This is a genomic window from Armatimonadota bacterium, assembly GCA_031460175.1.
GTDB lineage: Bacteria > Sysuimicrobiota > Sysuimicrobiia > Sysuimicrobiales > Sysuimicrobiaceae > Sysuimicrobium > Sysuimicrobium tengchongense.
Genome location: JAVKGW010000005.1, coordinates 1 through 55,991, shown reverse-complemented (window position 1 = coordinate 55,991; position 55,991 = coordinate 1). Strand labels below are relative to the sequence as shown.

The window sequence follows — 55,991 nt, the reverse complement described above, 5'->3', positions numbered from 1 at the left end:
CCACGGTCACCACGATGGTGGCCACCTGCTCCCACGCCACGGGCATATGCTACCCCGCCTGGTCTTCCCGGACAAGAGTGGGGTCTGACCCCTGGGGTCAGACCCCGGGATCACTTCCACCTCGGCGTCGGGGTCGGAGAAGGGGTCGGCGTCGGGGTGGGAGTCGGAGAAGGCGTAGGCGTGGGGCTCGGGGTGGGTGAGGGCGTCCACCGGGGCTTGGGAGTTGGGGGAGGGGTCGGCGTGGGGGAGGGTGTCGGTGTGGGCGATGGGGACGGGGTGGGGCTCGCCCCCGTGCACTCCACCGCCTTTCGCGCGTTGATCCTCCCCCGCGCGAAGGGGTTCCCCGTTACCGGGTCGGTGAAGGACTCGATGCAGTTCCGGACCGCGGAATTCGAACCCTGCCGGGTCCACACCAGGGCCGCGAGCCCCGCCACGTGCGGGGTCGCCATGGAAGTCCCGCTGTAGGAGGTGTACCCTCCCGGCACCGTGCTGAGGACCCCGACCCCCGGAGCTCCCACGTCCACCCAGCTCCCGTAGTTGCTGAAGCTGGCCTGGGTGTCGAGTTGGGTGGTGGCTCCGACCGCGATGCAGTTGGTGTAGTACGCGGGGTAACTGGGGCTCGTGGTCCCGCTGTTGCCCGCGGCGCAGGCCAGCACGACGCCCCGGTTCCAGGCGTAGTCCACCGCGCTCTGCAGGGTCGAGCTGGGGAAGGGCCCCCCGAGGCTCATGTTGATCACCTTCGCCCCGTTGTCCGCGGCCCACACGATGCCGCTCGCCACCCAGGAGTAGTAGCCGCTCCCGTCGTCGCCCAGGACCTTGCCGTTCATGAGCCGCGCGTTCCAGTCCATCCCCGCGACTCCCGTGGCGTTGTTGGTGACCGCGGCGGCGATCCCGGCCACGTGGGTCCCGTGGCCGTCCACGTCCTCCACCGTGGGGGAGGTGGTGAAGTTCCGTGCCGTCACCACCTTTCCGGCGAGGTCCGGGTGGCCGGAACTGATCCCGGTGTCGAGGATCGCGATGCGTACCGAGGAACTTCCCGTGGTGAGGTCCCAGGCCGCTGGCGCTTCCACCTTCTGCGGGCCCCACTGCTGGCCGAACATGGGGTCGTTGGGAACCACCAGGGCCTGGACCACCCCGTCCGGCTCCGCGAACTCCGTGGCGGGGTCGGAGGTGTAGACCCCGATGGCGCCCGCCACGGTGTTGGCCGGCACCTGGACCACCAGGACCCCGATCTGGGGGATGGTGTCCACCACGCGCCCCCCCACCCGGCGGTGGAGGGCTTCCATCTTGTCGGGCGGGGTGCCGGGCCGGAACCGCACCAGAACCCTGTCCGGCGCGTGGGGCCCCGCCTGCTGGAGGGTGACCTGGGGTTGGGAGGGGAGGCCGGGTGGCTGGGGGACGGGCCCCTGCCCCTGCGTGATGCCGCACGCGGCCACGAGGAGCAACGCCGCGGTCGCGAGAAAAATCGGCCTGCGCATCCAGAACCGGCTCACGGTCCGCCTCCCGATCCCGGACTCAGACTCGTCTGCGCTTCCTATCCCCGACTAGCAAGTTCCGTGCCGCTCCCCCGCTGGGTCAGACCCCTCAACGGCCCGCGGGCTTGTAGTCCCTGGGCACCTGGAACAGGGACGCCGGCTGGGACCCAACCCGGATCCCCACTACCTCGAACGTGGCCCCCTCGTAGGTTACGTACCGGAGCCAGACTCCCAGCTCCCGGTCCACCCAGCGCCTTACCACGAGCTTCCTGCCGCCCGCCTCGAACACCACCTCCCACCGGTCCGCGACCCGGCCGCCGATCCGCTCGGAGCCCGTCCTGCGGCACGTGACGTTCTTGGCCGCGGGTCCTCCCGGGCAGGGGTTCCCTCCGGGCTTCGGCAACAGGTCTGCGACCCACCCCACCGCGCCGCGGACCTCCCGCGTCCGGTCCGGGAAGGCTGCACCGTCCCTGCACACGGAGCCCTGGGCCGCCGGGAGGAGATCCACGGAGATCGGAGCGGGCGATGGAGAGGGCGATGCGGACGGGCTGGAGGTCGGGGAGGCCGGAGGTGCCCCGGGCGCCGCGGCAGCCCCGCACCCCGCGAGCAGCGCCAGGGCCGCAAGCGATCCGGCGGCGGCTCCACGGAAGGCTTCCAGGAAGCGGACGGCCACGTTCAGGTCCTGTCCCCGGCGTCGGGCGCGTCCGGCTGCCCGGACTTCTTCCTGGACCGCTTCTTCGAAGGCTTGTCCGTGGACGGCTTTGGCGGCGGGACGTACGCGATCAGGGTGTTCTCCAGCTCCTTTCCTTCCAGAATTCGACCCACTCCTTCGGGACGCCCGATTCCTCGTACTCGTTCTCCGACTCGTCCCGCACCGCCGGTCACCTCCCTGCCCCGTCTCCTGCAACACCTCTTAATTAGGATAGCAGGGGTCAGACCCCTGAACGGCCAAAAGGCCCAGCTGGGCGAGGAGACGGGAAGGTGCGATCAGGGCAGGAGATCCGCGACGCGATCTGTACCTCCGGCCGCAGGAGCGGGGCCACCGAGTCCTCCTCCCGCAGGATCAGCTGTTCCCGGTACTCCCCTTCCTCCGGCCGTCGGTAGACCTCCAGGGATCGGTGCTCGAGGTTCAGGATCCAGTACTCGGGGATGCGGGCCGCCGCATACACCCGGCCTTTTCGTTCCCGGTCGAACCGCCAAGTGGTGTCGGCCACCTCCACCACGAGGACGGTGTCCTTGCCCGTGGGGTGGTGGTCTCGGTAGTCACGGGGTCCCCCTCTCACCACTGCCACGTCCGGCTCGGGCTCGGAGTCGGGAGCAAGGGCCAGCGGGCCCTGCACCCGTACATCGAAGCCCTGACGGAAGGCCTCCCGCAAGGCGTCCTCCACGAGCCGTACTGCGGCCATGTGGGGTGCGTTCTGCGGGCTCATCTCCACGATCTCCCCTTCCACGAGCTGCACCCGCTCGTCCTCCCCTAGCACGCCGAGGGCAACGAGGCGCTCATACTCCTCCAGGGTCCACTTCCTCAGCCGCATGCCCGTCGGCCTCCCCTACCGGACCTTCATCGCCCAACCCAAAGGCGGTAGATCTCCCGCTTCTTCCGCACGACTTCCCCGGAGTCAGATCCCTCGACGGTCCGCGGGCGGGCTGACCGTACCGTCTAGCACCTGCCACACCGCGGAGACGGCCCGTTGCGTCCTGCGGTCCCTGCCCAATCCCTTGCCCGCCACCGCCGCCAGGGTGCGCCGCTGAAGCGCGCGTTCGACCACGGAGGCCCGGCGGATTGCGCGCTCCACGTCCTCGGCTCCGATCTGCCAGGAGACCTCTGCCACCAGGTAGACCTCTTCCCCGTCCCTCCGCCCCTCCACCACCACGTCGGCTTCCAGGGCGTCTATGCGCTCGTCCGGGGTGATCCGGCCGGCCTCCACCGCCTCGTCCAGCAGCAGTCCGAGCCGCTGGGCGTCCAGGACCCGGATCCTCTGGAGGATCCGTCCGAAGTAGGCGGGGGCGCGGTCGCGGTAGGTCCGTTCGAGGCTCTCCCCCTTGAGATCGCCCACGTCCCGCACCAGGGCGCGGACGGTCTCCGTCAGCGCTGCCACCTGTCTCTCGGTTTGCACCTGGGCCGCGCTCAAGGCCTCCAGCTGCTGCTCGGTTCGGGCCTGGGCTTCCGCGAGGCGGACGACGGCCTGGTCGAGGCGGGTGACGGCTTCCTCCAGCCGCCCCAGCCGCTCCTCGGTTCTGGTCTGGGCTTCCGCGAGGCGGCGCACCTCCTCCGTGAGCTCCCGCATCGCTCTGGGGAGCTGGAGGATCTCGTCGGTGAGCAGCACCCGGCGCAGCTGGTCCCGCCACTCCGGGCGCTCCTGCAGCAGCCTCAGGAGGTCTTGGAAGTCCTTCACCGTGAACGGCATCTCACCGCCATTGTAACGCGCCGTACCGGTGGGGTGAGGATGTGCCACTCCCGCGAGGTCGGATCAGGCGCCGGGGAAGACGGGTGTACCGGTAGCCCGGGGTTACCCAGGCTACCGGTACACCCGTTGCTGGCCCGCTACCGCGTCGGCCCTTCCGGCCGGCCAGGGCTCCCGGGCCCCCTGTCGGGGCCTCCCGGACCGCCCGGTTTGGGTCTACCCCGCTTTCGTGGAGAGGGTAACGCTAGTAGGTTCCAGATCCGCTGACCACCTCCTCTCGAACTCCTCCGGCGACAGGTACCCTAGCGCCGAGTGCCGCTCATGAGCGGTTGTAGAAGCCCTCCACCTACGCGAACAGCACAGAGCGAGCCTCGTCGCGGGTGCGGAAACGGCACCGGCTGAGGACCTCCCGGTTCAACGTGGCGAAGAACGCCTCGCACAGAGCGACCTCGTAGGCGTCTCCCTTGCGGCCCATGGAACGCAGGATCCCAGCTCGCTCCAGCCGGGCCCCAAAGCGCAGGCTCGTGTACTGCGAGCCTCGGTTGGAGTGGTGCACCAGGCCCGGTGCGGGCTTCCGCCTCCACAGCGGTCAAGCTACGGCATCCACCACCAGCTCCGCTCGGGCATCTGGGCGCATCGCCCATCCCACGACCCTCCGACTCCACACGTCCAGAACCACGCTCACTTTACAGCACCCCTTCCTGCGTGGGTACGTATACCAGGTCTGCCACCCACAGTCGGTTGGGGCCTTCTGGAAGTGGCGCGGTATGCGGAGGACCTGTGGGTGCTGTTGATGGAAGGGAGCGTCCCGGAACGGAGGGCGTTCATCCAGTCCTTCGTGCGGGAGGTCGTGGTGGAGGGGAAGGAGGCGGTTCTGCGTTACACGGTGCCCCTGCCTCCTGTGGGGCCAGAGGAGCGGACAAGGGTTCTGGATACCGTTGCCTGTGGTGGGCCGTGGTGGACTCGAACCACCGACCTCAGTCTTATCAGGACTGCGCTCTGACCACCTGAGCTAACGGCCCCGCACCTCGATTCTAGGAACCGCTTTCTGGCGGTGTCAACGCGGGCCCTTCACCGGTGTTCGGATGTCGGTTCAGAGGCGATCCCCTCCCGTGCGGAGGGGAGGGAGAAACAGAAGGTGCTGCCCTCCCCCGGACGGCTGGTGGCCCAGATCCGGCCCCCCTGCATCTCCACCAGGTGCTTGGCGATGGCGAGCCCGAGTCCGGACCCGCCCTCCCCCCGGGTCCGGGAACGGTCCGCCCGGTAGAACCGCTCGAAGATGTGCGGGAGGTCGTCCGGGGGGATCCCCCGGCCCGTGTCCTGCACGGAGACCACCGCCTCCCCCCCCTCCCGCCGCGCCTGCACGCGGATCTCGCCGCCCTCGGGGGTGAACTTGAGCGCGTTGTCCACCAGGTTCGTAAGGACCTGCTCCACCCGGTCGGAGTCCGCCACCACGAGGAGGGGACCCTCCCCCGCGTAGCTCAGCCGGATGCCCGCTTCCTCCGCGCGGGGGAGAATCCGTTCCACCACACTCCGGCAGATCCCGTCCAGGTCCACGGGCCGCAGCTCAAACGTGACCCCTTTGGTTTCGAGCCGGGAGAGATCCAGCAGATCGTCCACTAGCTTCATGAGTCGGTTTGCCTCCAGCTCGATGATCTCCAGGAATTTCCGGGCATGCTTCTCGTCGTGTAGAGCCCCGGCCAGAAGGGTCTCCGCGAATCCCTTGATGGAGGTGAGGGGCGTGCGGAGCTCGTGGCTCACGTTGGCGATGAGCTCCCGGCGCATGCGTTCCGTGCGCCGCAGCTCCGTAACGTCCCGTACCACCGCCACCGCTCCCTCAAACCGCCCTGTCCCGCTCCGGATGGGACTGGTACTGACCTCCGCCACCCGGCTCCCCTCCCCGGCAAGCACCAGCTCCTCGCTGAGGACCTTGCCCCCCGCGGCCTCCCGGAGCAGGTTGGCCAGAGGGGAACCGCCGAGGACTTCCTCCACGGGGCGACCCAGGGCCTCCGGCCGCAGTCCCAGCAGCTCCTCCGCGGCCCGGTTGTACAGCTGCACCTCTCCGGTGGGGCCGATGGCCACCACCCCGTCCTGGATGGCCGCCAGGACCGCCTCCAGGCGATTGCGCTCCGCACGGATGTCCTCCATGGTCTGCTGGAGCCGTCGTCCCAGCCGGTTGAAAGCCAGCCCCAGTCGTCCCACCTCGTCCCGGTCGGTGGCGGGCACGGTGTGGGTGTACTCTCCCCGGCTCAGAGCCTCCGCGGCCCGCTCCAACTCCTTGAGCGGTCGGGTGACGCCCCGGGCGATCCGGAACCCGAAGAAGGCGCTCACGAAGAGGGCCAGCGCGCCCGCGGTGGCAAAGGCCCACCAGATGGGCAGGAGCTGCCGGTCCACCCACCGCCTGGGCGCGGTGACGTGTACCACTCCCAGCACGCGGCCTCGCTCCACCACGGGGTAGGCGGCGAAGAGACGGACCTCCCCCGTGGAGGGGTCCCACCGCTGGCCGGAGACGGGCTCCCCCCGCCGCAGGGCCTCCAGGACCTCCCGCGGGGGAGGGGGTTGCGCGGGGCCGAGGTGGGGCTTGCGGCCGTGGGGGTCCCGGATCCCGATGTACACGCCCCGCCGCCAGGTGAACCGTTGGGCCCGCTCCTCAAGTCGCTGGAAGTCCGCGCCCGCGCGGAAGTGCGGCCGGATGCCCTCCGCCACGAGCCGCGCCTGCACCTGGAGGGCGTAGGTGTAGCTCTCCGTGTACCGGCGCTCCACGGCCCGGACCACGTAGGTCCCCGCGCTGAGGAGGGCCACCGTGACCACCCCGAGGTAGCTCAGCAGGAGACGGCCCCGCAGGCTCATCGGGGGCTTTTCCGGGTCCGGCGCAGGCCGCCCTCCGGCGGCCTGAACTTGTACCCCACCCCCCGCACGGTGACGATGTAGGTGGGGGAGGCGGGATCGTCCTCGATCTTGTCCCGCAGACGGCTGATGTGCATGTCCACGGTGCGGCTGCTCCCGAAGTAGTCGTAGCCCCAGATGTGCTCCAGGAGCGCGTCCCGGCTGAATACCCGGTTGGGGTGGGCCATCATGAGGCGCAGCAGCTCGAACTCCTTCGTGGTGAGCTCCACGGGCCGTCCGCGGAGAGTAACCTCCCGGGTGTTGGGGTCCAGTACCAGGTCCCCCGCGGTGAGGGGCGGGGAGGGATGGGGAAGGCTGGGATCCGGGCGGGTACGCCGGAGGATGGCCCGTACCCGGGCCACCAGCTCCCGGGGGCTGAAGGGTTTGGTGACGTAATCGTCCGCTCCGGACTCCAGCCCCACCACCCGGTCCATCTCCGCGTCCTTCGCGGTGAGGACCAGGATGGGGACCGTGCTCTCCCGGCGCAGGATGCGGCAGACCTCCAGCCCGTCCACGTAGGGCAGCATGAGGTCCAGGATGAGCAGATCCGGAGATTCCGCGCGGGCGAGCCGCAGGGCCTCCTGGCCGTCGTACGCCACCCGAACCTCGAACCCTTCCTGCTCGAGGTTGTACCGGACGAGCTCCACGATGTGGGGCTCGTCGTCCACCACGAGGATCCTGTGGCCCATCCGCCTCACCAAGGACACGGGTTCGTCACGCCCGTGTCACGAGGCCCCACGCCCAGCATAGCACGGGCTGGAGGCGGCCGCGGGCAGGGTGGGTGGGCGGACCGAGGGGACACGTAGTAGGCTTGTAAGGGACCCTTCTGACCGAGCCGAGGAGGTGGTATGGGACTCAAGGCCCTGCTGGGCGTGTTGGTTGCGGCCATGGTCTTTGCCCAGATCCTCCCCTCCTGCGAGGAGCAGGGGAAGGTGGTGCTGGGCTGGGTGGACGACAAGTACGAGGAACCGCCGCACTACGTCATCGTGGTGGACCGCAAGCCGTACTCGGTGCCGTACTCCTTCTTCGTCACCGTGCAGGTGGGGGACAAGGTGCGCTACGATCCGCAGCGGCGGGCCTGGCAGATCGTGCGGCGGGCGGGGGAACCGTCGGATATCGTGCCCATCACCCTCCTCTCCCCGTCCCCCTCTCCCACGCCTCCCCGCTGAGGTCCCATGCGGGCATTCACGCGGCTTGCCAGCGTGGAGGAGGCCCTGGAGCGGTTTCTCCAGGCCGCGGCTCCTCAGCCCCGGGGGAGGGAAGTGGTGCCCCTGGAGCGGTCCCTGGATCGGGTGGTGGCCGAGGATCTCCTGGCGACCCAGGACCTCCCCCCTTTTGATCGGTCCACGGTGGACGGGTTCGCGGTCCGGGCCCAGGACGTGAGGGAGGCTCGGGAGGATCGTCCGGCCCGCTTGCGGGTGGTGGGGGAGATCCGCATGGGCGAGGTGGTTACCTTCCGCATCGGACCCGGCGAGGCCGCCCGGATCCCCACGGGAGGGATGCTGCCTGGAGGGGCGGACGCGGTGGTGATGCAGGAGCACTGCCGCCTGGTCGGAGACCAGGTCGAGGTCCCGCGTCCCGTGGCTTCCGGGGAGAACGTGATCCGGCAGGGCCAGGACATCCGCCGGGGCGAGGTGGCCGTCCCCGCGGGCACCCGCTTGCGGCCCCAGGAGCTCGGGCTCCTCGCGGGCCTGGGGATCGTGGACGTCCCCGTGTGGCTGGTGCCCCGGGTGGCGATCTTCAGCACGGGGGACGAGGTGGTGTCCCCGGATCAGCTGCCGCGGCCGGGACAGGTGCGGGACATGAACACCCACGCTTTGAGCGGGCTCGTGGCCCGGTTGGGCGGAGTCCCCCTTCCCGGGAGGATCCTCCCCGACGACGAGGAGGCGGTGACGACCGGGCTCCGGGAGGCCCTGCGCACGAGCGAGGTGGTGCTCGTCTCCGGGGGGAGCTCCGTGGGGGCCCGGGATGTGCTGGCCGCGGTGATCCCGCGGCTGGGAGAGCCCGGGATTGTGGTGCACGGGGTGGCCATCAAGCCCGGAAAGCCCACCCTCCTGGCGGTGTGCCATGGCCGGGCGGTGGTGGGACTGCCGGGTCATCCGGTTTCCGCTCAAGTGGTCTTCGAGGTGTTCGTGCGTCCCCTGCTGGAGGCCATGCTGGGACTGCGGGCGGATCTCCGGGGCCCGCGGGAGGTGCCCGCCCGCCTGCAGAAGACCCTCCAGGCGCCCCGGGAGCGGGACGAGTTCGTGCGGGTGGCGGTGCGGTGGGAAGGGGAAGGGTTACGGGCCGAGCCCATCCTGGGGCTGTCGGGCATGATCACCACCATGACCCGGGCGGACGGGTATGTGCGGGTTCCGCGCGGGGTCACGCTCCCCGAGGGGAGCACGGTGCGGGTGCGGCTCTTTGGCTAGGAGGTGGAGATGGGAGATCTGACCCACCTGGACGCCGCGGGCCGGCCCCGGATGGTGGATGTGGCGCACAAGCCCGAGACCTTGCGGGAGGCCACTGCCCGGGGCGAGATCCGCATGCGGCGGGAGACCCTGCGCCGGATCCAGGAGGGAACCGTGGCGAAGGGCGATGTGCTGGCGGTGGCGCAGCTCGCGGGGATCCAGGCCGCAAAGCGCACCTGGGAACTGATCCCCCTCTGCCACCTGATCCCCCTCGCGGGCTTGGAGATCTCCTTCCGGCTCGATGAGGCACGGTCGTGCGTGGAGATCCGGGCCACCGCCCGGGCGGTGGCCCGCACCGGGGTCGAGATGGAGGCGCTGGTGGCCGTGATGGGAGCGGCGCTCGCCATCTACGACATGTGCAAGGCCCTGGATCGGGAGATGGTCATCACGGACGTGTGGCTGGAACGCAAGACGGGCGGGCGGTCCGGGACCTTCGAGCGCGGGCACAGGACCGGGGAGGAGTAGGGATGCGCGCGGACCGCTGCTTCGTGTGCGGCCCCCACAATCCTGTGGGGCTGCGGCTGCGCTTCGTGGAGCAGGAGGGCATACTCACCGGGGAGTTCCGGCCCACGGACCTGCACGTGGGCTACGAGGGCATCGTGCACGGCGGCATCCTGGCCGCAGTGCTGGACGACGTCATGGCCAATCTCCTGTACCGGCGCGGGCAATACGCCCTCACCGCCCGCATGGAGCTGCGCTTCCACGCGCCCGCCCGTCCTGGGGAGGTGCTGCACGTGCGGGGCTGGCTGGAGGAGGAGGGTTCCCGGGCGGTGGTGGCCCGGGGGGAGATCCTCCGGGACGGGGAGCGGGTGTGCTCCGCCCGGGCCATTTTCGTGCGTCCGCGGGGCCAAGGCCGTGCCTGAACGGACGGTGGTCACCAACCGGCGGGCCCGGCACGAGTACCACATTGAGGAGACGTACGAGGCGGGGCTCGTGCTCACGGGGAGCGAGGTGAAGGCCCTGCGGGCGGGCCGGGCCTCCCTGCAGGACGCCTACGCCCGGTTTCAGGGCGGAGAGGCGTGGCTGGTGAACATGCACATCAGTCCCTACGAGAAGGCCGGTCCCTTTGGCCACGACCCCGTCCGTCCCCGGAAGCTCCTGCTGCACCGGTCCGAACTGCGGCGCCTCGTGGGCAAGGTGCAGCAGCGCGGCTACACTCTCATCCCCCTCCGGGTGTACTTCAACGAGCGGGGGTTTGCGAAGGTGGAGCTGGGTCTCGCGCGAGGGAAGAGGCTGGTGGACCGTCGGGCGGAGATCGCCCGGCGGGAGGCGGAGCGGGAGATCGCCCGGGCCCTCCGGGGCCGGCGGTAGAGGCTATCCCGTGGTCTGGATGCCCGCCGCGATGCCGTTGATGGCGTGGAGCACGATCCACCGCCACCGTTCCGCCCGCTCGATGTCCCCGCTTTCCAGGGCCCGGCGCAGGCTCCTGAGCAGGTGCGCCTGGATGTAGTGCATGGGGTCCACGTAGGGGTTCCGCAGGGCCACCAGGCGTTGCAGGGTGGGCGCATTGTCCAGGAGCCGGCGCTGCCCCGTGATCCGGAGCACGGCCTCCACGGAGCGCTCGTACTCCGTCCGGATGCGGCCGAAGATCTCCTGCGCCAGCCGCCGGTCCGTGACGTTCTCCGCGTAGAGACGCGCGATGCGCAGGTCCGCGGTCCCCAGGCTGATCTGCGCGTTGTCCAGCACGCTCCGGAAGAAGGGCCAATCCCGGTACATCTCCTGGAGCTCTGCGAGGTGGGCGGGGCTGCGGTCCGCGAATCCCGCGAGGGCGCTTCCGAGCCCGTACCATCCCGGGAGGTTGGTGCGGGTCTGGGTCCAGCTGAAGACCCAGGGGATGGCCCGGAGGTCCTCGATGCGCCGCACCTCCCGGCGACTGACGGGGCGAGAGGCCATGTTGAGCCGGCCGATCTCCTCGATGGGCGTGGCTTCAAAGAAGTACCGCGAAAACCCCGGGGTCTCGTACACCAAGGACCGGTAGGCGCGCAATGCTGCCTCCGCCAGCTCCTCCATCACCGCCTCCCAGCGCTCCAACCGCCCGGGGTCCGCGGCCTCAGGACTCCACCCGTGCGCCCGGAGCAGGGCGTGCAGGAGCTGCTCCAGATGGCGGCGGGCGATGAGGGGGTTCGCGTACCGGGCGAAGAGGACCTCCCCCTGCTCCGTGAGCTTCAGCCTGCCGTTGAGCGCCTCCGGTGGCATGGCCAGGATGGCCCGCTCCGCGGGCCCTCCCCCTCGGCCGATGGCCCCGCCCCGCCCGTGGAAGAGCCGCACCTCGCACCCGTGTCGGCGGCACACCTCGGGGATCACCTTCTGGGCCCGGTAGAGGGCCCACTCCGCTGCCAGATACCCTCCGTCCTTGTTGCTGTCCGAGTATCCCAGCATGATCTCCTGGAGATCTCCCCGGGCGTGCAGGTGCGCCCGGTAGCACGGCAGGCGCAGCAGCGCTTCCAGGATCTCCCCGCACGCCCGCAGCTCTGCGATCCGCTCGAAGAGGGGCACGATGTCCAGTCGGCTCGTGGCGCGGCCCGCGGAGTCGTACCGCACGAGCCCCGCCTCCCGCGCCAGAAACAGGACCTCGAGGACGTCGCTGGGGCCCGACGTGAGGCTGATGATGTACGTGCCGCAGGCTTCTGGCCCGTATCGGGCCTGCCATTCCGGAAGCCTCCGGAACACCTCCCAGGTGCTCCGCTCGGGTTCCGCGGAGATCTCCCGGTGCGGCGTGGCGAGGGACGGGCCGGAGAGCAGCTGCACGAGCAGCGCCACCTTCTCCCCCTCCGCCAGTCCCTCGTAATCCTCCGTCACCCCCACCCGCCGCAGGAGGTGGGCCACGAGCCGCCCGTGCACCCCGCTTTCCTGCCGTATGTCGAGCTTTGCCAGGTGGAACCCGAAGGTCTGGACCCGCACGAGGAAATCCAGCAACCGGGCGCGTGCGATGCGGACCCCTCCGTGGGCCTCGAGGCTGCGCTGCACGCACTGGAGATCTTCCAGCAGTTCCTCCGGCCCGGAGTAGGCGAGGGGGCTTTGGGGATCTTCCAGGGTGTGCCGCAGGCGTTCCACCACACAGCTGAGCTTCTGTCGGTAGGGCTCGTGCGGATACCGTCGGACGACCTCCTCGAGCTCCGGGAACCGCGCCAGGTCCGCCGCCAAAGACGCCCGCAGGGCTCCGGAGATCTCCGCGCGACGGGTGGAGGAGGTGAGCTCGTCCCGGAGGGCCTCCGCCTCCTCCAGGTACCGGCGCAGCACAAGAACGCGGTGCAGCTCCAGCGTGCGGGCCGTGGTCTGGGCGTCCACGTAGGGGTTTCCGTCCCGATCCCCCCCCATCCAGGACCCGAACCGGACCACGGGCCAGGGCGGAGGGCCGGGAACCCCGTGGGCCTCCAGGGCTTCCGCGAGGTCCCGGTACAGGATGGGCACCGCGCGGTAGACGCTTTGCGCGAAGTAGTACAGCCCCGTCTGAACCTCCTCGAGGGGTTGAGGACGGAGGGTGCGGACCTCGTCCGTCTGCCACAGGGCCGTGGTCTCCGCGCGGAGGGCCTCAAGGACCCGTCCGCGGTCCGTGGGGGGGAGGTCGGAGTTGTCCAGCTGGGCGATGTACTCCCCGATGTGCTGGAGGTGTCGGAGCACCGCGCGGCGGCGCACCTCCGTGGGGTGGGCGGTGAACACGGGATACAGCTCCAGGCGCCCCACCGCTTCCCGGATGCGCTCCGGGGGGATCCCCCGACCCGCGAGCTCCGCCACCGCAGCCCGCAGGGACTCCTGACGGGGGGCCGGGTAGGCTTCCCGCTCCTGCTCCCGGAGCCTCCGGAGGCGGTGGTTCTGCTCTGCGAGGTTGATGAGGTGGAAGTACACGGTAAACGCCCGCACCACCTGGAAGGCGCTTTCCGGATCCAGGCTCTCCACGGTGGCCCGGAGAAGACGGTCCCCCTCCTCGGAGTATTCCGTCCGCAGCCGGATGGCCAGCTGCCGGATGCCCTCTACGAGCTCGAGCAGGGACGGCCCCCCCTGCTCGGTGAGGACCTGCCCGAGGACCGTCCCGAGCAGCCGGACATCGTCCCGCAGGCGATCGATGGGGGTCCGCTCCTGGGTCATCCCTGGATCGCGGGTTCGCCGCGCGCTCTCCCCATGGTACAATGACACCTGAGGGAAGCGCAGAAGGTCCTGCCGCGGTTTCCCTCCCTGGGGGCGAATGGGCTCGACGGGGTGGGAAGAAGCAGGGCTGCGAGCCGAGGTCCCAGGGTCCTCGTAAAAAAACCTGGAAGACGCAATACGCGTCACGCAACCTGCTCTCGCCGCCGCGGCCTAATCCCCGCGGCCGTCCCCCCGGCAGGGCCGACGGGCCGGGACGGGGCGTCATGAGTCGGCTGCGTCGCGCCGCTCCGCCCCCGGTGGCGTGACTAAGACCGGTGGGGCTGGTGCCCGGGGGATCCCGCCTGCGGGAGCCTCCGGGTGCGAGAGGAAAACGCAGGCTACGCTCGTAGACGCTCTGCCCTCACTCACCTCGGACGCGGGTTCGATTCCCGCCGCCTCCACCACTTCCGGGGTACTTTCCGGTCCTCCCCCGGAGGAAACGGGACGGACTTCGGATACGCTCCGACTTGGGCAGGATCCGATGGGTCAGACCTGGCAAGTGGAAAACCCCGCCCGGGTGGCGCTGTTCGTGACGTGCCTGGTGGACCAGTTCTTCCCGGAGGTGGGGGAAGCCACGGTGGCGGTCCTGGAGCGGGTGGGGGTGGAGGTGGCGTTCCCGGAGGCCCAGACCTGCTGCGGGCAGGTGCTCCTCAACGACGGGTTCCGGGAAGAGGCCGCGGCGCTCGCCCGGCGGTTCGTGGAGATCTTCGCGCCCTACGAGGCCGTGGTGGCTCCGAGCGGAAGCTGCGTGGCGGTGGTCCGGGAGTTCTACCCGCAACTCTTGCGGGGGACGGCCCTGGAAGGGCAGGCACGACAGGTGGCCCGCCGCACCTATGAGCTCAGCGAGTTCCTGGTGCGGGTGCTCGGCGTGACCCGGCTCGGAGCGCGGCTGCGGGGCCGCGTGACCTACCATCCCTCCTGTCACCTGCTGCGGGGGCTCGGGGCGGCGGCGTGTGCGGAGCAGCTCGTCCGGAACGTGGAGGGGTTGGAGTTCGTGCCCCTCCGGGAGCCGGGAGCCTGCTGCGGGTTCGGCGGGGTCTTCTCCGTGAAGTTCGGGGCGCTATCCGAAGCGATCCTCCTGGACAAGCTGGCGGACCTGGAGGCCACGGGGGCACAGGCGGTGGTCAGCACGGACGTGGGGTGCCTCATGCATCTCCGGGGCGTCCTGCAGCGACGCAAGAGCCCCATCCGCACCCTGCACCTCGCGGAGCTCCTGAACGCGAGGGAGCCGTGAGCTCCCCCATCCGGTTCTCCGAGCAGAGCGTGCGGGCCCTGCAGGATCCGCGGCTCCGGGAGGCCCTGCGCCGGGCCACGGAGGACCTCCGGGAGAAGTGGACCCGGGCCACCGCGGAGCTGCCGCACTTCGACGCCCTCCGGGACTGGGCCAAGCGGATCAAGGCGCACGCCCTCCTCCACCTGGACCACTACCTGGAGCGGTTGGAGGCGAAGGTGCGGGAGCGGGGCGGGATGGTGCACTGGGCCCGGGACGCGGAGGAGGCCTGCCGGGTGGTGGTGGAGATCTGCCGGAGGGCGGGCGCCCGCACCGCGGTCAAGAGCAAGTCCATGCTCACGGAGGAGATCGGGCTCAACCGGGCCTTGCTGCGGGCCGGGATCCGGGTGGTGGAGACGGATCTGGGAGAGTTCGTGGTGCAGCTGGACGGGGACCGGCCCTCCCACCTCATCGCGCCCATCATCCACAAGCGGCGGGAGGAGGTGGCGGCCCTGTTCAGCCGGCACCTGGGGACGCCGCCGGACGCGCCCGTGGAGGTCCTCACCCGGGCCGCCCGGGTCCACCTGCGCCAGGCCTTCCTCACCGCAGACGTCGGGATTACGGGCGCCAACTTCCTCGTGGCCGAGACGGGGAGCGTGGTGCTGGTGGAGAACGAGGGGAACGCGCGCCTGGTGACCTCCCTTCCCCGGGTGCACATCGCGATGGCGGGCGTCGAGAAGGTGATCCCGCGCCTGCGGGACCTCGCGGTGTTCCTGCCGGTGCTGGTGCGCAGCGCCACGGGCCAGAAGCTCAGCAGCTACGTCTCCGTGCTTACCGGCCCACGGCGGCCCGGAGACCGGGGCGGTCCGGAGGAGTTCCACCTGGTGCTGGTGGACAACCGCCGTACCGCCATCCTCGCGGATCCGGACCTGCGGGAGGCCCTGCAGTGCCTGCGGTGCGGGGCGTGTCTCAACGCCTGCCCCGTGTACGAGCGGGTGGGGGGACACACCTACGGCTGGGTGTACGGAGGGCCCATCGGCGCCGTGCTCACGCCAAAGCTCCTGGGGCTTGGACGGGCCACGGAGCTCCCCTACGCCTCGACCCTGTGCGGGGCATGCCGGGAGGTGTGCCCGGTGCGGATTGACATCCCCCGGATGCTGGTGCACCTGCGGGCGCAGGCGGCCGCCTCGGGCGGTGCGCGACCGGTGGAGCGCCTGGGCATGCGGCTGTTGGGCTGGATTTTGCGCTCTCCCGCGCGGTACCGGTTCAGCGGCCGGCTTGCGCGGATCGCGCAGCAGCTGGTGTGGGGAGATCGGCCCATCCGAGCCCTCCCGGGCCCGCTTTGGGCCTGGACGCGGATGCGCGACTTCCCGCGCCTTGCCCCGCAGACCTTCCGGGAGCGATGGAGGAGATGGCGGACGCCCGGTCGGAGATCCTGAGCCGCATCCGGAGGGCCCTGCGCGGGGTCCAGGCCCTTCCCCTCCCGCCCGAAGGCCCCGTGCCCGAGGCCGCGCCGTACCGGGCGGATCTTCAGAAAGACCTCGTGGGGCGGTTCGTACAGGAGGCAGCAAGACTTGGCGTACGGGTTCACCGGAGCTGTGAGGGCGAGCTCGTACGGACCGTATCGGAGATCCTGCGGGCCGAAGGCGCAAGGCAGGTAGGGGTGGCGGAGGGCGTGTGGAGGCTCGTCGGACCCCTATGCGCAGCGGGGTTTGAGGTGGGAGGGGTGGAGGTGGCCCGCGAAGCGGATGCGGGCCTCACGGGCGCCGACTGGGGAATCGCGGAGACCGGAAGCCTCGTGCTCCTCGTGGGCCCGGCGCAGGACCGCCTTCTCTCCCTCCTTCCGCCCGTACACATCGCCTTGCTCCCCGAAGACCGCATCGTGGCCGACCTGGATGCCCTCTTTGAGCGCTTGGCACCGTGCGATCTGCCCGCTGCCCTGACCTTCATCACCGGGCCCAGCCGCACCGCGGACATCGAGCAGACCCTTACGCCCGGGGTGCACGGCCCCGGGGTGGTGCACGTGGTGCTGGTCGGACCGGCGGAGCGCCGGACCGCTTTCCCGCCGGACGGCGGCCTCCTACATGAGGGCTAGACTCGCGAAGGAGACGATGCCGCCCGCGGGGTCCGGGGCCTGCCCGTACCTCAGGAGTTTTCCGCGCACGGGCTCCAGCACCCGCAGGGCGGTGTACACCGCGGAGAGGGCATCGATCCGCTGGCGGTTCCCGTCCGCCATCCCCTCCCGCCAGAATCCCTCCGGATCTCCCCGTACCACGGCCCCGAGGACCGCGTGGTCCCGCAGGGCGGTGCGGGAGGCGAGGCGGGCATCTGGAGGGTCGGGATCGCCGAACCGGGGCCCCACGTGGCTCAGGTCCACCCCCACCACCACGGCCACGTCCTCCCGGGGGCGGACCAGGCCCCGCAGGGCCTGCACGACCCGCTCGATCTCCGGAACCTCCCGGGGAGAGCCGGAGCCGCACCACCGCTCGAACCCGGAGCAGAGGATGGGAACGATGACGAACGGCCGATCCTCCAGGGCCGCTTGGAGGAAGAGCACCTGGAACTCCAGGGAGTGTTCGTTTCGGTGCACGACCTCGTGCTCCGTGAGGTCCCCGGCCTGAGCCCGCAGCGCACGCGCGAGGTCGGTGTCCACGGGGACGGTTCCAAGCGGCGTCTGGAACGGCTTCTCCGTGAGCACGAACGGCACGGGAGGCCCCGCGTGGGCCACTCCGAGCAGGAGGAAGGTGCGGGCGGAGCTTCGGCGGAGGGCCGCGTACGCCCATCCGTAGCACCACCCGCCCCGGGCGAAGTCGATGTGCGGGGCCACCACGCCCCTCGGCCGGAGCCCGTCCAGTTCCGCGGAATCCACCGCGTCCAGGTGCCGACGCAGCAACGCCCGCAGGGCCTGGGGGTCCGCGGGATACGAGCGGCCCGCGAGGTACGCAGCCCGCACCTCCGACCGGCGGTAGGCCTCCCGTTGTTCCCGCTTCCGGGCCTCGAAGGACTCCGTGAGCAATAGGCCCGCTCGGTCCAGCTCCGCCACGATCCGCTCCAGATCCGTGCGGAACAGGATCTCCCCCCCGGACCGGCGCGCGTACTCCGTCTGGACGTCCACCACGTCCCGGTCGCCGTCCAGCAACGACGCCACCAGGGCCACCGCGGGCGGGAGGAGCAGGGTGTCCTCCACGATCCCTTCCGGATCGCGCACCCCGATCATCTCCCGGCCGTGGAGGCGTACGGGGAAGAACTCCAGGGGTCTCAGCTTCGGGAGCGGCACGGATCTCCCTCCGGTGCCCCATTGTACAGACGCGCCAGACGCCCAGAAACCATGGGTGTGTTAAGCTGAGGGCGAGGAGGCGAGAGGGTGAGCGAGCGGGGCTGGATCGTGGTAAACGGGGAGCGCCGGCCCCTCCCGGAGGACGGGTTGCTGGGTCTTCTCCGGGAACTGCGGGTGGATCCCGAGGGGATCGCCATTGCGGTGAACGAGCAGGTGATCCCCCGGACGCAGTGGGCCACGTACGTCCTGCGTCCGGGGGATGCGGTGGAGATCGTGCGGCCCGTGGCGGGCGGCTCGGAGGACGACCACTGGGAGCTTGCGGGGATCCGCCTGCGCTCCCGCCTGATCCTGGGCACCGCCCGCTACCCCAATCTCCAGGTGATGCTGGACGCCCTGCGGGCCACGGGGACGGAGATGGTGACGGTGGCCCTCCGGCGGGTGGGGTTCGGGGAGGGGCCCGAGAACCTGTACCGGATCCTCAAGGAGGAGGGCTACCACATCCTCCCCAACACCGCGGGTTGCTACACGGCCCGGGAGGCGGTGCTCACCGCGCAGCTGGCGCGGGAAGCCCTGGGGACAGACCTCATCAAGCTGGAGGTGATCGCGGACGAGGAGACCCTGCTGCCGGATGTGGAGGGGCTGCTGGAGGCGGCCCGCATCCTGGTGCGGGAGGGGTTCAAGGTGCTCCCGTACACCAACGACGACCCGGTCACCGCCCGGAAGCTGGAGGACATCGGGTGCGCGGCGGTGATGCCGCTCGCGGCTCCCATCGGAAGCGGGCTCGGCATCCGCAACCCCCACAACATCCTCCTCATCCGGCAATCCGTACGGATCCCCGTGATCGTGGACGCGGGCGTGGGCACCGCCTCAGACGTGGCCGTGGCCTTCGAGATGGGATGCGACGGGGTGCTGCTGAACTCCGCGGTGGCCCGGGCCCGGGACCCCGTGCGCATGGCCCGGGCCATCCGGCACGCGGCCATCGCGGGCCGGGAGGCCTACCTCGCGGGCCGCATGCCCGTCAAGCTCCTGGCGGAGCCCACCAGCCCCCTGACGGGCCGCATCCTGGAACCCCAGCGCCGCACCGGGCAAGGCCCGTGAAGCCCATCCCCCGCTTGCTCCTCGTCACGGACCGGCACCTGGTGGGGGAGGAGCGCCTGGTGAGCGTGATCCGGGCGGCGGTGCGGGGCGGGGTGGAAGGGGTTCAGGTACGGGAGAAGGACCTCCCGGATGAGGCGCTGGAACGCCTGGTGCACCGGATCCTGGATGCGGTGGAGGAGAGGGCCGTCGTCCTCCTCAACGACCGTCCGCACCTCGCACGCCGTCTTGGTCTCGGGCTGCACCTCCCCGAAGCGAGCCCGCCCCCGCAGGGGAACTGGCCCCTGTGGGGGCGGTCCGTGCACTCGCCCGAGGCCGCGGTTCGCGCGGCCCGGGAAAACCCCGATTACCTCATCGCGGGGCCCGTCTATCCCACGGACTCCAAGCCCGGTGGTTTGCCCCTGGGGCGGGAGGGACTTAGGGCGATCGTGCGGGCCGCCGGCGGGATTCCCGTGCTCGCCATCGGCGGGATCGGAGCGGGCCGGGTTCGGGAGGTGGTGGAGGCGGGGACATGGGGTGTGGCGGTCCGGGGGGCGATCCTGCGCTCCGAGGATCCGGAGCACGCGGCCCGGGAAATCCGGCGGGCGGTGGAGGAGGCGCGAAAGGCCGTTCGCCCCTCCAGATGAAGCAGATTTTTGGTGAGGACGCCTCCGGGCGACCGCGGCCATGGATGTCGTAAGGTTGGAGTGGACATCCCGGAAGAGGAGGTGGACATGCCGTACGAGGACATCCTGGTGGAGATCCCGGAAGCCCATGTGGGGCTGATCCGGTTGAACCGCCCCGACAAGTTGAACGCCCTGAGGACCCAGCTGCTCGATGAGCTGGTTCGGGCCCTGGACGACTTCGAGGCGGATCCGGAGATCCGGGTGGTGGTGATCACGGGGAACGACCGGGCCTTCGCCGCGGGTGCGGACATCCAGGAATTCCAGGGCATGACGGCCCTGAAGATGCTCGGCGGTCACCGTCCCGTGGCCTGGGAACGGATCCGGCGGTTTACCAAGCCCCTGGTGGCCGCGGTGAGCGGGTACTGTCTGGGGGGCGGGTGCGAGCTCGCCATGCTGTGCGATCTCATCGTGGCCTCGGAGACCGCCCGGTTCGGGCAGCCGGAGGTGAACATCGGCATCATCCCGGGAGCGGGAGGCACCCAGCGGCTGCCGCGCGTGGTGGGCAAGCACCGGGCCATGGAGATGATCCTCACGGGCCGGCACATCACCGCGCAGGAGGCCCACGCATGGGGCCTGGTGAACCGGGTGGCTCCCGTGGAACGCTACCTGGAGGAGGCCCTCGCCCTGGCCCGCGAGATCGCCTCGAAGGCCCCCGTGGCGGTACGGCTCGCAAAGGAGGCGATCCTGCGGTCCATGGACACCACGGTGGAGGTGGGACTGGAGTACGAGCGGCGGTTGTCCGCCCTGGTGTTCGGCACGGAGGACCGGGAGGAGGGCGTGCGGGCGTTTCTGGAGAAGCGCAAGCCTGTCTTCCAGGGAAGGTAGGACGGGATGGCCCACGGGATCCAAACGGTGGGCGTGTGCGGGGCCGGAACCATGGGTGCCGGGATCGCGCAGGTATGCGCCCTGGCAGGCCTCCGGGTGGTGCTGTACGACGCGATCCCGGAGGCTCTGCCCCGGGCCCTGGAGCGGATCCGGCGGGATCTGGAGCGGGCGGTGGAAGGAGGGCGGCTCGGACGGGACGCCCAGGAACAGGCCCTGGAGCGGATCGTTCCCACGGAGATCCTGGAGGCGTTGGGCCCGTGCGAGCTGGTCATCGAGGCCGCCCCGGAGGACCTGCAGCTGAAACGGGACCTCTTCCGCCGGCTCGGGGAGGTGTGCCCCGCGGCGCTCCTCGCCACCAACACCAGTTCCCTGTCCGTGGCGGAGATCGCGGCGGCCACGCCCCGCCCGGAGCGGGTGGCGGGGCTGCACTTCTTCAACCCCGCGCCCGTGATGCCCTTGGTGGAAGTGGTGCGGGCTTTGCAAACCGCGCCGGAGGTCGTGGAGCGGTTGGTGGACTTTGCCCGGGGAATCGGGAAGACCCCCATCGTGGTGCGGGATCGCCCGGGTTTCGTGGTGAACCGGGTGAACCGACCCTTCTACGGGGAGGCCCTCCGGATGGTCGGAGAAGGGCTCGCGGATCCTCCCACCGTGGACTGTGCCCTCCGGGAGGCGGGCGGGTTCCGCATGGGGCCGTTTGAGCTCATGGACCTCGTGGGCATCGACGTGGGATACGCGGTCTCCCAGGCCCTCTACCACGCCTTCTTCGGGGAAAGCCGCTTCCGGCCTCACCCCCTCCAGCGGGAGATGGTCCTGTCGGGGCGGCTGGGCCGGAAGACGGGAGGCGGGTTCTATGTCTACGAGGAAGGCAAACGCCCTCCCTCTCCTCCCCTGTCCCTTCCGGAGGCGGATCCCGGACCCTACGCGGTGGCGGGGCGGACGGGCCTGGCGGAGGAGCTCGTCCGCGGGCTGCGGGACCGGGGATACGCGGTGGTGGAGGTCCCCGATCCTCCCCGTGAACCCCTCGCGGTCCGGGCCGCCTTCGAGGCGGAGGTGGAGGATCGGACCCGGAAGCGGGAGATGCTGCGGGCCCTGGACGGTGCCATGCCCGGGGAGGCGGTGGTGCTCGCGGCGTGCACGAACGCCGCATGCGCGGAATGCGCCGCCTGGGTGGGACGGCCGGAGCGGCTCGCCGGATACGTGACCCTTCCGCCCCTCTCGGATCGGAAGCTGCTGGAGTGGACCGTGCACGAACGCACGGAGGTAAAAGCCGAGCCCTACCTGGCGGCCCTCGGCCTTCCGCTCCTCCGGGTGGGGGACAGTCCAGGCGGGGTGTTTCCCCGGGTTCTGGCGACCCTGGTGAACGAGGCCGCGTTCGCGTGTGGGGAGGGCGTGGCGGCCCCGGAGGACGTGGATATCGCCATGCAGCTGGGCACCAACCATCCCTTCGGCCCGTTCACGTGGGCGGAACGGGTGGGGATCCGGACCCTGGTGGGGGTCCTGGAGGGGCTTCGGGTCTACTACGGGGAGGAACGGTATCGCACCGCACCCTGGCTCCGGCGGGCAGCGTGGCTGGGACGTTGGCCGGGCAGGCGGGGGCGGGGTGATGAACCAGGGAACTGAACACGGGAGGGAAGGCGATGGCGCAGGAAGTGGCGTACCGGGTGGCTTCGGACTTCTATGCGGTGGATGACCTCCTCACGGACGTCCAGAGATCCGTGCGGGACACGGTGCGGCGGTTCGTGGACCGGGAAGTGCTGCCCCACATCGGGCGGTGGTGGCTGGAGGGACGCTTCCCCGTGGAGCTGGTTCCTCGGCTGGCGGAGCTCGGGGTGCTGGGGGCAAACCTGCCCGAGGCGTACGGGTGCGCGGGGCTCGACAACATCTCCTACGGGGTCATCATGCGGGAGCTGGAGCGGGGCGACAGCGGGCTCCGATCCTTCGTGAGCGTGCAGGGCTCCCTGGTCATGTACCCCATCTACGCCTTCGGCAGCGAGGAGCAGCGCCGGCACTACCTGCCCAAACTGGCCAGGGGTGAGCTCATCGGGTGCTTCGGGCTTACGGAGCCCACCGCGGGAAGCGACCCCGCGGCCATGAACACCCGCGCCCGCCGCACCGCCCGGGGCTGGGTGATCACGGGCACCAAGATGTGGATCACCAACGGCTCCATCGCCCACCTGGCCGTTGTGTGGGCCAAGGACGAATCCGATACCGTGCGGGGGTTCCTCGTGCCCACGGACCTCCAGGGGTTCTCCGCCCACGACATCCACACGAAGATCTCCATGCGGGCCTCGGTCACGAGCGAGCTGGTGCTGGAGGAGGTGGAGGTTCCGGAGGAGCTGGCCCTGCCCAACGCCGTGGGGCTCAGCAAGGCGCTGAGCTGCCTCACCCAGGCCCGGTACGGGATCGCGTGGGGAGCCGTGGGCGCGGCGGTGGCCTGCTTCGAGGAGGCCCTCAGCTACGCGCAGGGTCGCATCGCTTTCGGACGGCCCATCGCGGCGACCCAGATCATCCAGGAGCGGCTCGTGGACATGCTCACCAAGATCACCAGCAGCCAGCTACTTGCCCACCGGCTGGGGCAGCTCAAAGACGCGGGGCGGATGCACTATGCCCAGGTGTCCCTGGCGAAGCGGCACAACGTGCGGGCGGCCCTGGAGGTGGCCCGGGACGCCCGGTTCATCTTGGGCGCCTACGGGATCACCGCGGAGTACCACGCCATGCGGCACGCGGCGAACCTGGAGTCCGTGGACACCTACGAGGGCACCTACGACATCCACACCCTCATCGTGGGCCGGGAGATCACGGGACAGTCCGCCTTCGGCCGGGATTAGGTCCGTGGAGGGCTTTGCCCCGCGGTTCGAGGAGGCCGCGCCGGGCGTCCGCCGGCTTCGGGTCCCCGTTCCCTTCCCCACCCGGTGGGTCAACGTGTACGTGGTGGGGGACGGCGTAGACGCGGTGCTGGTGGACGCGGGCTATCCCATCCCCGAAGGCCGCCGGATCCTCTTCAGGGCTCTCCGGGAGGCTAAGTTGCGTCCGGCCGTCCTCCTCGTCACCCATGCACACCCCGACCACTTCGGGTTGGCCCGGGAGCTCCAGGAGGCCTTCGGCTGCTCCGTGTGGATGGAAGCCCGGGAGCTCCAGGTGGCTTGGGCGTACCGCCCGGAAGGAGAAGTCTGGCAGGAGGTAGCCGCTCAATTCCTCCGGGCGGGCATGCCCGCAGAACGGGTCCGCCGGACCGTGGAAAGCGGCAAGCAGGTCTGGGAGCCCGCTCATCCCCCCCGGGTGGATCGCTTCCTGCGCGAGGGAGAGGTCCTGAATCTGGGAGAGAGTGCGTGGGAGGTGCTGGTCACCCCGGGACATGCGCCAGCCCATGTGTGCCTGTACGAAAAACGGACGGGTACGCTCCTCGCGGGAGACCACCTCCTCCCCCGGATCACTCCGAACATCGGGCTGTGGCCCCTTGGGGGTTCTGATCCCCTCGCGGATTTCCTCGGAAGCCTCCGGAGCTTAAGAGCCCTGCCCGTTCGGCGGGTGCTTCCGGGGCATGGAGATCCTTACGAGGGATACGCGGAGCGCGTCGCGGAGCTACTGGCCCACCACGCCTCCCGCCTGGAGACCGTGGAGGCCGTGTTGCGGACAGGATCCCGCACCGGTTACGAGGTGCACCTGGCGCTCTTCGGGACGGACCTGGATCCCCACAACGAGCGGTTCGGGCTCGTGGAGGCCATGGCCCACCTCACGTACCTGGAGCGGCGGGGAAGGGTTCGGGCCGAGGAAGGGGATCCGATCCGCTACGCCCTGAACTCCGGAGGTGGTGGATGGAGCACGAGGTGATTGCCGTGATCGGCGGGACGGGCAAAGAGGGATTCGGGCTCGGGCTCCGATGGGCCGCCGCAGGTCTTCCCGTGATCCTCGGATCCCGGAGCCGAGAGCGGGCCGAGGAGGCCGCCCTCCGGGCCCGGACCCTCCGGCCCGAAGCGCGGATCTCCGGATCCCTGAACCGGGAGGCGGCGGAGGCCGCGACCGTGGTGGTGCTGACCGTTCCCTTCGCGGCGCAGGAAGCCATCCTCTCGGACATCCGGGAGGCGGTGCGGGGCAAGGTGGTGGTGGACACCACCGTCCCCCTTCGCCGGCTTCGACCCCCGGAACTGGAAGTTCCCCTGGCGGGCTCCGCGGCCCAGCAGGCGCAGCGCCTCCTGCCGGAAGCCCGGGTGGTGGCCGCCTTCCACACCATCTCCGCCCACCGGCTCCAGCGGCTGGAAGCCCCCCTGGAGGAGGATACCCTGGTCTGTGGGGATGATCCGGAGGCCAAGGAGAGAGTGATCCGGTTGAGCTCGCAGATCGGCCTGCGCGGCCTGGACGCCGGAGGACTGCACCAGGCCGGGACCCTGGAACGCCTCGCGGCCCTGGTCATCCAGCTCAACCAGCGCTACGGCAGGAAGGACATCGGGTTGCGGTTCGTGGGGCTGTAGATGATGCAGACAGAGCCCCCGACTTAGTGCAGCCGGAGGATTGACGGACGTCCCGCCGCCCCGCTCCCATGGGCGTGGCTGGGGAAGGGAGGCCCGAGTGGGGGACACGAGCGGCGAGACGTTCAACCTGGCGGAGTTCCTGCTGGATCGGCACGTACGGGAGGGACGGGGAGACCGGCCTGTTCTGTACTTCCAGGATCAGACCGTTTCGTTTCGGGTCCTCCTCGAGCGGTCAAACCGGTTGGCGTCTGCCCTCCGTCGGCTCGGGGTGGAGCCCGAGAACCGCGTGCTCCTCGGCCTCGCGGATCGTCCCGAGTTCTACGTCGCGTACTTCGCCGCGCTGAAGATCGGAGCGGTGCCCGTTCTGGTCAGCACCCTCGCGAGCCCCCAGGACTATGCCTATTTCCTCCGGCATAGCCGGGCGAAGGTGGCGGTGGTGGAGGAGGCGGTGGCGGCCCGCCTGCGGTGCGTGGACGATCCTCCGCCATCCCTACGGTACGTGGTGGTCGTGGGAGAACCAGGGCCTTCCGAGGTCAGCTGGGAGGATCTTTTGAGCGGGACCGTGCCGGAACCGGGGCCTGCCTGTACCTCCCCGGACGACATGGCCTTCTGGATGTACAGTTCCGGGACCACGGGCCGGCCCAAGGCCGTGGTCCACCTTCACCGGGATCTCCTGCACTTCATGCCGCCGCACTGCCGGGAGGTGGTGGGCCTGGGGCCAGAGGACCGGGTGTACTCCACCTCCAAGCTGTACTTCTCCTACGGCCGCAACAACTCCCTGGACGGCCCCTTCCTGTACGGGGCCCAGGTGGTGCTGAATCCCGACCGGCCCGAGCCCGGCGCGGTCCTGGACCTGCTGGAGGCCCACCGGCCCACGGTCTTCTACAGCGTTCCCACCTTCTACGCGGCCCTCCTGGACCACCTGCACCGCACGGGCCGGCGCGTCTCCCTCTCCTTCCTGCGGTGCTGCGTCTCCGCGGGGGAGCCCCTGCCCAAGTCGGTGTTCGATCGGTGGTGGGAGCGGTTCCGCGTCCCCATCTTCGACGGGGTGGGCTCCACGGAAGTAGGCGCCATCTACCTCTCGAACACCCCCCGCAAGCTCCGGCCCGGGAGCAGCGGAGTGCTGCTCCCGGGATTCGAGGGGAAGTTGTTGGACGAGGGAGGCCGGGAGGTCCCGAGGGGGAGCGTGGGCATCCTCTGGGTGAAGAACGACGGGATCTTTGCGGGCTACTGGAACGACTCCCGGAGGACCCGGCAGGCCCTGCAGGGGGAGTGGTTCGTCACGGGTGACCTCTTCTCCCTGGACGACGACGGGTTCCACTGGTACATGGGCAGGGCGGACGACCTGCTTAAGCCCGGGGGCCTTTGGGTCTCTCCCCTGGAGGTAGAGGGGGCCTTGCTGGAGCATCCCGCGGTGGCGGAGTGCGCGGTGGTGGGAGCGCCGGATGAGATGGGTCTGGAAAAGCCCATGGCCTTCGTGGTGCTCCGGGAGAGCTACACGCCCTCGCCCGCGCTGGAGCGGGAGCTCAGGGAGCTCGTGCAGGCGCGGCTTGCCCGCTACAAGCACCCCCGCTGGTTCCGGTTCGTGCCGGAACTCCCCCGGACCGTCACCGGAAAGCTGCAACGCTACCGCCTGCGGGAGGCCCTCCGTCAGGAGCGACGGAGGGCCTCTTGAGCGGAGACCGCCCGAAGGTCCGGGACCACGTCCTCGCGGACCAGGCAGATCTTTTCCGCGGCCTCCTGGAAGAAGTACCCGCTGCCGCCCTCGCCTACGATGCGCACAAGGCGCGGTCCGTCCAGTGCCCGGATCCCGCCCAGGACGTGCACGCCCCGCTGGAAGAACGGTTCAGGCCAGGGAGGGGCCGTGGGGCCCGCCACGACCACCCGGCGCGCCCGGCGGGAGGACTCCAGGAGCTCGTCCATTCCTCCTTCCACCAGGGCAGACCCCGTGATGACCACCACCGTGGCCTCCCGGAGCACCTCCGAGGCGCCTTCCGGAGGCCGCCACAGGGGGCGTTCCTCCTCCCGCAGGGCCTCCGGATGGCGGTCCACGACCCAGAGGGCCGACACGGTGTTCTTCAGGGCCTTGATGAAGGGGGAGAAAGCGCCCACGAGGGCCACGCGGTCCTCCGGGAGGACCCCCGCGGCCTCCAGGGCATCCAGGCCCGGAATCTGCACGCCTCCGGGAACCCCGAAGCGATCCACGGCGAGGGCGGAAAGGGCGTTCAGAGTGGCTACCCCCACCGCCCGCCGGAGGGGAACCGGGGAGCGGGCGTCCGCGGCCAACTTCCACGCGTCCTGGCCCACCAGACGTCCCGCGGGCGGGGCGGAGGCCGCGGAGCGGGGACAACAGACGGTGTCCGCAAGCCCGCGGGGGGTGAAGGCCACTCCCACGTGGCCCGTGGCGAGGGCCACCGCGGTGTAGAAGACACCCACCCGGGCGTCCTGGACCGCGACCGGTTCACCCGAGAGCCGAGCCCGAAGCGCTTCCGTCCAAGCCTCGACGAGCTGCATGCCGCACCTCCCCGTGGACCTCTGCTTTCTTTAGTACTCCCCCGGATGGGCGATGCGCGAGGGGGGAAGGAGGCCGTGTTGTAAAATAGGCGCGATGATGCGCTTGCAGGAGCGAACCTCCGATGTCTGAGCTAGGCGAAGCACCGCGGACCGCCCGGAGTCTCGACGCGTTGTTCCGTCCCCGCGGGGTGGCCGTGGTGGGAGCCAGTCCGGATCCAGGCTCCCCGGGCCACCAGATCCTCCGATTCGCCACCCAGACCCACTTCCCCGGTGCCGTGTACCCCGTGCACCCCTCCGCGCGGGAAGTGGCGGGCCTGCGCGCCTACTCCTCCGTCCTGGAGGTCCCGGGTCCGGTGGACCTCGTGGTCCTCGCGGTGCCGGCCCGGGTGTGCGTGGAGGTGGCCCGGCAGATCGCGCAGCGCCACGACGAGCGCGGGGACGCGGCCGCGGTGGTGGTGGTCTCCGGCGGGTTCGCGGAGACGGAAACCCCGGAAGGGCGGGCCCTCCAGGAGGCGCTCCTGGAACCTCTCCGATCCCGGGGCATCCGGGTGGTGGGGCCCAACTGCATGGGCGTGCTGGACACTCACACGGGCGTGACCACCACCTTCGACCTCGGGACTTACCCAGAGGGCGGTCTCTCCCTGATCACCCAGAGCGGAGCGTTTGCCATCTCGTTCCTCCAGTGGGCCCGTCCCCTCGGCATGGTGGGGCTAGCGAAGCTGGTGTCCGTGGGGAACATGGCGGATGTGGACCTGACGGAACTCGTCCGCTACCTGGGAGCGGATCCACATACCCGGGTGATTGGCGTGTACATGGAGGGGATCCGGGACGCCCGGGCGTTCGTTCTGGCGGCCCGGGAGGTGACCCCCAAAAAGCCCGTGGTGGTCTACAAGGCCGGGCGCACGGAACTGGGAGCCCGGGCCGCCAGCAGCCACACGGGTTCTCTCGCGGGCCGGGACGAGATCTACGAGGGGGCCTTCCGGCAGGCGGGCGTCCTGCGGGCGCACCGCGTATCGGAGTTCTACGACCTCGTCCGGGTCCTGGAGAAGCTGCCGCTCCCTTCGGGCAACCGGGTTTGCGTCTGCAGCGCCATCGGGGGCCCGGGCACCATCTGCGTGGATGAGGTGGCCGCAAGCGGCGTGCTGCAGCTGGCCCACCTCTCGGAGGCGGTCCGGGAGGCCCTGCGGAGGGTGCTGGCACCCACCGCCACCATCGGCAGGCCCGACGGTTACCTGGACATGACGGGTTCTATCCGTGCCCAGACCCATGGGGAGGTCCTGCGGGTGGTGCTCGAGGCGCCGGAGGTGGATGCGGTCCTCCTCCTCACCACCCCACCCGCGTTCCTCGACGAGGAGGAGGTGGCCGAGGCCATCCTGAGCGCCTACCGGGCCCAGCCGGAACCCCGCAAGCCCGTGCTGCCCGTGCTCACCTTCGGGGATACGGTGGCCCGGGCCCGCAGAAGGCTCGAGGCCGGAGGGCTGCCGACCTTCGAGTTCCCGGATGCCGCGGTCCAGGCCCTGGCCCAGGTGGTGCGATACGCCCGCTACCGGGCGCGGAGAAGTTCGTGAGGAGGTCCGCCCATGCCCCATCCCGTGATCGCGCGGGCCCTTGAACAGGGTCGCGGCTTCCTGCTGGAGCCGGAAAGCTACGCCCTGTGCCAGGCGTACGGGATCCCGCACGCGCCCTTCGCCACCTGCCGCACCGCGGAGGAGGCGGTGGCGGCCGCGGACCGCATGGGGTATCCCGTGGTCCTCAAGGTGGTCTCCCCCCACATCCTGCACAAGTCCGACGTGGGAGGGGTGGTGGTGGGCCTGCGGTCGGGGGAGGAGGTGGCGGCCGCGTACCTCCAGCTCCTGGAAGCGGTGTCCCGCGCTGCCCCTCAAGCCTCCGTGGAGGGCGTCCTCGTGCAGCGCATGGAGAGGGGAAGCGCGGAACTGGTGGTGGGGGGGCTCGTGGACCCGCAGTTCGGTCCCGTGGTCATGGTGGGCTCGGGCGGGGTCCTCGTGGAACTCCTGCGGGACGTCTCTTTCCGTCTCGCCCCGCTCGATCTGGAGGAGGCCCTGCAGCAGCTGGCCGAGACCCGGGCACACCGCCTCCTCCAGGGCCTCCGGGGGAATCCTCCCGCGGACATCCGGGCCGTGGGAGAGATGCTGGTACGGGTGGGGGAGCTGCTGCTGGCAGAGCAGGACATCCAGGAGCTGGATCTGAACCCCGTGGTGGCGGGACCGGAAGGCTGCGTGGCGGTGGACGCCCGGGTGATTCTCCGTACAGAGGGGTCTGCCGGGCAACTCCCCCTGGCCTAACGCATCGGTTCTCCGCAGTATTCATCCTCGGTTCTCGGCCGGATTGCTCAGGGAACCGCCCGGGAGCGTAGACTTCCCCTAGACTGACCATCCGGTCAAAACCGGGGGTGCCTCATGGACCAGCCGGTACGCCTCCAGGTGAACGGCCGCGAGTACCGCCTGCTGGTGCCCGTTCACCGGACCCTCCTGGAGGTTCTGCGAGAAGACCTGGGGCTCGTGGGGACCAAGCACGGGTGTGAGCTGGGGGAGTGCGGGGTGTGCACGGTGTTGGTGGACGGCAAACCCACGCTCTCCTGCCTCCTGTTGGCCGTGGACGCGGAGGGCCACGAGGTCACCACCATCGAGGGGCTCGGCCAAGATGGAGCGCTGCACCCCCTCCAGAAGGCCTTTGCGGAGCTCGGCGCCCTCCAGTGCGGGTACTGCACGCCCGCCATGATCCTCACCGCGAAGGCCCTCCTGGAGGAGAACCCCACACCGACCCCGGAGCAAATCCGGGATGCCCTGTCCGGGGTGTTCTGCCGGTGCACGGGATACGTGAAGATCATCGAGGCGGTTGGAACCGCGGCAAGGCACCTCTCCGCGGGCACGTCCGGATCGAGGTAAGGGAGGAGCGCACATGGCGGTGGTCAAGGAACGGGAGGAAGTCCTCGCGGTGGTGGGGCAGCGTCTCCCGCGGGTGGACGGCTGGGCCAAGGTCATGGGTCGGGCCCAGTACGCGGATGATCTTTCCCTGCCCGGGATGCTCTTCGGCAGGCTCGCCCGGAGCACCCAGGCACATGCCCGGATCCGAGAAGTCCGGGTGCAGCGGGCCCTGGAGCTGCCGGGGGTGGTGGCGGTCATCACGGGGAAGGACCTCCCCATCCGGTATGGGGTGTTCCCGGTGGGACAGGACGAGACCGCCCTGGCGGTGGACAAGGTGCGCTACGTGGGGGAGCCCGTGGCCGCGGTGGCCGCGGTGGACCCCTACACCGCGGAGGAGGCGGTCCGCCTCATCGAGGTGGATTACGAGCCCCTTCCAGCCCGCATGAGCATCGAGGAGGCATTGGCGCACCCGGAGCCCCGCATCCACGACTACGGACCCTTCGGGAACGTGCACCGCTTGGCATCCCTGGAGTTCGGGGACGTGGAGAAGGGGTTCGCGGAGGCGGACTACGTGCGGGAGGACCTGTTCTTCTACGAGGGCAGCACCCACGCGCCCATGGAGCCCCACAGTGCCCTCGCCTGGTGGGATCCCGGGGCGAAGCAGCTCACCCTGTGGACCTCCCACCAGGCACCGCACTACCTCCACAAGGGTCTCGCGAAGGCCTTGCAGCTGGAGGAGCACCAGGTGCGGATCATCGTGCCCGCGGTGGGCGGGGGATTCGGCGGGAAACTGGACATCTTCCACCACGAGGTGTGCGCGGCGAAGCTCAGCATGCTCACGGGTCACCCCGTGAAGATCACCCTCACCCGGGAGGAGGTGTTCTACGCCCACCGAGGCCGACACCCGGAGCTGTTGCGCATCCGCACCGGAGTTACCCGGGACGGCCGGATCACGGCCATACACGTGGAGGCCTACCTCGACGGCGGGGCATACTGCTCCTTCGGGCCGGCCACCCTGCTGTACGCGGGCACCCATGAGCCCGTGAGCTACCGCATTCCCCACTACCGGTTCCAGGGCGTGCGGGTGTTCACCAACAAGCCCCCCTGTGGCCCCAAGCGGGGACACGGCACCCCACAGGCCCGGTGCGCCCTGGAGGTCCACCTGGACAAGCTGAGCGAGGATCTGGGCCTGGACCCCGTGGCGCTTCGGCTGCGCAACCTCACGGGACCCCACGAGCTCACGGTGAACTGGCTGGAGATCACCAGCAACGGTCTCCGGGAGTGCATCGAGAGGGTGGTGGAAGCGAGCGGGTGGTACGAGAAGCGCGGGCGGCTCCCGTACGGGCACGGGATCGGGTTCGCGTGCAGCGCCTACCTCACGGGGGCGGGAGGGTCCATCTACTTCAGCGACATGCCCCACTCCGAGGTGCATCTCCGGGTGGACCGCACGGGCGTGGTCACCGTGTACACCCTGGCCACGGAGATCGGTCAGGGGTCCGCCACCGCCATCGCCACCATCGTGGCAGAGGTCCTCGGGCTCGCACCCCAGGACATCCGTCTCGTCACCTCCGACACGGACCTCACGCCCATCGACCTCGGCAGCTACAGCAGCCGCGTGACCATCATGGTGGGCAACGCGGCCTACGAGGCCGCCTGCCGGGCACGGGACCTCCTGGTGGAGGCGGTGGCGGAGAAGCTCCAGATCCCCCGACACCGGCTGGTTTGCCGGGGGCGACGCATCTACGACGAGGAGAACCCGGAAGTCGGGGTTGCCTTCGCCCAGGCGGCCCAGTGGGCGGAGGCGAGGTTCGGATGCTTGTCCACCTCCGGGAGCTACCGGCCGCCCGAGAAGCTCGGCACCTACAAGGGATCGGGGGTGGGACCTTCCCCCACCCACACCTTCTCCGCCTGCGTGGCGGAGGTGCGGTGTGATCCGGAGACGGGCGAGGTTCGGGTGGAGAGGGTGTGGATCGCCCACGATATCGGGCGTCCTCTGAATCCCACCCTGGCAGAAGGGCAGGTGGAGGGCAGCGTGCACATGGCCCTAGGCGAGGCCCTGCTGGAGGAGCAGGCCTTCCGCAAGCACCTGCACCGGGGCCCGTCTCTGCTGGATTACAAGATCCCCACGGTTCACGAGATGCCGGAGGTCATCACCTTCTTCGTCCACACGGAGGATCCCCGGGCCCCCTTCAGCGCGAAGGAGGTGGGACAGGGGCCGCTGCTGTGCGTGACCCCGGCCATCCTGAACGCCATCGCGGATGCCCTCAAGATCCGGGTGGACGAGGTGCCCGTGACCCCGGAGAAGATCCTCAAAGCCCTGGAAGAGCGTCGAAAGGGACGGCCCGCCCGGGTGGGACCCACCAAGCTTCCCTCTTTCTCCTTCCCCACCCCGGAACGGGTGGCCCGACCCCCGCAATGGGAACTGGAGGCGAAACCCGCTTAGGAGGCGGCCATGCTGCGGTTACCGGGTTTTCAGCTCCACCGCCCCGCCAGTCTGCCGGAGGCCACCCGGATCCTCGCGGATCTGGGACCGGAGGCGATGCCCGTGGCCGGCGGGACGGATGTGTATCCGAAGATGAAGCGCCGCCAGATCCTCCCGAAACACCTGGTGAGCCTGCGCCGGATCCGGGAGCTGCGTGGGATCTGGGGCAATCCCGGGGAGGGGCTCCGGATCGGGGCGGGATGCACCCTCGCGGAGCTGGCGGCACACCCCATGATCCGCGCGGGCTACCCGGGGCTCGCGCAGGCGGTGGCCGTCTGCTCAAACCCCCTCCTGCACCAGATGGGCACCATTGGCGGGAATCTCTGCCTCGATACCCGGTGCAACTACTACGACCAGACCGACCTGTGGCGGGAGGCCCTGGGGTGGTGCATGAAGGCCCCCGGCAAGGCGGATCCCGCGGAAGTGCCCTGCCGGGTGGCGCCCGGAGGAGGGCGATGCTGGGCCGTCTCCAGCAGCGACGGAGCCCCCATCCTCATCGCCCTGGGCGCGCGGGTTCGGCTCGTGGGACCCGCGGGGGAGCGGGTCGTTCCCCTGGAGGACCTGTACCTGGATGACGGCATCCGGTACCTGAACAAGGCGCACGAGGAGCTGGTGGCGGAGATCCTGCTGCCACCCGCGGACGGGGTGCGCAGCACGTACCGGAAGGTGCGGCGCCGGGGTTCCCTGGACTTCGCGGCCCTGGGGGTGGCGGTGGCGTTGCAGCAGGAGGCGGACGGGACGGTACAGAGGTGCCGCATCGTCCTAGGAGGCGTGGCCTCGCGGCCCCTGGTGCTGGAGGAGGCCGCGGGCCTGCTGGTGGGGCAGAGGGTGGAGCCGCAGGTGCTGGAGCGGGTGGCCGAAGCCGTGTACCGGGCCGTCCACCCCATGGACAACGTGGACTTCACCGTGTACTACCGCCGGCGCATCGCTCCAGTCCAGGTCCGTCGGGCCCTCGAGGCCCTTGTGGCATAGGGGGTGGAGATGTTCCGCAATCCCTTTGTGGCCCCTTTCCCTACACCTGAGGTCCCCTGCTTTCAGCCCGTGGAACAGCGGGCCCGGATGGAGCCGGACCGCCCTGCCCTCGTGTGGGCGCCCACCGGTCAGGTGGTGACCTATGGCCACCTCTGGACCGCCTCCGGAAAGGTAGCCCGGGCCCTTCAGGAAATGGGGGTGGGCAAGGGTGACCGGGTGGCCCTGATCGCGGCCAACGCCCTGGCACATCCCGTGGCCTTCTACGGGATCCTGCGGGCGGGGGGCGTGGTGGTCCCGCTGAACCCTCTCCTGAAGCCCGCGGAGGTGGAGCGGTGCCTGGGCGAGGTGGAGGCATGCGTGGTGATGGCCTCCCCGGAGTGGAGCAAGGACCTTCGAACCCGAGCCTTGCCATCCGTCCGCCACATCCTGAACCTGGAGGAGCTGTTGGAGGCGGCGGAGCCGTTCGGGGATCCGGAACCCGTCTCGATCCGCCCCGACCGGGATCTTGCCTGCATCCTCTTCTCGAGCGGGACCACGGGGCTCCCGAAGGGGACCCGGCTCACCCACCGGAACGTGCTCGCCAACGTCCTGGCGGCCCGCGCCCTGGGGTTCGTGGGGGAGGGAGCCGTGTACGTGCACTTCCTCCCCTTCAGCCACTGCATGGGCCTGCTGACCCTGCTGAACGCGGGGGTCTGCGCGGGGGCCCGGCAGATCCTCCTGCCGCAGTTCGAGGCGCAGGAAGTCCTGTACTGGATCGAGTACCACCGGGCCACGCAGCTCTACGCGGTTCCCCCCGCCCTGAGGGCCCTCGTGGAGGCCGCGGAGACCCGTGGGTTCGGGTACCGGGGGCTGCGATTCGTGAACACCGCGGCCCTGCCCTTGGACCCAGAACTTCAAGCCCGGGCGGAGCGGGTGTTCGGATGCCCCGTGACGGAGCACATCGGGATGACGGAGTGCGCGGGACTCATGAACCTCCTCCTCCCTCCCATGCCCTGGAAGCCCCGGTCCGTGGGGCCTCCGGTGCCGAACCTGGAGGAGCGGGTGGTGGATCCGGACACGGGCCGGGACCTGGGTCCCGGAGAGGTAGGAGAGCTTGTGGTCCGGGGTCCCATGGTCACCGTGGGGTACTGGAGGAACCCGGAGGCGGACGAGGAAGCCTCCCTGGAAGGCGGCTGGTTCCGGACGGGCGACCTCGTGCGGTTCGACGAGTCCGGGTACATGTGGTGGGTGGACCGTCGCAAGGAGATGATTAAGTACAAGGGCTACTCCATCGCCCCCGCGGAGCTGGAGGAGGTCCTGCGCCAGCACCCCGCGGTTCGCGAGGCGTGCGTGATCCCGAAACCCGATCCGGAAGTCGGGCAGATCCCCAAGGCCTTCGTGGTCCTCCAGGGGGAAGTCACCGCGGCAGAGCTGTTGCGGTTCGTGGAGGAACGGGTGGCCCCCTACAAGAAGGTACGGGAGGTGGAGTTCGTGTCCGAGCTTCCCAAGTCCGCGGTGGGCAAGGTGCTCCGGAAGGTGCTGGCCGAGCAGGAACGCCGTCGGAGCGCTGAGGCCACCGCCACCCGATCCTGACCCGGAGGAGGAAGGCATGCGCGGAGCAGACCTGAACCCCCAGCACTTCCTGTGGGAGGTACAGGACGGGATCGCCACCATCACCCTGAACCGTCCGGAGCGGAAAAACCCCCTCACCTTCGAGAGCTACGCGGAGCTCAGGGACACGTTTCGCCTTCTGGACCGGGTGGAGGACGTGAAGGCCGTGGTGATCACGGGAGCCGGCGGCAACTTCTGCTCCGGAGGAGACGTGCACGAGATCATCCGGCCCCTTCTGGACATGGACGTGCGCGGGAAGCTGGCGTTCACCCGCATGACGGGGGACCTGGTGATCGCCATGCGGCACTGCCCGCAGCCCCTGATCGCCGCGGTGGACGGGGTGTGTGTGGGGGCAGGGGCGGTGATCGCGGCCGCGTGCGACCTGCGCCTGGGGACTCCCCGGAGCCGGGTGGCCTTCCTGTTCGTGCGGGTGGGGCTTGCGGGCTCGGATATGGGCGCGTGCGCGCTCCTGCCCCGCATCGTGGGCCTGGGGCGGGCCGCGGAGCTCCTGTACACGGGGCGGGAGATGAGCGGGGAGGAGGCGGAGCGGTGGGGCTTCTTCAACCGCCTGTGCCCGCCGGAGACCCTGCTCCAGGAAGCCCAGCAGCTGGCGCGCCAGATCGCACAGGGGCCCACCTTTGCGCACGCCATGACCAAGCGCATGCTCCACAAGGAGTGGGAGATGCCGCTGGACGAGGCCATCGAATCGGAGGCCCAGGCCCAGGCCCTGTGCATGCTCACCCGGGACTTCGCCCGGGGATACCAGGCCTTCGTGGAGCGCCGCAGCCCCACCTTCGAGGGCGACTAGTGAACCGGGACCACCTCCTCTGGCCCTTCTTCGGGGAAACCCACCGCCGCCTGGCGCGGGAGTTGGAGGCGTGGGCCCAACAGGAGGCGGAGCCGCTCGCGGCCCACGAGGAGGAGGATCCAGATCGGGTGAGCCGGGAGCTGGTGCGCAGGCTGGGGGAAGCGGGCTGGCTGAGGTACTGCGTGCCCCGGGCCTACGGGGGGGTGTTCGAGGGCCTGGACGTGCGGAGCCTGTGCCTGGTCCGGGAGATCCTGGCGGGGTACTCCGGGCTGGCGGACTTCGCCTTCGCCATGCAGGGATTGGGGAGCGCGCCCATCACCCTCTTCGGGAGCGACTCCCTGCGGGCCCGCTACCTCCCGGAGGTGGCCCGCGGCCATCGCATCGCGGCCTTCGCCCTCTCCGAGCCCCAGGCGGGCTCGGATGTCGCCGGGATCACCACCTCCGCCCGCCGATCGGAGGGGGGGTACGTGCTGGAGGGCGTGAAGACCTGGATCTCCAACGCGGGGCTCGCGGACCACTACGTGGTGTTCGCCCGCACGGGCGGCCCCGGCAGAGAGGGGCTCAGCGCCTTCGTGGTGGACGCGGATGCACCGGGGCTTGTGGTCAGCGAGCGGATCCGGGTCCTCGCTCCGCATCCGCTCGGGACCCTCAGCCTCCGGGGCTGCTGGGTGCCGGAGAGCCACCGGCTGGGGGAGGAAGGGCAGGGGTTCGAGGTGGCCATGCGGACCCTGGACGTCTTCCGGACCACGGTGGGCGCCGCTGCCCTGGGATTCGCCCGCCGGGCCCTCCAGGAGGCGTTGAAGTTCGTGCAGGAGCGGGTGGCGTTTGGGCAGGTCCTGAGCCGGTTCCAGCTGGTGCGGGAGAAGCTGGCTCACATGGCCCTGGAGGTGGACGCCGCGGCCCTGCTGGTGTACCGGGCCGCGTGGGTGAAGGACGAGCTGAGGCGGCGGGCCACCCGGGAGGCCTCCATGGCCAAGCTGTACGCCACGGAGGCCGCGCAACGGGTCGTGGACAGCGCGGTGCAGCTGTGGGGAGCGCGGGGAGTGGTGCACGGGAGCCCCGTGGAGCGGCTGTACCGGGAGGTTCGGGCCCTGCGCATCTACGAGGGAACCTCGGAGATCCAGACCCTGGTGGTGGCCCAGGAGGTCCTGCGGTCGGCCTCAACGGCGCCCGCGGAGGAGGCTCCATGACGGAAGGCGCGGTGGAGGTCCGACACGAGGAGGGCGTCCGGTGGGTCACCCTGAACCGGCCGCCCCACAACATCCTCACCATCGCGGTCATGCGGGAGCTCGCGGCCGCATTGCGCGCAGCCGCGGAGGATCGCACGGTGCGGGCCATCGTCCTGGGCGCCCGGGGCCGGTCCTTCTCCGCGGGAGTGGACGTGGCGGAGCACACCGCGGACAGGGTGCACGAGATGATGGAGGCCTTCCACGACCTGTGCCGCACCCTGGTCTGGGTGGACGTGCCCACGGTGGCCTCCGTCCAAGGCCCCGCCCTGGGAGGCGGGTGCGAGGTGGTGGCCCTGTGCGACGTGGTGGTGGCCGCGGAGGAAGCGACCTTCGGGCAGCCCGAGATCCGGGTAGGGGTATTTCCGCCCGTGGCCGCGGCCGCCTTCCCTTTCCTGTTCGGCAAGCGGGGGATCCTGCCCCTCCTCACCGGAGAGATCCTCCCCGCCCGGCGGGCGCAGGAGCTGGGCCTGGTGACGGAGGTGGTCCCCTCCGGCCAGCTGGAGGAGGCGGTGCGGCGGGTGGTGGAACAGCTCCGGGCTCACAGCGCAGCGGTCCTTCACCTCACGAAGCGGGCGGCCGTGGCCACGTTCCGGCGGTGGTTTGCGGAGGCATTGCAGGAAGCGGAGCGCCTCTATCTGGGGGACCTCATGTCCACGGAGGACGCGCACGAAGGGCTCCGGGCCTTCCTCGAGAAGCGCGGGGCGAGATGGAAACACCGATGAGGGGGGTGATGGGCGTGAAGCGGGCGGAGGCCGTGAGCAGCGCACGGCGGGTGTCCGAGGGCCTCCGGGTGGCCCTGGAGGCCCTGGAACGGGCAGGCGAGCCGGCCCTGGTGGTGGATGGCCGCCAGCGGATCATCCTGTGGAACCGGGCCGCGGAGAAGTTGCTGGGATGGTCTCAGGAGGAGGTGGTGGGCCGGCCGTGCTACCGGGTGGTGGCGGGCTACGACCGGAACGGACACCTGGTGTGTTGCCCGGGGTGTCCGGAGTTCGCCATGGCCCGCGCGGAGGAAACCATCCCTCCCCGGGACGTGTGCTACCGCACGCGGGACGGCCGGTACGTGTGGGTGAACACCAGCACCCTGGTGCTTCGTCCCGGTCCAGACCCCCAGGACGTGTTTCTGGTACACCTCTTCCGGGATGTGACCCGCCAGCGGACCGTGGAGGAGCTGGTGGAGCTGCTGGCGGCGCGGGAGGGGCTTCTCGCCACCGTGGGCGCGGTCAAGCACCCCCTCACCCGGAGGGAGCGGGAGGTCCTGGCCTTGCTGGCCCAGGGCATGGACACGGAGGCCATCGCCCGCACCCTGGTCCTCTCCACCGCCACCGTCCGCAACCACGTGCAGAACCTCCTGCGCAAGCTGGGGGCCCATACCCGGGCAGAGGCCGTGGCCCGTGCCCTCCAACAGGGGCTGTTCCCCCGGGACGGCAAGGGCCTCCATCTGCATCAGGAAAAATGATGCATTCCCCGCATTGTCTGTCTTGGATGTGCGCGCTAGGTTTTGACTGACCGGTTGGATAAAACGAGGGGAACCGTGGACGAGTTGGAACGGATCTTCGACGACCTGAGGGCCCTGGTGGAGGATCCCTCCTTCCCCGCGGTTCGGCGGTGGCTGGCGCAGAACCCGGGAGGCAAGGTGGTGGGGTCCTTTCAGGTGTTCTTCCCGGAGGAGATCGCCCATGCCGCGGGGATGCTCCCCCTCAAGATCGCGGGCGCGGGGGGCACCATCCAGGTGCGCCAGGCGGATGCCCGCATCGCGGCCTTCGTGTGCTCCATCGTCCGCAGTTCCCTGGAGCTGGCCCTCTCCGGGCGGCTGGACTTCCTGAGCGTCATGGTGATCCCCAACATCTGCGACGCGGCCCGGAACGCGTGTGGGGTGTGGGTCCGCAGCTTCCCCCACATGCGAGTGGAGACCCTCTACCACCCCCACAACGCGGCGAGCGCGCACGCGGTGGACTACCTCACGGGGGAGTACCGACGCATCGGCCGGATTCTGGAGGAGGTCGGCGGGCGCCCCATTACGGATGAGGCCCTGCGCGCCAGCATTGCGCTCTTCAACGAGAACCGCAGGCTGCTCCGGGAGGTGTACCGGATCAAGCGGGAGACCCCGTGGTTGTTGAGCGCGGTGGAGAGCTACCTCCTGGTGCGGTCCGCGGGTCTCATGCCCCGGGAGGAGCACAACGCCCTCCTGCGCCGGGTGCTGGAGCTCCTGCCCCAGCGGCCCGTCAAGAAGCAGGACCGCATCCGGGTGGTGTTCGAGGGCGGGTTCTGCGAGCAGCCGGCCCTGGACATGCTGGCGGTCATCCAGAACGCCTGCTACATCGTGGACGACGACCTCATGATCGGGCTGCGGTGGATTACGGAGGACGTGCCGCTGGAGGGAGACCCCTGGCGGAACCTGGCGGATAGCTACCTGAACCGCAGCAGCTACAGCCCCGTGCAGCGGGATCCGCGCAAGCCCAAGGCGGAGATGCTCCTGCGGCGCATCCGGGAGTCCGGGGCGGAGGCGGCCATCGTGGCCGCGGCGAAGATGTGCGAGCCGGGACTCGAGGAGCAGGTGCACTACGCCCGGGCGCTCGAAGCGGCCGGGATTCCACATCTCGTGATGGAGTTCGAGGAGAGCATGACGGTCTTCGAGCAGGTGGGGATGGAAGTGGAGACCTTTGCAGAGTCCCTGCTGTTCCAGTTCGCCTGAAGGAGGCGGCCGTGGGCACATCCGCTGAGGAAATCCTGGGAGCGACCCGACGGGAAGGCAAACGACTTATGGACCTGTGGTGGCAGGAGATGACGGAGGCCGCCCAGACGGGACGGCCCACCGCATACGTGTTCGCCATGGGGTCCATGGCGGAGCTGCTGCGCACCTTCGATTTCGTGCTGAACTTCCCGGAGATCACCTCCCTGCAGATCGCAGTGCGCGGGCAGTCCCAGGCGTACATCCAGACCGCGGAGGACTACGGGTTCTCCCCGGACGTGTGCGGCTACGTCAAGGCGGACGTGGGACTCCAGCTCCGGCAGGGGGAACACCCGTACGGCAAGGTCCCGCGTCCCTCCCTGGTAGTGACCTCCAACGTCTGCAACACCTACATCAAGTGGTCCGAGATCTGGGAGCACCTCTACGGGTGCCCCGTGTTCGTGGTGGACCTGCCCGGATGGCGGGGCCGGGATTCCGCGGACCTGGACGGGGAGACCTTCCACAACGACGCCCGGTACGTCCTCGGGCAGCTCCAGGAGCTGATCGGGCTGTGTGAGCAGGTCACGGGCAAGCGCTTCGATGTGGATCGCTTCCGGGAGCACCTGGCGGAGGCGAACCGCATGGCGGAGCTCTACCATGCGGTCTGCGAGACGAACCGCCATGTCCCCGCCCCCTTCAACGCCGTGGTGGAGGGCGTCACGTATCAGGGGATCGCGCACCTGTACCGAGGAAGCCCGGAAGGGAGCCGGTACTTCCAGCAGGTGCTCCGGGAGATGCAGGAGCGGATCCGGCTCGGCATGGCCGCGGTACCGGATGAACGGTTCCGCCTCGTCCTGGTGGGGACCACCTGTTACAGCCACTTCCGCCGGTTCGTGGAGCTCTTCGCCTCCTGGGGGGGCGTGTTCGTGCACAGCACGTACATGGTCTTCGCGGGCGGCGGGTTCGTCCCCGGGTTCGCCTATGACCTGAGCCGGCCCCTGGAGAGCTTCGCGGAGCGCATGGTGACCGCTGCCTACTGGGGCTACACGGGGTCCATGTTCTACCAGCAGGACTGGCTGGATGATGTGGTACGGCGGTGGCACGTGGATGGCATCTGCTTCCACGGTGTGAAGTCCTGCCGCACGGTCTCCACGGGCCTGCCGGACGTGCGGGAGTGGATGCGGGTCCAGCGGAATGTCCCCGGACTCTTCATCCAGTCCGACCTGGTGGATCCGCGCCTGTGGTCCGACGCACAGGTGAAGAACCGGGTGGACGCCTTCTTCGAGGCCCTGGCGGCCCACAAGGCGGCGAGGAGGTGAGGGAGCTATGGTGATCGCCACGCGCACGCTGGTGGCCGGGGTGGACGTGGGGAGCACCCAGACCAAGGCGGTGATCATGAACCTGAACCGGGTCATCCTGGGCCGGGCCCTGGTGGACACGGGGGCCCGGTTGAACGAGGCGGCCCGGGCCGCCTTCGAGGCCGCCCTACAGGACGCCGGGGCCGGGGAGGACGAGGTGGCCTACACCGTGGGCACCGGCTACGGCCGGTTCAAGGTGGAGTTCGGGAACACCCAGGTCACGGAGATCAGCTGCCACGCCCGGGGCGCGGTGTTCCTCTTCCCGGGCACGCGCACGGTGCTGGACATCGGGGGGCAGGACACCAAGGCCATCCGGGTAGGACCGAACGGGGAGGTCCTGGACTTCTGCATGAACGACAAGTGCTCCGCGGGCACGGGACGGTTCCTGGGGGCCGCCAGCGCCGCCCTGGAACTCCCCCTGGGGGAGCTGGGCCCCCTCGCCCTCACCGCCCGCAACCCCGTGACCATCACCACCACCTGCACCGTGTTCGCGGAGTCGGAGATCCTGGGGTGGCTCGCCCGGGGCCGGAAGGTGGAGGACATCCTCATGGGGGTGCACGCGGCCATCGCCGCGCGCAGCCTCTCCCTGCTGCGCCGGGTGGGGATCGAGCCGGAGCTGACCTTCACGGGCGGGGTCTCCCGGAACGTGGCCATGGTGCACCTCATCCGGGAGCTCAGCGGGGTCCCCGTGAACGTGAGCGAGGAATCCCATTACTGCGGCGCCATCGGGGCCGCCCTCTTCGCCCTGGACCACGTCCTGGTGGGCGAGCGGGTCCCCGTGGGCGCCGGAACAGGGGAGGGAGAGGATGCTGGTCGCGGGCATTGATGTGGGCGCCACGTACACGAAGGCGGTTCTCCTGGCCGACGGGGAGGTCGTGGGCCGTGCCATGCTGCCCACGGGCTTCAACTTCGCCCGGGCCGCGGAGCGGGCTCTGCAGGCGGCGTTGGAGGGAGCGGGCCTGCCCCGGGAGCGGGTGGGCTACGTGGTCACCACGGGCTATGGCCGGCACATGGTGCCCTTCCGGGACCTGGCCGTCACGGACCTCACGGCCCAGGCCTGGGCCGTCCACCGCATGTATCCCGAGGTCCGCACCATCCTGGACATCGGGGGGCAGAACGTGAAAGCCATCCGGGTGGACGAGCGCGGCCGGGTTCGGGCCTTCCGGCTCAACGACAAGTGCGCGGCGGGAAGCGGCGCCTTCCTGGAAAAGACCATGCGGTACATGGGATACACCGCCGCGGACATCGCCCGGCTGGCGGAAGCCGCCAAGGAACCCGCGGTGGTGAGCAGCGTGTGCGCGGTCTTCGCGGAAAGCGAGGTCATCAATCACCTGGTGGCGGGCCGCAGCCCCGAGGATGTGTGTGCGGGGGCCATCGTGGCCCTGGCGGAACGCGCGGGGCAGCTCGTCAAGCGGCTGCGGGGGGAACCCGCGTACGTGCTCACGGGAGGGCTCGTTCGGGTCCCCCTCATGCGCCGCCAGCTGGAACAGAGCCTCCGGATCCAGTTCCTCGTGCCCTCCGACGAGGAGGGCGTGTACGTGGCGGCTCTGGGAGCGGCTCAACTGGCTCAGGGACGGCTGCAAAGGCTTGAAGAGCGGGCCACGGCCTAGCCGGAGGGGAGACGGGTGCTCGAGGAAGTGAAGGCCATCGATTTCATGTACTACGTGGCCACCCCGGAGTTCATCGCCCGGTGGAACAAGGCGAAAGAGGGGGAGCTGGTGTGCCGCATGGAGCGGGCCCTCGGCGGAAGCCTTCCCAGCTTCCCCACCATCGAGGCCATGCTGCGCGCCATGGACGAGGCGGGGGTGGAGAAGGTCTTCATCACCCAGTGCAAGATGTGGTCCTACCGCAACCACTGGATGTACATGGACACGCAGCTGGAGGAGGTCTTGCAGTACACCCTCCGTTACCCGGACCGGTTCGTGGGACTCGCGGGCTACAATCCCTACCGCATTCCGGAGAGCCTGCGGGAGATCGAGCGGGCCGTGAAGGAGTACGGCTTTCGGGGCGTGTATGTGCACGTCTATGGCTTCGACATCCCCCTCCACGACCGCCGCATGTACCCCCTCTATGCCAAGTGCGTGGAGCTGGACATCCCCGTCTCCATGCAGGTGGGGCACGTGCTGGAGGGGCAGCCTTCGGAGCACGGCCGGCCCATCTACCTGGACCGGATCCTCTGCGACTTCCCGACCCTGAAGGTCATCGGCGCACACACGGGCTGGCCGTGGGTGGAGGAGCTCATCTCCGTGTGCTACAAGTGGGATACGGTGTGGATCGGCATCGACGCCTGGATGCCCAAGTACCTGAAGCCGGAGTTGGTGCGCTTCATGAACAGCCGCCTGGGGCAGGACCGGTGCCTGTGGGGCACGAACGGTCTCCCGTGGAAGGAGAGCCTGCAACAGTTGCGGGAGTTGGGCCTGCGGCCGGAGGTGTACCGGAAGGTGGTGCGGGACAACGCGGTGGCCCTGTTCCGATTGGAGACACCGGTCAGCGTGGGCTAGGGAGGAGGGAGGCCATGGAATTCCGGGATCGGGTGGCGCTCGTGACCGGCGGGGCGAGCGGCATCGGCCGGGCTACATGCCTGGGCTTCGCGGCCGGAGGAGCCCGGGTGGCGGTGGCGGACGTCAACCGGGAGGGGGCGGAGGCCGTGGCGGAGGAGATCCGCCGCGCGGACGGCCAGGCCCTGGCGGTTCCCATGGACGTCACGGATCGGGCAAGCGTGGTGTCCGGATTCCAGAGGGTCCTGGAGACCTGGGGCCGCGTGGACATCCTGGTAAACGCCGCGGGCTGGGATCGCATCGTGCCCTTTTTGGAGAGCACGGAGGACCTGTGGGATCGGATCATCGCCATCAACTTCCGGGGAGTGCTGAACACCTGCCACGTGGTACTCCCCCACATGGTGGCCCAGGGCGGAGGCGTGGTGGTGAACATCAGCTCGGACGCGGGCCGGGTGGGATCCAGTGGAGAGACCGTGTACTCAGGCGCGAAGGGCGCGGTGATCGCCTTCAGCAAGGCCCTGGCCCGGGAGGTGGCCCGGCACAACATCCGGGTGAACGTGGTGGCCCCCGGGATCACGGACACGCCCCTCTTGCGGCAGATCATCGAGGCAGGCAACGAGAAGCTCATAGACGCCATCGTCCGCTCCACGCCCATGCGCCGCATGGCCCGACCCGAGGAGGTGGCGGACGCAGTCCTGTTCCTGGCCTCCGACCGCGCCTCCTTCATCACGGGCCAGACCCTCAGCGTCTCGGGCGGGCTCACCATGGTGTAGCCATGCGGTCCACGGAGGAGCTCAGGCGGGAACACGAGACCATCCTGGGCGCCCTGGAGGGGCTGGAGCGCCACCTCCGGCAGGTTCAAGAGGGCGGATCCCTCCGGCCCGGGTATGTGCGGGACCTGGTGGCCTTCTGCCAGGGTTTTGTGGATCGGTGCCACCATGGGAAGGAGGAGCACTGCCTGTTCCCCTGCCTGGAGCGGCGGGGGATTCCCCGGGAGGGCGGGCCCATCGGGGTGATGTTGATGGAACACGAGATGGGCCGGCAGCTGGTGCGCCGGATGGCAGAGGCCTTGGACCGCTACGAGGCGGGTCAATCCGGATCCGAGGCGGTGGTGGACCTGGGATGGCAGTACCTGGAACTGCTGCGGTCCCACATCGCCAAGGAGAACGAGATCCTCTTCCCCATGGGGGAGGCGGTGCTGGAAGCGACGGATGACGAACAGGTGGGGCGCTGCTACGATGGGGTCGAGCACGCACAGGGGGAAGGAGAACACCAACGGCTGAGGCGACTGGCCGAACATCTGCGCACGGGATGAGGACGGGGTTCGGGTCCGCGGCCATCCGGCCGCATGTGGCGGCCCTGGAGGAGTCCCTTTCCCCCAAGCAGACCCAGCTGCTCCGCAGCACCTACCAGGTCCTGGCAGAATGCGGCCTCAAGCAGATGACCCTCCGCCGGGTGGCGGAGCGGGCCGGGGTCAACAAGGGCCTGTTGCTCTATTACTTCGGTACCAAGGAGGACCTCATCCTCTCCACCATGCGGTGGGTCCTGGCCCGGGTGGGCCACCGGATTCACGCCGCGGTGAGCCAGGCAGGGAGTGCGGAGGACAAGGTACGGGCCACCATCGACGCCATCTTCGTGGATCCCCGGGCGAACCGGGACTTCTACCTGGTGTACCTGGACCTGGTGGGTACCGCGGCCCGCCAACGTCGCTTTCAGGAGCTCAGCGCCACCTTCAGGAACATCGTGGACGCGGTGTACGCGCACATCATCGAGGAGGGCGTGCGGGAGGGAGCCTTCCGGGTGCGGGATGTCCAGGAGGCGGCCTCCGTGGTCCGGGCGGTGGTGGACGGGTTCTTCCTCCAGTGGCTTCACGAACCCGACCTGGAGGCCACGCACCCGGTGGTCCGGGAGCGGTGCAAGCAGGCCATCTTCACGTACCTGAGAGCCGGCTAGAGGGCTCACCGCCCGAACCTTCCCGGCCGATCCCGACCGCCCACCCCCTGCACCAGGTCCCGGATGACCCCCACCAGCATGTCCGTGAGGATCTCGAAGATCGCCTCTCCCTCCTCCCGCGTGGCCTCCGCGGGTGCCCCGCAGTACGCCTGCTCAAGCCCCATGGCCCGGAAGTCCCGAATCCCCCTCTGGATGGCCTCCACGAGGCTCACGGGGACCGGTGGCAGCGCCCGCATGCGCTCCCGGTCTACGGTCTCCGGTTGCTCCGCCAGCACGAGGGAGGTCTCGTATCGGCCCGCGTGGCAGGCGCCGCTCCGGAACTCCTCCGGAAGCCGCGCGGCGCGCTCCCGCCGGGTGAGATCGAGGTATCCCACCACGGCCCCGGTGCGGGCCTCCACGTGGTCCAGGGCTCGGTGGATGGTCCGCACGTGCTCGGGCTCGAGGTGGTTGTTCACCACCACCAGGTACCGGAACCCCTGGCGGAACAGGTCCGTGCACAGGTCCACGAGGAGGGCAAACAGGGTCTCCTCCGAGAGGCTCACCGCGCCGGGGAACGTGCCCGCGTAGCGGGTGACGCCGTAGGGGATGGGCGGGAGCACCAGGATCTGCACCTCGGGATCGTCCCGGAGGCGCGCCGCGGCCCGCCGGCACATCCCCAGGCTGATGAGGAGATCGGTCCCGAGGGGCGCATGAGGGCCGTGGGGCTCCACCGCCCCCAGGGGGAGGAGCAGCACGGGGATCCGACCCCCCTGCAGCAGGGCCTCCACCCGCGGCCAGGTCAGGGCCGTGAGCTCCGAGCTCAGATCAGGAGGTACCGTCGCCGCACCTCCTCCTGGCGTCGCAGATCCTCCACCGTCCCCTCGAACCGGATGCGGCCGTCGTCGATGATGTACCCCCGGTCCGCAATCCGGAGGACGGCGGGCACGTTCTGCTCCGCGAGAAGCACCGTGAGCCCGGACCGCTTCAGCACCCGGATCCGCTCCTCCAGGGCCCGCACCAGGAGGGGAGCCAGTCCCTCCATGGGTTCGTCCAGCAGCAGGAGATCCGGGTTCCCTACGAGCGCCCGGGCGATGGCGAGCATCTTCTGCTCCCCGCCGCTAAGGGCGCTTCCCCGGTGGTGGCGCTTTTCCCGAAGCACGGGAAAGAGCTCGAACACCCGATCCAGGGTCCAGTAATGGGATCCGCGGGCGTGGGAGGCGATCTCCAAGTTCTCCTGGACCGTGAGGTCGGGAAAGATGCGACGATCGTCGGGCACGTACGCCACCCCCCGTTGCGCGATGCGATGGGGCGGAAGCCCCGTGATGTCTTCCCCGCGGTACCGGATCCGCCCCCGTCGGGGCGGGGTGAGGCCCACGATGCTCCGGAGGGTGGTGGTCTTGCCTGCCCCGTTGCGGCCCAGCAGGAACACCACCTCGCCCTCCCAGACCTGCAAGGAGACATCGAAGAGCACGTGGCTCTGCCCGTAGTAGGTGTGGATCCCCTCCACCTCAAGCATGCGCGCTCCCCAGGTACGCGGCCTGCACCTCCGGGTGCCGGCGTACTTCCTCGGGGCTTCCCTGTACCACGGTCCGGCCGTGGTGCATCACCGCAATGCGGTGGGCGGTCGCGAACACCACCTCCATGTCGTGCTCGCAGAAGAGCACCGTGAGCCCCTCCTCCTGGTTGAGACGGGCCAGAAGCCGCAGGGTGGCCGCGGTCTCCTCCGGCGACATCCCCGCGGTGGGCTCGTCCAGGACCAGGAGCTTCGGACGGCCGGCGAGGGCGATGGCGATCTCCAGGGTGCGCTGATCCCCGTGGGAAAGGGTCCCCGCGGGATGGTGGGCTTTGTCCGCCAGCCCCACGTGCTCCAGGATGGCCCACACCTCCCGGGCGGCGAACCGGGAGGCGGGGAGCGCTAGGTGGAAGGTTTTCCGGTGGCGACTCAGCACCGCCACGTGCACGTTGTCGAAGACCCGCAGCCGGGGGAAGACGTTGGCGATCTGAAAGGTGCGGCCGATGCCGAGGGCACAGCGGCGGTGCGCGGGCCACCGGGTGATTTCCCGACCCTGGAAGACCACGCGTCCGCGATCCGGCTGGAGCACCCCCGTGATGAGATGGAACAGGGTGGTCTTCCCCGCGCCGTTGGGGCCGATCACCGCCACCACCTCGCCGGTCCGGACTTCCAGCGTGGCCCCCCGCAGAGCGGGGAATCCGTCGAAGGCCTTGTGCAGCCCCTCCACCAGGAGCAGGTTACCCATGGGCGTCCCCCGCGGGCGTGGGCTGGGGCATCGAGACTCGGAGATTCTGGGCGCGTCGGGCCCTCAGGGTCCCCAGGATCCCCTCCGGAAGGAAGAAGATGAGCAGGATGAGCAGGACCCCGAGGATCAGGGTCCAGTACTCCGTGTGGCGGCCGGCGAAGACCCGGAGCGCCACCACCAGGGCCGCACCGAGGAGGGGCCCCAGGAACGTGAACCATCCGCCCAACAGACACATCACGAGGATCTCCAGGGAGAGCACCCAGAAGAGCATGTTCGGAAACACGGACCGCTCGAGGACCACGTACAGGATTCCTGCCACCCCGGCGAAGAAGGCAGCCAGGACCATGGCCGCGAGCTGATGTGCCCGCACGGGGATCCCCACCACCGGGCATCGCTGCGGGTTGTCCCGGATGGCCTGCAGGGTGAGTCCGAAGGGCGAGCGCACCACGGCCCAGAGCGCCAGCAGGGAAGCCGCCACGGTGACCAGGATGAACCGGTACGCGCTGTCCAGGGGCTGGAGCCCCGCGGGGAGCGGAATCCCGTGGAGGCCGTTGTCCCCGCCGGTGATGGGATACCAGCGCAGGGCCACGATCCACACGAAAGAGCCCAGGGAGAGCTGCAGCATGCCGAAGTACAGGCGCTCGAGCCGCACGCACACGAGCCCCATCAACAGTCCCGCGAGCGCGGCCGCCAGCGGGCCCGCCACCATGCCCGCCCACGCGGGCCAGTTCAACTTCGTGATGGCGATGGCCAAGGTGTAGGCCCCGATTCCGTAGAACACCCCGTGGTGGAACTGGTACATTCCCCCGAACCCCAGCACCAGGTTCAGGCTGGTGGCCAGGAGCCCTGTTACCAGGATGAGGGCCAGCAGGTACACATAGAAGGGAGGCAGGAAGGCAGGCGCCGCCAGGAGGGCCGCGAGAAGCGCGCCGATGCCCAACCGGGTGCCGTTCACCATACGGACCGCAACAACCCTTGAGGCCGCAGGAGCAGGACCCCTGCGGTGATGGCGTAGGGAAAGGCGATGGCGAACTGGGGCCAGATCAACAGCCCCACGGAATGCGCCACGCCGAAGAGCAGGGATCCCACCAGGGCTCCCCAGAGGTTCCCCAGTCCCCCGATGATCACGATGAGGAAGCTCTCGATGAGCAGGGTGTGGTCCATGCCCAGGGTGATGCTGGTGGTGGGGGCCACCAGGGCTCCCCCGAGCCCCGCGAGGAGACAGCCCACCCCGAAGGCCACCGCGAACACCCGGCCCACGTCAATCCCGAGCACCGCCACCATCTCGCGGTCCGTGGCCGCGGCCCGCGCGATCTTCCCGATCCGCGTGCGGTGCGCAAAGAGCCACAGGGCCGTAGCCACGAGGGGACCGGCGAGGAGCAGCACCAGGTTGTACCTCGGGAGGGCCACGCCGAGCACGGAAACCGACCCCTGGAGGGCCTCCGGCGGCACCAGGGAGCGGTAGGTGGGCCCCCAACCGAGCTTCACGAGATCGTTGAGGATGAGCATGACCCCGAAGGTGAAGAGGATGAGCATGAGGTGCTCCCGCTGGTAGAGGCGGCACAGGAGCGTCCGCTCCACCACGAGCCCCACCGCCGCGGTGGCAAGCGGGGCGGCCACGAGGGCCGCCCACAGCCGGGCGGGGTGCTCTCCCATCGCCTCCGCCACCGTCCAGGCCACGAAGGCCCCGATCATGTACAGAGATCCGTGGAAGACGTTCGGGACCCGCAGCACGCCCAGGACGAGGCTGAGCCCCGCGGCCACGATGAACAGGATCATGGCCCGACTCAGACCCACCAGGATCTGGCCCAGGACGGCCACGGGATCCATGGCCTGCCCCTTACCGCCCCTGGGTCCTTGCCCGCTGGATGTCCTCGCAGGTGGGCATGACCTCCCGGGCCGGAACGGTCATGAGATCCCCCGCCACGAGGAAGGGGAACTGGGGATCCCGCTTCGTGCGCCCGAAGAACAGGGGCAGGGTCGCCTGATGGTCGCAGGCCCGCATCTCCACCTCCCCCACGGGTGTACGGATCCGCAGGCCCTCCAGGGCTTCGATGAAGCGCTCCCGGTCCAGGGACCGGGCCCGGCGATACGCTTCCGCGATGAAATGCGCGGTGATGTACCCGTGGAAGGCGGGGAAGCCTGGCGGATCCCGGTAGGCGGTCTGGAACCGCCGCACGAACTCCCGGTTCGCAGGGGTCTCCGGGTAGTAGAAGAGATAGTCCGTGGTGCCCCACACGTCCTCCGGCGCCGCCGCGCCCAAGGGTCGCAACACGGTGACGTCGATGGCGGTGTGGATGGCGGAAGGAACGCGTTCCGCGAACCCGATCACCTTCATGGTGCGCAGCACATTGGCCATGCCCGCCCCGCCCGTTCCGAAGAAGGCGGCGTCGGGCCTGGCCTGCAGGATCTGGGTGAGGTACGGGACGAGGTCCGGCTCCCCCGTCCGCCACCAGGTCTGCCCCAGCAGGGTGGCCTCGGGCTTCGCGCGCTTCATGAACCGCCAGAAGGAGTTGGTGACCGCGTGTCCGTACTCGTAGTCCTCCGCGCCGATCCAGAACCGGGTGTAGCCCCGCCGGGCGAGGGCGTAGGCCAGAGCCTTCCCGGCCATGGCGGTGTTCTCCGAGGTGCTGAACACGTACCGGTGGCCTTTGGCCCCGGTGATCTGCTCGCTCTTGCTGATCCACACGAGGAAGGGCACCCGCTGCTCCCGGGCGAAGGCGGAGATGGCGAGGGCGGTGGCGCTGCTGATGGTGCCCACCAGGAGGTCCACCCGCTCCTGCAACACCAGCTCCCGGGCCATGCTGAGCCCGATCTCCGGGCTGAACTTCTCGTCCCGGGTCACGAACTCGATGCGGGCACCGTGCACCCCTTCCCGGTTGATCTCCTCCAGGGCCAGCCGGAAGCCGTTGAGGGCGTCGTTCCCGAAGACCGCGGGCGGCCCGCTGTAGGTGTCCACGATCCCCACCTTGATGTTGCGCTCGAACCGGAGGGAGGGTCCCGCCCCTGCCCGGGGCGCGGTCACCGCAACCATTCCCAGGATGGCCAGCACCGCGAGCCTCCGCGTGCGCATGCTGCTTCCCCCTTTCCGAGGATCTCCGCCCCTGGTGGGAGCGGACAGGTGGTTTTGTTCTCTGGACCCGGACGGGATTCCTGTCAGTCGGCCCGGAGGGCCCGGAGAACGGATCTCAGAGCCCGTCCGAACCGATCCAGCTCCTGCGGGGTGCCCACGGTGACCCGGATCCAGGTGGCATCCCCTGGCCCCGGCCGTACGAGCACCCCTTGTTGGAGCAGGGCCTCGGCTACCCGGCGGGCGGGTATGCCCACGTCCAACCACACGAAGTTCGCCACGCTTCGGTAGAACCGGAGTCCGAGGTCCGCGGCCAGCTCCTCGAGGAACCTCCGGCCCGCGGCCACCACCGCCAGGGTCCGGGCCACGTGCTCCTCGTCCTCCAGAGCGGCCAGGGCCGCGGTCTGGGCCGCGGCGCTCACCTGGAAGGGCTCCCGGACCCGCCGCACCGCCTCCAGGATCTCCGGCGGGGCCACCAAGTATCCCACCCGCAGGCCCGCGAGGCCGTACATCTTGGAAAACGTGCGCAGCACCGCGATCCGACGACCCTCCCGTACCCACCGCACCCCGTCCGGGTAATCCGTTGCCGCATCCCGGGCGAACTCCCCGTACGCCTCGTCCAGAACCACGAGGGCTCCTTCCGGCACCCGTTCCAGGAACTCCCGGAGTTCCGGCTCCGATACGTAGGTTCCCGTGGGGTTATTGGGGTTGCACAGGATCACCATCCGCGCGTCTTTCCCCGCCTCCAGAAGCCTCCGGAGATCAGGCCGTCCGCCCTCGTCCAGGGGAACGGCGACCTCCTGGGCCCCCTGCATCCGTGCGAACACCGCGTAGAGGGGAAAGGTCGGCCAAGGATAGACCACGGAATTCCCGGGGTCGAGGTAAGCCTCTGCCAGGAGTTTTAGGAGCGCGCTGCTGCCTGCACCCACCTCCACCCACTCCACGGGGATCCGAAGCCGCTGTGCCAGGGCCCGGCGTAGTTCCCAGCCCTCGTCGTCCGGATAGCGGCCGAGGACGTTGCCCGCGGCCACCAGCGCCTCCAGGGCCCGGGGAGAAGGGCCGAGGGGATTTTCGTTGGAGGCCAGCTTTACGGGACTCTGCCCCCCGAGGGCGCGGCGCAACCGCTCGGGAAAGCCTCCTGCCACGTAGGCCGGGATGTGGCGCAGGGCCGCGCGGGCCCGGGGATCCGGCTCCATGAGATCACCTCCCCCGGGAAATTCGCACCACTTCCGAAGATTTCCTGTGCTGGAAGGAGGGAAGAGGATCCGGGCATCGAAGGGTTCCGGTGACACGGGCCGCAGCACAGGGGAGAGGATGGGGGAACGCCGGATCATCAATCCGCCTTCCCTTCCGCCCCCCCGGGGGTATAGCCACGGGATCCTCGTGCGGGGGCGGGATCTGCTGTTCCTGGGCGGCCAGGACGGCAGCGATCCCCAGGGCCGTCTGGCTCCGGATCTCGTGGAGCAGTTCCGGCAGGCGCTCGCGAACCTGCAGGCGGTGGTGGAGGCGGCGGGTGGCACCCTGCAGGACGTGGTGAAGCTCAACATCTTCGTGCGGGATCGCGCGGCCTACCTGGAGCATCGGAGATCCATCGGGGAAGTGTTCCGGGCCTTCTTCGGCGGCTACTACCCCGCCATGGCCCTCTTCGAGGTCACCGGCTTCTTCCGGGAGGAGGCCCTGGTGGAGATCGAGGGGATCGCCGCGATCCCCCGGAAGGAGGGGTGAGGCCGGAGGGGGAGGGCCGGACGCATGGCGTCTGAACCGGAACCCGCCGGGAAAGGGGGCGTGAGTATGGAGGCGCGGATCCGGCCGCTCACCTACGGTTCGTACATTCGGACGGATGACCTCCTCTCCCTCCAGACGCGTCTCAGCGACGCCCACGATGAGCTGCAGTTCATCATCGTCCACCAGGTATTCGAGCTGTGGTTCAAGCTGCTGCTCTTCGAGCTGGAGTCCGTGCGGGAGGCCCTGGAGCGGGGCGAGCTGCGGGGGGCTGTGCGCCTGTTGCGGCGGGTGACGGAGATCTGCCGGGTCATGACGGGCGGGTTCGACGTGCTGGAGACCATGCGGCCGTGGGACTTCCTGGAGTTCCGGTCGCATCTCCGGCCCGCAAGTGGCTTCCAGAGCCGGCAGTTCCGGGAGGTGGAGTTCCTCTCGGGCCTGAAGGATCCCCGGTACCTCCGGAGCTTCGAGGAGATGCCCGAGGACTTGAGGGTGCTCCGGCGCCGGTTGGAGGAGCCCAGCGTGTGGGATGCCTTCGTGGGCCTGCTGCGCCGCCGAGGGCTTGCCGCCTCCTCCGACGCAGAACTGCTCCATACCCTCATCCGTATCCATCGGGAGCCCGCCCTGGCAGACCTGGACGAGCTGTGCGAGACCCTTCTGAGTTACGACGAGGCCTTCTCCCTGTGGCGCCACCGACACGTGCTGATGGTGGAACGGATGATCGGAGCCCGGCCAGGGACGGGACAGGAGGACGTGCAGCGGACGGTGGGATCCTCGGATCGGGACTACTTCACCGGGGTGGATTACCTGCGGAGTACCCTTCCCAAGAAATTCTTCCCCCTCCTGTGGGAGGCCCGGACCTTCGTGGAGCGGGAGGAATGAACGACCCCCTGCTGCGCTGGCGGGAGGAGTTCCCCGTCCTGGCCCGTACCACCTACCTCGTCTCCCACTCCATGGGCGCCATGCCCCGATCCGCCCGGAAGTGGATGGAGGAGTACCTGCGGATGTGGGAGGAAGGAGGAGTGCGGGCGTGGGAGGCGTGGGAACCGTATGTCCAGGAGCACGCGAACCGGATCGCCACCCTCCTTGGAGCTCCGGAAGGCAGCGTGGTGCTGCACCAGAACGTCTCCACCCTCTTCGGCATCCTCCTCTCGGCCCTCCTCCAGCCCCGCGGTCGAACCAAGGTGGTGGCCACGGACCTGAACTTCCCCTCCCTCCTCTATGCCCTCCAGATGCACGCAGACCTCGGATTGCGCCTCCACCTCCTTCAGAGCCCGGACGGGATCACGGTTCCCCTCGAAGCATGGGAGGAGGCCGTGGACTCCGAGACCCTCGCGGTGGTGGTGGACCACGGGATCTTCCGGTCGGGATTCCTGCAGGATGTGAAGGCCATCACGGAGCTCGCTCACCGGCACGAGGCCTGGGTGATCGTGGATGCGTACCAGACCGCGGGCTGCGTGCCCATCGACGTACGGGCCTGGGGCGCGGATGCGGTGCTGGGAGGGTCGCACAAGTGGCTGTGCGGGGGGCCGGGGGCCGCCTGGATGTACGTGCGCCCCGATCGGATCCCGGAACTCCGGCCGCGGTTGGTGGGGTGGTTCGGCCACCGGGCCCCCTTTGCCTTCGCGCTCGAGGTGGACCTGGCACCGGACGCCATGCGGTTTGCCACGGGCACGCCCGGGATTCCCGGGTTTTTCGCGGCGCGGGCCGGCCTGGAGGTCGTGCTGGAAGTAGGAGTGGAGGCGATCCGGGAGAAGTCCGTGCGGCTCACCCAGCGCATGATCGAGCGGGCGGACGAGCTGGGACTTCAGGTCCGTACCCCGCGGGATTCCGCGCAGCGGGGCGGAATGGTGGTGGTGGACTTCCCCGGTGCAGAGCGGGTGGCGCACGAACTGGTCCAGCGGGACATCCTCGTGGACTACCGGCCTCAGGCCGGCATCCGGATGTCCGCCCACTTCTACACCCATCCCGATGAGGTGGAGCGCGCCTTCGAGGCCATCGGGGAGCTGAAAACCCGGGGGGTGGCGTAGCGCGATGGCGGAGGGCCGCTTGCCGCGTCGGGGGCTTGTGGTACGGGAGCCGTATGCCACCTGGATCGTGGAGGGAAGGAAAGCCTGGGAGCTACGCAAGCATCCCACCCGGATCCGAGGCCCTGTAGGGATCGTGAGCCGGGGATTCCTCATCGGAGAAGTATCCATCGTGGGTGTGCAGGGTCCCTTCACGCTGGGAGAGCTGGAGGCCTACCACGACCTCCATCGGGGGGATCCGGACTTCCTCCGGCGGTACGCGGGAGGAGGGAAGCTGTGGGCGTGGGTTCTTGCGGAGCCCCGACGTTACCTGCGGCCCATTCCCGTTCCCCTGCGGCCCGGCGGGGTGCTCTGGGTGGATCTCTCTGGCTTGACAGACCAGACGGAGCCGTAGCCCACGTACACGACCTGGTCGGGCTCCAGGGCCTCGAGCACCTCCGGCCGGTGGGTGGCCGCCACCAGAGTAATCCCGGCCTCCCGCACGGACCGACTGAGGCCCCGCGCCACCCGTTGGGCAGTGGCTACGTCCAGGTGGGCCGCGAACTCGTCCAGAAGAAGGAGATCTGGCCGCTCCGCCAGCAGCAGGGCAAGCCGGAACCGCTCCCGCTGCCCGGTGGAGAGCTCTTGCGGCCTTGCCCGGTACAGCACCGCGTCCGCGAGCCCCACCCGGTTGAGGACCTCGATGGCTGCGGTCACGTCTCCCAGCCGCTTGTACACCTGTTCCAGCACCGGCCCGCCCGTGAACTTCGGTTCCGCCTCTCCTGGGAGGTAGGCCCGGATCCGTCCCTCCGGGCGGAGGACCTCACCCGCATCCGGTTCCTGGCCCAGGAGCAGCCGCAGCAGAGTTGTTTTCCCCGCCCCGCTCGCGCCCCACAGCACGGACACCGATCCCGGCGGAAAGACGAGATCCACGTCCCGCAGCACCGCCCGTTCCAGGCGCCGCCGCCTCGCCCCGAAGGCCTCGAGGACCCCCCGGATCTCTCCCGACATCCGGGAAAGGTCGAGGGTGTTCACATACGTCTTGGCGACGCCCCGGAGCACCACGGGACCGGAAAGCCCCCGGAAGCCCGGCCGTACCGGGGCCGGTAAAGGCGGC

The 55,991-nt window shown here is 69.8% G+C and carries 56 protein-coding genes, 1 tRNA gene, 1 other RNA gene and 1 pseudogene (1 of these 59 running past the window's edge); 39 read left to right on the top strand and 20 right to left on the bottom strand.

Annotation, left to right across the window (positions count from 1 at the left end):
* The 9 genes from QN206_07970 to QN206_07930 form a co-directional block, all read right to left on the bottom strand.
* Positions 1–46, bottom strand: the beginning of a protein-coding gene (locus tag QN206_07970; protein ID MDR7614748.1) for a hypothetical protein. It extends 233 nt beyond the left edge of the window; the window shows 46 of its 279 coding nt (coding positions 1–46); it begins with the start codon at positions 44–46; its stop codon lies off the left edge, out of view.
* 64 nt (positions 47–110) lie between these two features.
* Complete coding sequence (locus QN206_07965; protein ID MDR7614747.1) at positions 111–1,493, bottom strand: S8 family peptidase; 1,383 nt, start codon at positions 1,491–1,493, stop codon at positions 111–113.
* 91 nt (positions 1,494–1,584) lie between these two features.
* Positions 1,585–1,899, bottom strand: a complete 315-nt coding sequence (locus tag QN206_07960) for a hypothetical protein (GenBank protein ID MDR7614746.1) — start codon at positions 1,897–1,899, stop codon at positions 1,585–1,587.
* Positions 1,900–2,407: 508 nt separating this feature from the next.
* The gene (locus tag QN206_07955) at positions 2,408–3,010 is read right to left on the bottom strand and encodes a Uma2 family endonuclease (protein ID MDR7614745.1); all 603 of its coding nucleotides are present in this window, start codon (positions 3,008–3,010) and stop codon (positions 2,408–2,410) included.
* 84 nt (positions 3,011–3,094) lie between these two features.
* A complete protein-coding gene (locus QN206_07950; protein MDR7614744.1) occupies positions 3,095–3,883 on the bottom strand; it encodes a hypothetical protein in 789 nt (262 codons plus the stop codon).
* A 343-nt stretch (positions 3,884–4,226) separates the two neighbouring features.
* Positions 4,227–4,355 carry a hypothetical protein gene (locus tag QN206_07945; protein ID MDR7614743.1) on the bottom strand — a complete coding sequence of 43 codons (129 nt, stop codon included), beginning with the start codon at positions 4,353–4,355 and terminating at the stop codon, positions 4,227–4,229.
* Between the two features lie 470 nt (positions 4,356–4,825).
* Positions 4,826–4,902: transfer RNA gene (locus QN206_07940), tRNA-Ile, on the bottom strand.
* 49 nt (positions 4,903–4,951) lie between these two features.
* On the bottom strand, positions 4,952–6,730 hold the full coding sequence (locus QN206_07935; protein ID MDR7614742.1) for an ATP-binding protein: 1,779 nt from the start codon (positions 6,728–6,730) through the stop codon (positions 4,952–4,954).
* A complete protein-coding gene (locus QN206_07930; protein ID MDR7614741.1) occupies positions 6,727–7,455 on the bottom strand; it encodes a response regulator transcription factor in 729 nt (242 codons plus the stop codon). The genes QN206_07935 and QN206_07930 overlap by 4 nt, the downstream gene beginning before the upstream one ends.
* A 159-nt stretch (positions 7,456–7,614) precedes the next feature.
* Between QN206_07930 and QN206_07925 the strand changes: the two genes are divergently transcribed.
* From QN206_07925 to smpB, 5 genes are read left to right on the top strand one after another with little or no spacing between them, the layout of a single operon-like run.
* Positions 7,615–7,935, top strand: coding sequence for a hypothetical protein (locus tag QN206_07925; GenBank protein ID MDR7614740.1), 321 nt, complete (start codon positions 7,615–7,617; stop codon positions 7,933–7,935).
* Positions 7,936–7,941: 6 nt separating this feature from the next.
* Positions 7,942–9,177 carry a molybdopterin molybdotransferase MoeA gene (locus tag QN206_07920; GenBank protein MDR7614739.1) on the top strand — a complete coding sequence of 412 codons (1,236 nt, stop codon included), beginning with the start codon at positions 7,942–7,944 and terminating at the stop codon, positions 9,175–9,177.
* A gap of 9 nt (positions 9,178–9,186) precedes the next feature.
* Positions 9,187–9,681 carry a cyclic pyranopterin monophosphate synthase MoaC gene (gene moaC, locus QN206_07915; protein MDR7614738.1) on the top strand — a complete coding sequence of 165 codons (495 nt, stop codon included), beginning with the start codon at positions 9,187–9,189 and terminating at the stop codon, positions 9,679–9,681.
* Positions 9,682–9,683: 2 nt separating this feature from the next.
* Positions 9,684–10,079 carry a PaaI family thioesterase gene (locus tag QN206_07910; protein ID MDR7614737.1) on the top strand — a complete coding sequence of 132 codons (396 nt, stop codon included), beginning with the start codon at positions 9,684–9,686 and terminating at the stop codon, positions 10,077–10,079.
* Positions 10,072–10,527 carry an SsrA-binding protein SmpB gene (smpB, locus tag QN206_07905; GenBank protein ID MDR7614736.1) on the top strand — a complete coding sequence of 152 codons (456 nt, stop codon included), beginning with the start codon at positions 10,072–10,074 and terminating at the stop codon, positions 10,525–10,527. Before QN206_07910 ends, smpB begins: the two co-directional genes overlap by 8 nt.
* 3 nt (positions 10,528–10,530) lie before the next feature.
* Here the strand turns inward: smpB and ppc are convergent, their stop codons facing one another.
* Positions 10,531–13,302, bottom strand: a complete 2,772-nt coding sequence (ppc, locus tag QN206_07900; protein MDR7614735.1) for a phosphoenolpyruvate carboxylase — start codon at positions 13,300–13,302, stop codon at positions 10,531–10,533.
* Positions 13,303–13,391: 89 nt separating this feature from the next.
* Between ppc and ssrA the strand changes: the two genes are divergently transcribed.
* The 4 genes from ssrA to QN206_07880 all read left to right on the top strand — a co-directional run bounded on the left by ssrA (position 13,392) and on the right by QN206_07880 (position 16,646).
* Positions 13,392–13,745: a transfer-messenger RNA gene (ssrA, locus tag QN206_07895) on the top strand.
* Between the two features lie 77 nt (positions 13,746–13,822).
* Complete coding sequence (locus tag QN206_07890; protein ID MDR7614734.1) at positions 13,823–14,575, top strand: (Fe-S)-binding protein; 753 nt, start codon at positions 13,823–13,825, stop codon at positions 14,573–14,575.
* A complete protein-coding gene (locus QN206_07885) occupies positions 14,572–15,990 on the top strand; it encodes a LutB/LldF family L-lactate oxidation iron-sulfur protein (GenBank protein MDR7614733.1) in 1,419 nt (472 codons plus the stop codon). Before QN206_07890 ends, QN206_07885 begins: the two co-directional genes overlap by 4 nt.
* Positions 15,963–16,646, top strand: coding sequence for an LUD domain-containing protein (locus QN206_07880; protein MDR7614732.1), 684 nt, complete (start codon positions 15,963–15,965; stop codon positions 16,644–16,646). Before QN206_07885 ends, QN206_07880 begins: the two co-directional genes overlap by 28 nt.
* Here the strand turns inward: QN206_07880 and amrB are convergent.
* On the bottom strand, positions 16,632–17,828 hold the full coding sequence (gene amrB / locus QN206_07875) for an AmmeMemoRadiSam system protein B (GenBank protein MDR7614731.1): 1,197 nt from the start codon (positions 17,826–17,828) through the stop codon (positions 16,632–16,634). The genes QN206_07880 and amrB overlap by 15 nt on opposite strands.
* Positions 17,829–17,915: 87 nt before the next feature.
* Here amrB and thiS point away from each other — a divergent pair, with 87 nt between their 5' ends.
* From thiS to QN206_07835, 8 genes are all read left to right on the top strand, one after another.
* Positions 17,916–18,926: a sulfur carrier protein ThiS gene (thiS, locus tag QN206_07870; protein ID MDR7614730.1), complete on the top strand. Its 1,011-nt coding sequence runs from the start codon at positions 17,916–17,918 to the stop codon at positions 18,924–18,926.
* The gene (locus QN206_07865) at positions 18,923–19,549 is read left to right on the top strand and encodes a thiamine phosphate synthase (GenBank protein MDR7614729.1); all 627 of its coding nucleotides are present in this window, start codon (positions 18,923–18,925) and stop codon (positions 19,547–19,549) included. The genes thiS and QN206_07865 overlap by 4 nt, the downstream gene beginning before the upstream one ends.
* An 87-nt stretch (positions 19,550–19,636) precedes the next feature.
* Positions 19,637–20,413: an enoyl-CoA hydratase-related protein gene (locus tag QN206_07860; protein ID MDR7614728.1), complete on the top strand. Its 777-nt coding sequence runs from the start codon at positions 19,637–19,639 to the stop codon at positions 20,411–20,413.
* Between the two features lie 6 nt (positions 20,414–20,419).
* Positions 20,420–22,033 carry a 3-hydroxyacyl-CoA dehydrogenase NAD-binding domain-containing protein gene (locus QN206_07855; protein ID MDR7614727.1) on the top strand — a complete coding sequence of 538 codons (1,614 nt, stop codon included), beginning with the start codon at positions 20,420–20,422 and terminating at the stop codon, positions 22,031–22,033.
* Positions 22,034–22,050: 17 nt separating this feature from the next.
* On the top strand, positions 22,051–23,241 hold the full coding sequence (locus QN206_07850) for an acyl-CoA dehydrogenase family protein (GenBank protein MDR7614726.1): 1,191 nt from the start codon (positions 22,051–22,053) through the stop codon (positions 23,239–23,241).
* Between the two features lie 4 nt (positions 23,242–23,245).
* Positions 23,246–24,244: an MBL fold metallo-hydrolase gene (locus QN206_07845; protein MDR7614725.1), complete on the top strand. Its 999-nt coding sequence runs from the start codon at positions 23,246–23,248 to the stop codon at positions 24,242–24,244.
* Positions 24,229–24,882 carry an NADPH-dependent F420 reductase gene (npdG, locus tag QN206_07840; GenBank protein ID MDR7614724.1) on the top strand — a complete coding sequence of 218 codons (654 nt, stop codon included), beginning with the start codon at positions 24,229–24,231 and terminating at the stop codon, positions 24,880–24,882. Before QN206_07845 ends, npdG begins: the two co-directional genes overlap by 16 nt.
* A 97-nt stretch (positions 24,883–24,979) precedes the next feature.
* On the top strand, positions 24,980–26,557 hold the full coding sequence (locus QN206_07835) for a benzoate-CoA ligase family protein (protein ID MDR7614723.1): 1,578 nt from the start codon (positions 24,980–24,982) through the stop codon (positions 26,555–26,557).
* On the opposite strand, the gene QN206_07830 is transcribed toward QN206_07835, so the two are convergent.
* Complete coding sequence (locus QN206_07830) at positions 26,533–27,396, bottom strand: DUF364 domain-containing protein (GenBank protein ID MDR7614722.1); 864 nt, start codon at positions 27,394–27,396, stop codon at positions 26,533–26,535. The two genes, QN206_07835 and QN206_07830, sit on opposite strands and share 25 nt — an antisense overlap.
* 122 nt (positions 27,397–27,518) lie before the next feature.
* Between QN206_07830 and QN206_07825 the strand changes: the two genes are divergently transcribed.
* The 18 genes from QN206_07825 to QN206_07740 all read left to right on the top strand — a co-directional run bounded on the left by QN206_07825 (position 27,519) and on the right by QN206_07740 (position 45,839).
* On the top strand, positions 27,519–28,964 hold the full coding sequence (locus tag QN206_07825) for a CoA-binding protein (protein MDR7614721.1): 1,446 nt from the start codon (positions 27,519–27,521) through the stop codon (positions 28,962–28,964).
* 12 nt (positions 28,965–28,976) lie between these two features.
* Entirely contained in the window at positions 28,977–29,699 is a 723-nt protein-coding gene (locus tag QN206_07820; protein ID MDR7614720.1) for an acetate--CoA ligase family protein, read from the top strand.
* A gap of 114 nt (positions 29,700–29,813) precedes the next feature.
* A complete protein-coding gene (locus tag QN206_07815) occupies positions 29,814–30,302 on the top strand; it encodes a (2Fe-2S)-binding protein (protein ID MDR7614719.1) in 489 nt (162 codons plus the stop codon).
* 13 nt (positions 30,303–30,315) lie between these two features.
* Entirely contained in the window at positions 30,316–32,724 is a 2,409-nt protein-coding gene (locus tag QN206_07810; protein ID MDR7614718.1) for a molybdopterin-dependent oxidoreductase, read from the top strand.
* 9 nt (positions 32,725–32,733) lie between these two features.
* Positions 32,734–33,735: a xanthine dehydrogenase family protein subunit M gene (locus QN206_07805; protein MDR7614717.1), complete on the top strand. Its 1,002-nt coding sequence runs from the start codon at positions 32,734–32,736 to the stop codon at positions 33,733–33,735.
* A 9-nt stretch (positions 33,736–33,744) separates the two neighbouring features.
* The gene (locus tag QN206_07800; GenBank protein MDR7614716.1) at positions 33,745–35,307 is read left to right on the top strand and encodes an AMP-binding protein; all 1,563 of its coding nucleotides are present in this window, start codon (positions 33,745–33,747) and stop codon (positions 35,305–35,307) included.
* A 16-nt stretch (positions 35,308–35,323) separates the two neighbouring features.
* A complete protein-coding gene (locus QN206_07795; GenBank protein MDR7614715.1) occupies positions 35,324–36,133 on the top strand; it encodes an enoyl-CoA hydratase family protein in 810 nt (269 codons plus the stop codon).
* Entirely contained in the window at positions 36,133–37,323 is a 1,191-nt protein-coding gene (locus tag QN206_07790) for an acyl-CoA dehydrogenase family protein (GenBank protein MDR7614714.1), read from the top strand. Before QN206_07795 ends, QN206_07790 begins: the two co-directional genes overlap by 1 nt.
* Entirely contained in the window at positions 37,320–38,084 is a 765-nt protein-coding gene (locus QN206_07785) for an enoyl-CoA hydratase-related protein (GenBank protein ID MDR7614713.1), read from the top strand. The genes QN206_07790 and QN206_07785 overlap by 4 nt, the downstream gene beginning before the upstream one ends.
* An 8-nt stretch (positions 38,085–38,092) precedes the next feature.
* Positions 38,093–38,818 carry a LuxR C-terminal-related transcriptional regulator gene (locus QN206_07780; GenBank protein MDR7614712.1) on the top strand — a complete coding sequence of 242 codons (726 nt, stop codon included), beginning with the start codon at positions 38,093–38,095 and terminating at the stop codon, positions 38,816–38,818.
* A 75-nt stretch (positions 38,819–38,893) separates the two neighbouring features.
* Positions 38,894–40,054, top strand: a complete 1,161-nt coding sequence (locus tag QN206_07775) for a 2-hydroxyacyl-CoA dehydratase family protein (GenBank protein MDR7614711.1) — start codon at positions 38,894–38,896, stop codon at positions 40,052–40,054.
* An 11-nt stretch (positions 40,055–40,065) separates the two neighbouring features.
* Positions 40,066–41,349 (top strand): 2-hydroxyacyl-CoA dehydratase family protein, encoded by a 1,284-nt coding sequence (locus QN206_07770; GenBank protein MDR7614710.1) that lies wholly within the window; start codon positions 40,066–40,068, stop codon positions 41,347–41,349.
* A gap of 7 nt (positions 41,350–41,356) precedes the next feature.
* Positions 41,357–42,214: an acyl-CoA dehydratase activase gene (locus tag QN206_07765; GenBank protein ID MDR7614709.1), complete on the top strand. Its 858-nt coding sequence runs from the start codon at positions 41,357–41,359 to the stop codon at positions 42,212–42,214.
* Positions 42,195–42,998, top strand: coding sequence for an acyl-CoA dehydratase activase (locus QN206_07760; protein ID MDR7614708.1), 804 nt, complete (start codon positions 42,195–42,197; stop codon positions 42,996–42,998). Before QN206_07765 ends, QN206_07760 begins: the two co-directional genes overlap by 20 nt.
* Positions 42,999–43,013: 15 nt before the next feature.
* Positions 43,014–43,889, top strand: coding sequence for an amidohydrolase family protein (locus tag QN206_07755; protein MDR7614707.1), 876 nt, complete (start codon positions 43,014–43,016; stop codon positions 43,887–43,889).
* 14 nt (positions 43,890–43,903) lie between these two features.
* On the top strand, positions 43,904–44,659 hold the full coding sequence (locus QN206_07750) for an SDR family NAD(P)-dependent oxidoreductase (protein ID MDR7614706.1): 756 nt from the start codon (positions 43,904–43,906) through the stop codon (positions 44,657–44,659).
* A 2-nt stretch (positions 44,660–44,661) separates the two neighbouring features.
* Positions 44,662–45,201, top strand: coding sequence for a hemerythrin domain-containing protein (locus QN206_07745; GenBank protein MDR7614705.1), 540 nt, complete (start codon positions 44,662–44,664; stop codon positions 45,199–45,201).
* Positions 45,198–45,839 carry a TetR/AcrR family transcriptional regulator gene (locus QN206_07740; GenBank protein ID MDR7614704.1) on the top strand — a complete coding sequence of 214 codons (642 nt, stop codon included), beginning with the start codon at positions 45,198–45,200 and terminating at the stop codon, positions 45,837–45,839. Before QN206_07745 ends, QN206_07740 begins: the two co-directional genes overlap by 4 nt.
* Positions 45,840–45,844: 5 nt before the next feature.
* Here QN206_07740 and QN206_07735 read toward each other — a convergent pair whose 3' ends face one another.
* From QN206_07735 to hisC, 7 genes are all read right to left on the bottom strand, one after another.
* A complete protein-coding gene (locus QN206_07735; GenBank protein ID MDR7614703.1) occupies positions 45,845–46,606 on the bottom strand; it encodes a creatininase family protein in 762 nt (253 codons plus the stop codon).
* Between the two features lie 32 nt (positions 46,607–46,638).
* Positions 46,639–47,334: an ABC transporter ATP-binding protein gene (locus tag QN206_07730; protein ID MDR7614702.1), complete on the bottom strand. Its 696-nt coding sequence runs from the start codon at positions 47,332–47,334 to the stop codon at positions 46,639–46,641.
* Entirely contained in the window at positions 47,327–48,076 is a 750-nt protein-coding gene (locus QN206_07725) for an ABC transporter ATP-binding protein (protein ID MDR7614701.1), read from the bottom strand. Before QN206_07725 ends, QN206_07730 begins: the two co-directional genes overlap by 8 nt.
* Positions 48,069–49,034: a branched-chain amino acid ABC transporter permease gene (locus tag QN206_07720; protein ID MDR7614700.1), complete on the bottom strand. Its 966-nt coding sequence runs from the start codon at positions 49,032–49,034 to the stop codon at positions 48,069–48,071. The genes QN206_07725 and QN206_07720 overlap by 8 nt, the downstream gene beginning before the upstream one ends.
* Positions 49,028–49,906, bottom strand: coding sequence for a branched-chain amino acid ABC transporter permease (locus tag QN206_07715; protein MDR7614699.1), 879 nt, complete (start codon positions 49,904–49,906; stop codon positions 49,028–49,030). Before QN206_07715 ends, QN206_07720 begins: the two co-directional genes overlap by 7 nt.
* A gap of 10 nt (positions 49,907–49,916) precedes the next feature.
* Positions 49,917–51,149 (bottom strand): ABC transporter substrate-binding protein, encoded by a 1,233-nt coding sequence (locus QN206_07710; protein ID MDR7614698.1) that lies wholly within the window; start codon positions 51,147–51,149, stop codon positions 49,917–49,919.
* Between the two features lie 83 nt (positions 51,150–51,232).
* A complete protein-coding gene (gene hisC / locus QN206_07705) occupies positions 51,233–52,342 on the bottom strand; it encodes a histidinol-phosphate transaminase (protein ID MDR7614697.1) in 1,110 nt (369 codons plus the stop codon).
* A 118-nt stretch (positions 52,343–52,460) separates the two neighbouring features.
* Between hisC and QN206_07700 the strand changes: the two genes are divergently transcribed.
* The 4 genes from QN206_07700 (at position 52,461) to QN206_07685 (ending at position 55,289) form a co-directional block, all read left to right on the top strand.
* The gene (locus tag QN206_07700) at positions 52,461–52,871 is read left to right on the top strand and encodes a RidA family protein (protein ID MDR7614696.1); all 411 of its coding nucleotides are present in this window, start codon (positions 52,461–52,463) and stop codon (positions 52,869–52,871) included.
* Positions 52,872–52,937: 66 nt separating this feature from the next.
* A complete protein-coding gene (locus tag QN206_07695; GenBank protein MDR7614695.1) occupies positions 52,938–53,750 on the top strand; it encodes a tryptophan 2,3-dioxygenase family protein in 813 nt (270 codons plus the stop codon).
* Entirely contained in the window at positions 53,747–54,898 is a 1,152-nt protein-coding gene (locus tag QN206_07690) for an aminotransferase class V-fold PLP-dependent enzyme (protein ID MDR7614694.1), read from the top strand. The genes QN206_07695 and QN206_07690 overlap by 4 nt, the downstream gene beginning before the upstream one ends.
* 4 nt (positions 54,899–54,902) lie before the next feature.
* Complete coding sequence (locus QN206_07685; protein ID MDR7614693.1) at positions 54,903–55,289, top strand: ASCH domain-containing protein; 387 nt, start codon at positions 54,903–54,905, stop codon at positions 55,287–55,289.
* Here QN206_07685 and QN206_07680 read toward each other — a convergent pair.
* Positions 55,202–55,991 (bottom strand): annotated as a pseudogene (locus tag QN206_07680) (ATP-binding cassette domain-containing protein). The gene QN206_07685 and the pseudogene QN206_07680 sit on opposite strands and share 88 nt — an antisense overlap.

Coding starts and splice junctions, on each gene's coding strand:
- QN206_07955 (MDR7614745.1), bottom strand. CDS start 3,010: ATGCGGCTGAGGAAGTGGACCCTGGAGGAGTATGAGCGCCTCGTTGCC.
- QN206_07950 (MDR7614744.1), bottom strand. CDS start 3,883: ATGCCGTTCACGGTGAAGGACTTCCAAGACCTCCTGAGGCTGCTGCAG.
- QN206_07945 (MDR7614743.1), bottom strand. CDS start 4,355: ATGGGCCGCAAGGGAGACGCCTACGAGGTCGCTCTGTGCGAGGCGTTC.
- QN206_07935 (MDR7614742.1), bottom strand. CDS start 6,730: ATGAGCCTGCGGGGCCGTCTCCTGCTGAGCTACCTCGGGGTGGTCACG.
- QN206_07930 (MDR7614741.1), bottom strand. CDS start 7,455: ATGGGCCACAGGATCCTCGTGGTGGACGACGAGCCCCACATCGTGGAG.
- QN206_07925 (MDR7614740.1), top strand. CDS start 7,615: ATGGGACTCAAGGCCCTGCTGGGCGTGTTGGTTGCGGCCATGGTCTTT.
- QN206_07920 (MDR7614739.1), top strand. CDS start 7,942: ATGCGGGCATTCACGCGGCTTGCCAGCGTGGAGGAGGCCCTGGAGCGG.
- moaC (MDR7614738.1), top strand. CDS start 9,187: ATGGGAGATCTGACCCACCTGGACGCCGCGGGCCGGCCCCGGATGGTG.
- QN206_07910 (MDR7614737.1), top strand. CDS start 9,684: ATGCGCGCGGACCGCTGCTTCGTGTGCGGCCCCCACAATCCTGTGGGG.
- ppc (MDR7614735.1), bottom strand. CDS start 13,302: ATGACCCAGGAGCGGACCCCCATCGATCGCCTGCGGGACGATGTCCGG.
- QN206_07890 (MDR7614734.1), top strand. CDS start 13,823: ATGGGTCAGACCTGGCAAGTGGAAAACCCCGCCCGGGTGGCGCTGTTC.
- QN206_07880 (MDR7614732.1), top strand. CDS start 15,963: ATGGCGGACGCCCGGTCGGAGATCCTGAGCCGCATCCGGAGGGCCCTG.
- QN206_07860 (MDR7614728.1), top strand. CDS start 19,637: ATGCCGTACGAGGACATCCTGGTGGAGATCCCGGAAGCCCATGTGGGG.
- QN206_07855 (MDR7614727.1), top strand. CDS start 20,420: ATGGCCCACGGGATCCAAACGGTGGGCGTGTGCGGGGCCGGAACCATG.
- QN206_07850 (MDR7614726.1), top strand. CDS start 22,051: ATGGCGCAGGAAGTGGCGTACCGGGTGGCTTCGGACTTCTATGCGGTG.
- npdG (MDR7614724.1), top strand. CDS start 24,229: ATGGAGCACGAGGTGATTGCCGTGATCGGCGGGACGGGCAAAGAGGGA.
- QN206_07830 (MDR7614722.1), bottom strand. CDS start 27,396: ATGCAGCTCGTCGAGGCTTGGACGGAAGCGCTTCGGGCTCGGCTCTCG.
- QN206_07825 (MDR7614721.1), top strand. CDS start 27,519: ATGTCTGAGCTAGGCGAAGCACCGCGGACCGCCCGGAGTCTCGACGCG.
- QN206_07820 (MDR7614720.1), top strand. CDS start 28,977: ATGCCCCATCCCGTGATCGCGCGGGCCCTTGAACAGGGTCGCGGCTTC.
- QN206_07815 (MDR7614719.1), top strand. CDS start 29,814: ATGGACCAGCCGGTACGCCTCCAGGTGAACGGCCGCGAGTACCGCCTG.
- QN206_07810 (MDR7614718.1), top strand. CDS start 30,316: ATGGCGGTGGTCAAGGAACGGGAGGAAGTCCTCGCGGTGGTGGGGCAG.
- QN206_07805 (MDR7614717.1), top strand. CDS start 32,734: ATGCTGCGGTTACCGGGTTTTCAGCTCCACCGCCCCGCCAGTCTGCCG.
- QN206_07800 (MDR7614716.1), top strand. CDS start 33,745: ATGTTCCGCAATCCCTTTGTGGCCCCTTTCCCTACACCTGAGGTCCCC.
- QN206_07795 (MDR7614715.1), top strand. CDS start 35,324: ATGCGCGGAGCAGACCTGAACCCCCAGCACTTCCTGTGGGAGGTACAG.
- QN206_07785 (MDR7614713.1), top strand. CDS start 37,320: ATGACGGAAGGCGCGGTGGAGGTCCGACACGAGGAGGGCGTCCGGTGG.
- QN206_07780 (MDR7614712.1), top strand. CDS start 38,093: ATGGGCGTGAAGCGGGCGGAGGCCGTGAGCAGCGCACGGCGGGTGTCC.
- QN206_07765 (MDR7614709.1), top strand. CDS start 41,357: ATGGTGATCGCCACGCGCACGCTGGTGGCCGGGGTGGACGTGGGGAGC.
- QN206_07760 (MDR7614708.1), top strand. CDS start 42,195: ATGCTGGTCGCGGGCATTGATGTGGGCGCCACGTACACGAAGGCGGTT.
- QN206_07750 (MDR7614706.1), top strand. CDS start 43,904: ATGGAATTCCGGGATCGGGTGGCGCTCGTGACCGGCGGGGCGAGCGGC.
- QN206_07745 (MDR7614705.1), top strand. CDS start 44,662: ATGCGGTCCACGGAGGAGCTCAGGCGGGAACACGAGACCATCCTGGGC.
- QN206_07740 (MDR7614704.1), top strand. CDS start 45,198: ATGAGGACGGGGTTCGGGTCCGCGGCCATCCGGCCGCATGTGGCGGCC.
- QN206_07730 (MDR7614702.1), bottom strand. CDS start 47,334: ATGCTTGAGGTGGAGGGGATCCACACCTACTACGGGCAGAGCCACGTG.
- QN206_07725 (MDR7614701.1), bottom strand. CDS start 48,076: ATGGGTAACCTGCTCCTGGTGGAGGGGCTGCACAAGGCCTTCGACGGA.
- QN206_07720 (MDR7614700.1), bottom strand. CDS start 49,034: ATGGTGAACGGCACCCGGTTGGGCATCGGCGCGCTTCTCGCGGCCCTC.
- QN206_07715 (MDR7614699.1), bottom strand. CDS start 49,906: ATGGATCCCGTGGCCGTCCTGGGCCAGATCCTGGTGGGTCTGAGTCGG.
- QN206_07710 (MDR7614698.1), bottom strand. CDS start 51,149: ATGCGCACGCGGAGGCTCGCGGTGCTGGCCATCCTGGGAATGGTTGCG.
- hisC (MDR7614697.1), bottom strand. CDS start 52,342: ATGGAGCCGGATCCCCGGGCCCGCGCGGCCCTGCGCCACATCCCGGCC.
- QN206_07700 (MDR7614696.1), top strand. CDS start 52,461: ATGGGGGAACGCCGGATCATCAATCCGCCTTCCCTTCCGCCCCCCCGG.
- QN206_07695 (MDR7614695.1), top strand. CDS start 52,938: ATGGAGGCGCGGATCCGGCCGCTCACCTACGGTTCGTACATTCGGACG.
- QN206_07690 (MDR7614694.1), top strand. CDS start 53,747: ATGAACGACCCCCTGCTGCGCTGGCGGGAGGAGTTCCCCGTCCTGGCC.
- QN206_07685 (MDR7614693.1), top strand. CDS start 54,903: ATGGCGGAGGGCCGCTTGCCGCGTCGGGGGCTTGTGGTACGGGAGCCG.